This window comes from Brevibacillus reuszeri, from assembly GCF_002897295.1.
Classification (GTDB): Bacteria; Bacillota; Bacilli; order Brevibacillales; family Brevibacillaceae; genus Brevibacillus; species Brevibacillus reuszeri_A.
The window spans coordinates 112905-170575 of sequence record NZ_BEXF01000011.1 but is presented as its reverse complement, the minus strand read 5'-3'; the positions used below and the strand labels follow the sequence as shown (position 1 = coordinate 170575).

General features: G+C 46.4%; 53 protein-coding genes (2 of these 53 cut by a window edge). 41 read left to right on the top strand and 12 right to left on the bottom strand.

The window, feature by feature from the left end; all coding sequences use genetic code 11:
• From C3B52_RS18900 to C3B52_RS18885, 4 genes are all read left to right on the top strand, one after another.
• Window positions 1–1058, top strand: partial view of a MalY/PatB family protein gene (locus C3B52_RS18900; RefSeq protein ID WP_103107949.1) — the 3' portion only. It extends 121 nt beyond the left edge of the window; 1058 of the gene's 1179 nt are visible here — the last part of the coding sequence; its start codon lies off the left edge, out of view; it ends in the stop codon at window positions 1056–1058.
• A gap of 55 nt (window positions 1059–1113) precedes the next feature.
• Window positions 1114–2484, top strand: a complete 1371-nt coding sequence (locus tag C3B52_RS18895) for an L-cystine transporter (protein ID WP_103108003.1) — start codon at window positions 1114–1116, stop codon at window positions 2482–2484.
• Between the two features lie 386 nt (window positions 2485–2870).
• The gene (locus tag C3B52_RS18890; protein WP_103107948.1) at window positions 2871–4259 is read left to right on the top strand and encodes an amino acid permease; all 1389 of its coding nucleotides are present in this window, start codon (window positions 2871–2873) and stop codon (window positions 4257–4259) included.
• Between the two features lie 152 nt (window positions 4260–4411).
• Entirely contained in the window at window positions 4412–4936 is a 525-nt protein-coding gene (locus C3B52_RS18885) for a DUF420 domain-containing protein (RefSeq protein ID WP_103107947.1), read from the top strand.
• 77 nt (window positions 4937–5013) lie between these two features.
• Here C3B52_RS18885 and C3B52_RS18880 read toward each other — a convergent pair whose 3' ends face one another.
• Complete coding sequence (locus tag C3B52_RS18880; protein ID WP_103107946.1) at window positions 5014–5931, bottom strand: macrolide 2'-phosphotransferase; 918 nt, start codon at window positions 5929–5931, stop codon at window positions 5014–5016.
• A 296-nt stretch (window positions 5932–6227) separates the two neighbouring features.
• On the opposite strand from C3B52_RS18880, the gene C3B52_RS18875 reads away from it, so the two are divergent.
• The 4 genes from C3B52_RS18875 (at window position 6228) to C3B52_RS18860 (ending at window position 9300) form a co-directional block, all read left to right on the top strand.
• Window positions 6228–6992, top strand: a complete 765-nt coding sequence (locus C3B52_RS18875; protein WP_103107945.1) for an exodeoxyribonuclease III — start codon at window positions 6228–6230, stop codon at window positions 6990–6992.
• A gap of 395 nt (window positions 6993–7387) precedes the next feature.
• The gene (locus C3B52_RS18870; RefSeq protein ID WP_103107944.1) at window positions 7388–7894 is read left to right on the top strand and encodes a hypothetical protein; all 507 of its coding nucleotides are present in this window, start codon (window positions 7388–7390) and stop codon (window positions 7892–7894) included.
• Between the two features lie 197 nt (window positions 7895–8091).
• Window positions 8092–8715, top strand: a complete 624-nt coding sequence (locus C3B52_RS18865; protein WP_103107943.1) for a TetR family transcriptional regulator — start codon at window positions 8092–8094, stop codon at window positions 8713–8715.
• Window positions 8716–8745: 30 nt separating this feature from the next.
• Window positions 8746–9300, top strand: a complete 555-nt coding sequence (locus C3B52_RS18860) for a GNAT family N-acetyltransferase (protein ID WP_103107942.1) — start codon at window positions 8746–8748, stop codon at window positions 9298–9300.
• 127 nt (window positions 9301–9427) lie between these two features.
• Here the strand turns inward: C3B52_RS18860 and C3B52_RS18855 are convergent, their stop codons facing one another.
• The 3 genes from C3B52_RS18855 to C3B52_RS18845 form a co-directional block, all read right to left on the bottom strand.
• Window positions 9428–11197, bottom strand: a complete 1770-nt coding sequence (locus C3B52_RS18855; protein WP_103107941.1) for a DUF4179 domain-containing protein — start codon at window positions 11195–11197, stop codon at window positions 9428–9430.
• Window positions 11194–11751: an RNA polymerase sigma factor gene (locus C3B52_RS18850; protein ID WP_103107940.1), complete on the bottom strand. Its 558-nt coding sequence runs from the start codon at window positions 11749–11751 to the stop codon at window positions 11194–11196. Before C3B52_RS18850 ends, C3B52_RS18855 begins: the two co-directional genes overlap by 4 nt.
• A 152-nt stretch (window positions 11752–11903) precedes the next feature.
• Entirely contained in the window at window positions 11904–13031 is a 1128-nt protein-coding gene (locus tag C3B52_RS18845; RefSeq protein ID WP_103107939.1) for an SMI1/KNR4 family protein, read from the bottom strand.
• Window positions 13032–13072: 41 nt separating this feature from the next.
• Here C3B52_RS18845 and C3B52_RS18840 point away from each other — a divergent pair, with 41 nt between their 5' ends.
• The 6 genes from C3B52_RS18840 to C3B52_RS18815 all read left to right on the top strand — a co-directional run bounded on the left by C3B52_RS18840 (window position 13073) and on the right by C3B52_RS18815 (window position 21125).
• A complete protein-coding gene (locus C3B52_RS18840) occupies window positions 13073–13825 on the top strand; it encodes a metallophosphoesterase family protein (protein WP_103107938.1) in 753 nt (250 codons plus the stop codon).
• Window positions 13826–13887: 62 nt separating this feature from the next.
• On the top strand, window positions 13888–17019 hold the full coding sequence (locus tag C3B52_RS18835; RefSeq protein WP_103107937.1) for an ATP-binding response regulator: 3132 nt from the start codon (window positions 13888–13890) through the stop codon (window positions 17017–17019).
• Between the two features lie 18 nt (window positions 17020–17037).
• Complete coding sequence (locus C3B52_RS18830) at window positions 17038–17505, top strand: GNAT family N-acetyltransferase (RefSeq protein ID WP_103107936.1); 468 nt, start codon at window positions 17038–17040, stop codon at window positions 17503–17505.
• Window positions 17506–17928: 423 nt separating this feature from the next.
• Window positions 17929–19572, top strand: a complete 1644-nt coding sequence (gene abc-f, locus C3B52_RS18825; RefSeq protein WP_103107935.1) for a ribosomal protection-like ABC-F family protein — start codon at window positions 17929–17931, stop codon at window positions 19570–19572.
• Window positions 19573–19607: 35 nt separating this feature from the next.
• Complete coding sequence (locus tag C3B52_RS18820; protein WP_103107934.1) at window positions 19608–20369, top strand: SDR family NAD(P)-dependent oxidoreductase; 762 nt, start codon at window positions 19608–19610, stop codon at window positions 20367–20369.
• 231 nt (window positions 20370–20600) lie between these two features.
• Window positions 20601–21125 carry a DinB family protein gene (locus C3B52_RS18815; RefSeq protein WP_103107933.1) on the top strand — a complete coding sequence of 175 codons (525 nt, stop codon included), beginning with the start codon at window positions 20601–20603 and terminating at the stop codon, window positions 21123–21125.
• On the opposite strand, the gene C3B52_RS18810 is transcribed toward C3B52_RS18815, so the two are convergent.
• Complete coding sequence (locus tag C3B52_RS18810; RefSeq protein WP_103107932.1) at window positions 21126–21440, bottom strand: metal-sulfur cluster assembly factor; 315 nt, start codon at window positions 21438–21440, stop codon at window positions 21126–21128.
• 169 nt (window positions 21441–21609) lie between these two features.
• Between C3B52_RS18810 and C3B52_RS18805 the strand changes: the two genes are divergently transcribed.
• The 3 genes from C3B52_RS18805 to C3B52_RS18795 all read left to right on the top strand — a co-directional run bounded on the left by C3B52_RS18805 (window position 21610) and on the right by C3B52_RS18795 (window position 24237).
• Window positions 21610–22533, top strand: coding sequence for a helix-turn-helix transcriptional regulator (locus tag C3B52_RS18805; RefSeq protein WP_103107931.1), 924 nt, complete (start codon window positions 21610–21612; stop codon window positions 22531–22533).
• A gap of 94 nt (window positions 22534–22627) precedes the next feature.
• Window positions 22628–23380 carry an alpha/beta fold hydrolase gene (locus tag C3B52_RS18800; RefSeq protein WP_103107930.1) on the top strand — a complete coding sequence of 251 codons (753 nt, stop codon included), beginning with the start codon at window positions 22628–22630 and terminating at the stop codon, window positions 23378–23380.
• Window positions 23377–24237, top strand: coding sequence for a DUF2785 domain-containing protein (locus C3B52_RS18795; protein ID WP_235615777.1), 861 nt, complete (start codon window positions 23377–23379; stop codon window positions 24235–24237). Before C3B52_RS18800 ends, C3B52_RS18795 begins: the two co-directional genes overlap by 4 nt.
• A 16-nt stretch (window positions 24238–24253) precedes the next feature.
• Here C3B52_RS18795 and C3B52_RS18790 read toward each other — a convergent pair whose 3' ends face one another.
• Entirely contained in the window at window positions 24254–24682 is a 429-nt protein-coding gene (locus C3B52_RS18790) for a MarR family transcriptional regulator (protein WP_164684835.1), read from the bottom strand.
• Window positions 24683–24968: 286 nt separating this feature from the next.
• On the opposite strand from C3B52_RS18790, the gene C3B52_RS18785 reads away from it, so the two are divergent.
• The 5 genes from C3B52_RS18785 (at window position 24969) to C3B52_RS18765 (ending at window position 29878) form a co-directional block, all read left to right on the top strand.
• A complete protein-coding gene (locus C3B52_RS18785) occupies window positions 24969–26159 on the top strand; it encodes a MalY/PatB family protein (protein ID WP_103107928.1) in 1191 nt (396 codons plus the stop codon).
• 16 nt (window positions 26160–26175) lie between these two features.
• Window positions 26176–27447, top strand: coding sequence for an amidohydrolase (locus C3B52_RS18780; RefSeq protein ID WP_103107927.1), 1272 nt, complete (start codon window positions 26176–26178; stop codon window positions 27445–27447).
• A 73-nt stretch (window positions 27448–27520) separates the two neighbouring features.
• The gene (locus C3B52_RS18775; RefSeq protein ID WP_103107926.1) at window positions 27521–27727 is read left to right on the top strand and encodes a DUF3311 domain-containing protein; all 207 of its coding nucleotides are present in this window, start codon (window positions 27521–27523) and stop codon (window positions 27725–27727) included.
• Window positions 27727–29199: a sodium:solute symporter family protein gene (locus C3B52_RS18770; RefSeq protein WP_103107925.1), complete on the top strand. Its 1473-nt coding sequence runs from the start codon at window positions 27727–27729 to the stop codon at window positions 29197–29199. Before C3B52_RS18775 ends, C3B52_RS18770 begins: the two co-directional genes overlap by 1 nt.
• Window positions 29200–29221: 22 nt before the next feature.
• Entirely contained in the window at window positions 29222–29878 is a 657-nt protein-coding gene (locus tag C3B52_RS18765; protein ID WP_103107924.1) for a carboxymuconolactone decarboxylase family protein, read from the top strand.
• A gap of 87 nt (window positions 29879–29965) precedes the next feature.
• Here the strand turns inward: C3B52_RS18765 and C3B52_RS18760 are convergent, their stop codons facing one another.
• On the bottom strand, window positions 29966–31621 hold the full coding sequence (locus tag C3B52_RS18760) for an MDR family MFS transporter (protein ID WP_103107923.1): 1656 nt from the start codon (window positions 31619–31621) through the stop codon (window positions 29966–29968).
• The gene (locus C3B52_RS18755) at window positions 31618–32067 is read right to left on the bottom strand and encodes a MarR family winged helix-turn-helix transcriptional regulator (protein WP_103107922.1); all 450 of its coding nucleotides are present in this window, start codon (window positions 32065–32067) and stop codon (window positions 31618–31620) included. Before C3B52_RS18755 ends, C3B52_RS18760 begins: the two co-directional genes overlap by 4 nt.
• A 224-nt stretch (window positions 32068–32291) precedes the next feature.
• Here C3B52_RS18755 and C3B52_RS18750 point away from each other — a divergent pair, with 224 nt between their 5' ends.
• From C3B52_RS18750 to C3B52_RS18710, 9 genes are all read left to right on the top strand, one after another.
• Window positions 32292–34043, top strand: coding sequence for an amidohydrolase (locus C3B52_RS18750; protein ID WP_103107921.1), 1752 nt, complete (start codon window positions 32292–32294; stop codon window positions 34041–34043).
• A gap of 114 nt (window positions 34044–34157) precedes the next feature.
• Window positions 34158–34835 (top strand): MBL fold metallo-hydrolase, encoded by a 678-nt coding sequence (locus tag C3B52_RS18745; RefSeq protein WP_103107920.1) that lies wholly within the window; start codon window positions 34158–34160, stop codon window positions 34833–34835.
• A gap of 97 nt (window positions 34836–34932) precedes the next feature.
• Entirely contained in the window at window positions 34933–35388 is a 456-nt protein-coding gene (locus C3B52_RS18740; protein ID WP_164684834.1) for a GNAT family N-acetyltransferase, read from the top strand.
• A gap of 114 nt (window positions 35389–35502) precedes the next feature.
• A complete protein-coding gene (locus C3B52_RS18735) occupies window positions 35503–36084 on the top strand; it encodes a TetR/AcrR family transcriptional regulator (protein ID WP_103107919.1) in 582 nt (193 codons plus the stop codon).
• A 134-nt stretch (window positions 36085–36218) separates the two neighbouring features.
• Window positions 36219–37391, top strand: a complete 1173-nt coding sequence (locus tag C3B52_RS18730; RefSeq protein ID WP_103107918.1) for an MFS transporter — start codon at window positions 36219–36221, stop codon at window positions 37389–37391.
• A gap of 117 nt (window positions 37392–37508) precedes the next feature.
• On the top strand, window positions 37509–38444 hold the full coding sequence (locus C3B52_RS18725; protein ID WP_164684833.1) for a serine hydrolase domain-containing protein: 936 nt from the start codon (window positions 37509–37511) through the stop codon (window positions 38442–38444).
• 178 nt (window positions 38445–38622) lie between these two features.
• The gene (locus C3B52_RS18720; protein WP_373419735.1) at window positions 38623–40014 is read left to right on the top strand and encodes a polysaccharide deacetylase family protein; all 1392 of its coding nucleotides are present in this window, start codon (window positions 38623–38625) and stop codon (window positions 40012–40014) included.
• A gap of 100 nt (window positions 40015–40114) precedes the next feature.
• On the top strand, window positions 40115–41593 hold the full coding sequence (locus C3B52_RS18715) for a polysaccharide deacetylase family protein (RefSeq protein WP_235615776.1): 1479 nt from the start codon (window positions 40115–40117) through the stop codon (window positions 41591–41593).
• A gap of 153 nt (window positions 41594–41746) precedes the next feature.
• Window positions 41747–42766 carry an ABC transporter substrate-binding protein gene (locus C3B52_RS18710; protein ID WP_103107915.1) on the top strand — a complete coding sequence of 340 codons (1020 nt, stop codon included), beginning with the start codon at window positions 41747–41749 and terminating at the stop codon, window positions 42764–42766.
• A 326-nt stretch (window positions 42767–43092) separates the two neighbouring features.
• Here C3B52_RS18710 and C3B52_RS18705 read toward each other — a convergent pair whose 3' ends face one another.
• The 3 genes from C3B52_RS18705 to C3B52_RS18695 are packed head-to-tail and all read right to left on the bottom strand — an operon-like array spanning window position 43093 to window position 45138.
• Complete coding sequence (locus tag C3B52_RS18705) at window positions 43093–43803, bottom strand: B3/B4 domain-containing protein (RefSeq protein WP_103107914.1); 711 nt, start codon at window positions 43801–43803, stop codon at window positions 43093–43095.
• Window positions 43804–43826: 23 nt separating this feature from the next.
• Complete coding sequence (locus tag C3B52_RS18700) at window positions 43827–44465, bottom strand: LysE family translocator (protein WP_103107913.1); 639 nt, start codon at window positions 44463–44465, stop codon at window positions 43827–43829.
• A 49-nt stretch (window positions 44466–44514) separates the two neighbouring features.
• On the bottom strand, window positions 44515–45138 hold the full coding sequence (locus C3B52_RS18695; RefSeq protein ID WP_103107912.1) for an FMN-binding negative transcriptional regulator: 624 nt from the start codon (window positions 45136–45138) through the stop codon (window positions 44515–44517).
• Window positions 45139–45251: 113 nt separating this feature from the next.
• Here C3B52_RS18695 and pdxR point away from each other — a divergent pair, with 113 nt between their 5' ends.
• The 9 genes from pdxR (at window position 45252) to C3B52_RS18645 (ending at window position 57185) form a co-directional block, all read left to right on the top strand.
• Window positions 45252–46634 carry a MocR-like pyridoxine biosynthesis transcription factor PdxR gene (gene pdxR, locus C3B52_RS18690; protein ID WP_103107911.1) on the top strand — a complete coding sequence of 461 codons (1383 nt, stop codon included), beginning with the start codon at window positions 45252–45254 and terminating at the stop codon, window positions 46632–46634.
• A 485-nt stretch (window positions 46635–47119) separates the two neighbouring features.
• Window positions 47120–47887, top strand: a complete 768-nt coding sequence (locus tag C3B52_RS18680; RefSeq protein ID WP_103107910.1) for an ABC transporter ATP-binding protein — start codon at window positions 47120–47122, stop codon at window positions 47885–47887.
• A gap of 12 nt (window positions 47888–47899) precedes the next feature.
• Window positions 47900–49780 carry an FtsX-like permease family protein gene (locus C3B52_RS18675; RefSeq protein ID WP_103107909.1) on the top strand — a complete coding sequence of 627 codons (1881 nt, stop codon included), beginning with the start codon at window positions 47900–47902 and terminating at the stop codon, window positions 49778–49780.
• Window positions 49781–49950: 170 nt separating this feature from the next.
• Entirely contained in the window at window positions 49951–50976 is a 1026-nt protein-coding gene (locus tag C3B52_RS18670) for an ABC transporter substrate-binding protein (protein ID WP_103107908.1), read from the top strand.
• Window positions 50973–53060, top strand: a complete 2088-nt coding sequence (gene fhuB / locus C3B52_RS18665; protein WP_103107907.1) for a Fe(3+)-hydroxamate ABC transporter permease FhuB — start codon at window positions 50973–50975, stop codon at window positions 53058–53060. The genes C3B52_RS18670 and fhuB overlap by 4 nt, the downstream gene beginning before the upstream one ends.
• 117 nt (window positions 53061–53177) lie before the next feature.
• On the top strand, window positions 53178–54797 hold the full coding sequence (locus C3B52_RS18660; RefSeq protein ID WP_103107906.1) for a helix-turn-helix domain-containing protein: 1620 nt from the start codon (window positions 53178–53180) through the stop codon (window positions 54795–54797).
• A gap of 120 nt (window positions 54798–54917) precedes the next feature.
• Window positions 54918–55958, top strand: a complete 1041-nt coding sequence (locus C3B52_RS18655) for an ABC transporter substrate-binding protein (RefSeq protein WP_103107905.1) — start codon at window positions 54918–54920, stop codon at window positions 55956–55958.
• Between the two features lie 240 nt (window positions 55959–56198).
• Entirely contained in the window at window positions 56199–56606 is a 408-nt protein-coding gene (locus tag C3B52_RS18650; RefSeq protein ID WP_103107904.1) for a cytidine deaminase, read from the top strand.
• Between the two features lie 24 nt (window positions 56607–56630).
• Entirely contained in the window at window positions 56631–57185 is a 555-nt protein-coding gene (locus tag C3B52_RS18645; protein ID WP_103107903.1) for a GNAT family N-acetyltransferase, read from the top strand.
• 11 nt (window positions 57186–57196) lie between these two features.
• Here the strand turns inward: C3B52_RS18645 and C3B52_RS36535 are convergent, their stop codons facing one another.
• Window positions 57197–57508, bottom strand: coding sequence for a hypothetical protein (locus tag C3B52_RS36535; protein WP_164684832.1), 312 nt, complete (start codon window positions 57506–57508; stop codon window positions 57197–57199).
• A gap of 135 nt (window positions 57509–57643) precedes the next feature.
• Here C3B52_RS36535 and C3B52_RS18635 point away from each other — a divergent pair, with 135 nt between their 5' ends.
• Window positions 57644–57671, top strand: partial view of a fatty acid desaturase gene (locus tag C3B52_RS18635; protein ID WP_103107902.1) — the 5' end (the start) only. 1028 nt of this gene lie beyond the right edge of the window; the window shows 28 of its 1056 coding nt (coding positions 1–28); it begins with the start codon at window positions 57644–57646; the stop codon falls past the right edge of the window.

Here is a 57671-nt window from a genome sequence, read left to right as displayed (position 1 = left end):
TTCGCTGCCCGACACCTGTCATTGAGCAGCTGGTTAGCAGAGCGGAGCATGGGATTTTTGGCTATACAGCGAGGTCGTCCGACTACTTCCAGTCCTTTGTGGATTGGGTAGAACGCAGGCATCAATGGCAGATCAAAAAAGAATGGATACGCTGCAGTCCAGGTATTTTGACCGCTTTAAGTATGATCGTTCAAACCTTTACGGAGCCGGGAGACAAAGTAGTAATCCAACCGCCAGTGTATCATCCTTTTCCGGATGTTGTGCAGAAGAATAACCGGGAGCTGGTACACAATCCACTTGTTTTCAAAAATGGTCGGTATGAGATGGATTACGATGATTTGCTCAGAAAAATCGATCCTGCTGTAAAAATGATCATCCTTTGCAATCCGCATAACCCGGTCGGCAGGGTTTGGACAAGAGAAGAGCTTGAGCGATTGGGCAAGATATGTGCCGAGCATAACATACTGGTTGTATCAGATGAGGCTCACTTCGATCTGATTCACAGTGGATACCGTCACACCCCATTCGCGAGCATCTCGGAGGAATTTGCGCTAGGGTCCATCACATGTACAGCACCGAGCAAAACATTTAACCTGGCTGGGCTGCAAATGTCCAACATGATTATTGCGGACCAAGAGAAAAGAAGGACGTTTACAAAAATGCTGGATCAGCTTCACCTGAATCTATCAAACACGTTTGGAATTGTAGCGACAGAAAGCGCTTACAGGCACGGCGATGAATGGCTGGATCAATGCATGTCGTATCTGGGAGACAATCTCGTTTTCCTGACAGACTTTATCCAAACTCACATGAAGGAAATCAAAGTGATTCAACCGGAGGGGACGTATCTGGTCTGGCTGGATTGCCGCGAACTGGGAATGGATGCAAAGTCGCTTGAACAGTTCTTTCGACAAGAGGCCAAGGTGGCGTTTGACGAGGGCTATAAATTCGGGCCTGGAGGCGAAGGCTTTACGAGGGTGAATATTGCTTGCCCAAGGTCTGTCTTGGAAGAGGGGCTTAATCGAATGGCTAGAGCTATCCAGCAAAGATATAAATAAATCGTGAAAAGGGGGAACACTCGTGATCTATCAAGTGCTTCTAAATCTTTTAGGCATGGCAGTCATTATCTTGATTTTGCTATACATGCAAAGGAAGTTCGTGTCCTTTTCCAAGCGGGTGTTTACTGGACTTGGTTTAGGGATTGTTTTTGGCCTCTTGTTGCAATTTATGTATGGGTCAGGGTCTGAGGTAGTCAGACTGTCTGTTGATTGGTTTAATATCATGGGGAATGGCTATATCAAGCTACTGCAAATGGTCGTCATGCCACTCGTATTCATATCCATCCTGTCCGCATTCACGAAAGCAACTCTCTCGCACAACATCGGCAAAATCGGTGGCTTGATCATTGGGTTATTGGTTGGCACTACAGCGATCGCAGCGGCCATCGGCATTGGCGCGTCGATTGCGGCCGACTTACAGTCCCTCCAGCTGGAGCAAGGAGCAAAAGAGTCTGCCCAGATTGAGAAAATCGGCAATACACTAGGAAATCTCGAAAATATGTCTGCACCACAAAAGCTGGTGGAGCTGTTGCCTGGTAATCCCTTTCTCGATTTAACCGGGGCACGTCCGACCTCGACGATTGCTGTGGTTATCTTTTCTGCCTTTTTAGGAATGGCTTATATCGGGGTTAAAAGGAAAAAGCCGGACCAAGCAGAACTGTTTGCGAAAATTACCGATTCTCTCTATACCATCATTATGAGAGTAGTGACCCTGATTCTGAGGTTGACTCCATATGGGGTACTTGCGCTCATGACAAAAATAGCGGCAACAAGTGACCTGATGGCCATCTGGCGGCTTGGCAAGTTTGTATTGGCCTCGTATGTCGCTCTGCTCATCATGTTTGGTGTTCATCTGCTTCTGATTACGTTATCAGGTTTAAATCCGGTCACCTACGTAAAGAAAGTCATCCCTGTTCTGACCTTTGCTTTTACATCGCGTTCCAGTGCAGGTACCTTGCCACTTAACGTCCAAACCCAGAATAAAGAATTGGGAGTTCCAGAAGGAATCGCAAATTTCGCAGGCTCATTCGGAATTTCTATCGGACAAAATGGATGTGCGGGAATCTACCCGGCGATGCTTGCAGTCATGGTGGCACCTGCAGCAGGGATCGATCCCACGAGCTTGTCCTTCATTTTGACGCTTATTGCTGTCGTAGCCATCAGTTCCTTTGGGGTTGCAGGTGTTGGTGGAGGCGCAACCTTCGCCGCACTGATTGTGCTGTCCACGATGAACCTGCCTGTTGCTCTGGTTGGGCTGTTAATATCCATCGAGCCACTGATCGATATGGCACGCACAGCCGTGAACGTAAGTGGAAGCATGACAGCAGGATTAATTACGAGCAAGGTCACCAAGCAGTTGGATACCAGTGTGTACAGGAATACTGCCCCTGCCCAAGAAGCGGTAACACCGTTGCAAAACCTGTAAGCAAGGAGCGTTAGCGTACAAACGTTAACGCTCTTTTTTGCGTTCTCTCGATTGCCAAGTAAGGAGAAAAAAATTTATCTGTAATATATTTTATATAGACAGAAAATATAGATTTTCCAACTATTATTCTAATTAATATAATTGTTATTATCAAAGAAACATACTACAATAAACGAGTGCTACAGGAGTAAATCGGATCGACGGAAGGAAAGAATAGTCTTACGAACGATTAGGAATACTTACTAAGAAGTGCAGGAAGATGGTAGTTGAACGTTTTTTGGTAAACGAAATAGGTTTACGCTTCATTGTGTTAGAGTGATGAAGCCCCGCTTCGACAGCTTTCCTAAAATACCGCTAGAAGCAGCAGAGAGGAAGAGAGGGCAACAGTGGCAAACAAAGAATTAAAGAGAGGCCTGGAAGCACGTCATATTCAAATGATTGCTTTAGGCGGAACCATTGGTGTTGGGTTGTTTATGGGTTCGGCAAGTACGATTAAATGGACTGGTCCGTCCGTCATGCTTGCTTATGCAATTGTAGGAATTTTTATATTTTTTATCATGCGAGCAATGGGAGAAATGCTGTACGTAGAACCGAGTACCGGATCATTTGCGACCTTTGGCCATAAGTACATTCATCCTTTGGCTGGGTACATGACGGCTTGGAGCAACTGGTTTCAGTGGGTAGTCGTCGGGATGTCCGAAATTATTGCAGTTGGGACGTATATGAAATATTGGTTTCCGGATTTGCCTGCCTGGATTCCAGGGATCATAGCGATGGTGATTCTAGGCGCAGCGAACCTGTTCTCTGTGAAATCATTTGGTGAGTTTGAGTTTTGGTTTGCGATGATTAAAATCGTTACGATCGTATTAATGATTATTGCTGGCTTGGGCCTGATTTTCTTTGGTTTTGGTAACGGAGGAAATGCAATCGGATTATCTAACCTGTGGGCGAATGGCGGTTTCTTTACCGGTGGCTGGACTGGATTTTTCTTTGCGCTATCATTAGTCATCGGTGCCTATCAAGGCGTCGAGCTTATCGGGATTACAGCGGGTGAAGCAAAGGACCCAAAGAAAACGCTTACGAGTGCAATTCAAAGCATCATTTGGCGTATATTGATTTTCTACATTGGCGCGATTTTCGTCATTGTTACAGTTTATCCATGGGATCAATTGCAAACGATCGGCAGTCCGTTCGTTGCCACTTTTGCGAAAATTGGTATTACAGCAGCGGCGGGGATCATTAACTTTGTCATCATTACGGCAGCGATGTCCGGCTGTAATAGCGGGATTTACAGTGCAGGGCGCATGCTCTACACATTGGGAGTAAATGGACAGGCACCGAAAGTATTTACGAAGCTGTCTCATAATGGTGTGCCTCTGCTCGGAACGATTGGTGTTCTGATAGGCTTGGGCGTTGGGGTTATTTTAAGCTACATCGCTCCAGAAAATTTGTTTGTGTACGTGTACAGTGCAAGTGTACTTCCTGGTATGGTTCCGTGGTTTGTCATTTTGATTAGCCAAATCAATTTTAGAAAAGCGAAAGGGGCCGAATTGGACAAGCATCCATTCAAAATGCCTTTTGCACCAGTGACCAACTACGTAACGATTGCCTTTTTGCTGATGGTATTAGTCGGTATGTGGATCAATGATGAGACGCGCATTTCACTGATTGCGGGGATTGTTTTCCTCGGGATTGTAGTGGTCAGCTTTTACGCCTTTGGCGTGGGCAAAGCGGTTCCAATGGATCTCGCTCATACAGATGAAGAAAGCAAGTAAGGTCGGAGTGCCACATAAAAGGAAGTAGCGTCTGTGAAAAGTCTTTGAACGTGAAAATGTAATCATTGTGTGACCGATAGGCTGCTTGGGTTGCTGGTTTGTAGGAACCACGGTTATACTCTAAAATGATCAGAGAAAAAAGGAGTATACAGATGAAACAACGAAACTACACGCCAGCAATCGTCATTCTGAGCATAGCGATTAACACGATCATTGCTATCATGTACTTTATGCCGAAGAATAACGATTTCGGTCATATCGACTTGACGTTCTTGCCGTTTTTGAACGCTGTAATGAACAGCTTTACATTTGTGTTTCTGGTTGCCGCGCTTGTCTCGATCATCAAGTATAAAAATATTCAGCTTCACCGCAGATACATTTTTGCAGCTTTTAGCACGACGGCTGTCTTCTTGATTTCCTATCTGGTCTATCATGGGATGGCACCGAGCACCTCCTACGGTGGAGAGGGCATTTTGCGGCCGATCTATTACTTCATTTTGCTATCGCATATTTTGTTGTCCGCGATTATCGTTCCATTTGCCCTGATTACGACCGCTCGCGGCTTAAACATGCAAGTAGACAGACACAAAAAGATTGCCCGCTGGACAATGCCGATGTGGCTATATGTCAGCGCGACCGGCGTGATTGTGTACATCATGATCTCTCCGTATTATTGATAGGCTTGCAGGAATAAAAAAGGAAACCACCGTCCCCAATCACGTAGCAATAGATTGGAGACGGTGGTTTTTATTGTTTAACCCTCATGGGTACCCAGTGCTTGCTGTGCCATGGTCATGAACTCCTCAAGCCCTGATTTCAAGGCAAAGAGGGCAAGATTGATAGGAAACGCAGCCGTCAATTCGATGATATGCTCATGCATACGCGGCCAGATACGGCCACCTGCTTTTTCGTATCGTTTTATAAAATCAACCAAGGCAGCTTCTCCAAACAACAGGCAGTAGGCTGTAAAATCGATCGCCGGATCAGCTACCTCTGCTTCCGTCCAGTCCAGCAGCCCCGTTACCTTTCCCTTTTCATCAACCAGAATATGACCCGGATGAAGATCACCATGTACGAGAGCGGTGTGATTTGGCCAGAACGAATCATCGGCAAGCCACTTTTGCCAACGTTCCCATAGATCTTGGGATACGCCGAAGACGCGTTTGATTTTATTCATCTTTTCGGAGAGGTCCTCTCGTATCTCTGCTGGCTGCTTGACCCGTAATCCGGATGCCAGGGCAGCATCATGAGAAATGGCGTGAAGCTCTGCCAATGCGTCAGCCCATGATTGCAGCGTGAGATCAGACAGCGCTTCTGGATTGAGGTACCAGTCATAGTTATTTGTTTCCGGATTGACAGTAGCCATTGGAGTGCCGCTTAATCTCGGATAAGCGATAAATTCAGGAGTGTGTAACTGCCAGTGAGGCACTTCTACATGCAGATGCTTCGCTACGAGGTCTAACACTTGTTTCTCGTAGCGAGCGGACTCTACTACATCATCACGGCGCGGTGAGCGTAATATCCAGGAGTCGCCAGCTATCGTACTTGCAAAAACAGCGAGGAAATCCAAACCGGATTCATTGGCCTTCACTGTGACGGTGTCCACTTCTATACCACTCTTTTTCGCGATCGCGATTATACGTTCAACTTTTTCAGAAAGGATTGTAGACATAACAAATACACCTCATTCATGAATAGTTAATGATCAGACAAACACAAATAAACCCATACCATTTGCGTATTTCAAAATGGTTGAGTCGAGATGGGGTATTGTCGATCTTAACGAAGTCTCATGGATGCGATGCCCATTGTGTTACCTCCTCATTTTCAGAAACAACGTCAGTATACCATGTTTTCTGGCGGCTTTCAGTAGGGAATGTGCGATAGAGGGTGTTGGAAGGCGTGGCTCATCCCTAAATATGATATGATTTTACGTAGGAACGAATGGTGATGAGGAGACTTGCGATAATGAAAATGATTTCATGGAATGTAAACGGACTCCGTGCTTGTGTGAATAAAGGCTTTTACGATTATTTTCGGGAAGCAAACGCAGATATTTTTTGTATGCAAGAAACTAAGCTGCAGGAAGGGCAGATTGAAGTAGAGATCGGCGATGAGTACCATCAATATTGGAATTACGCAGAGAAAAAGGGGTATTCGGGAACGGCTATTTTTACCAAGATGAAACCACTATCTGTACGCTATGGGCTAGAAGAAGACCATGAACCTGAAGGACGAGTCATTACACTGGAGTTTGAAGATTTTTATTTCGTAACGGTGTACACACCAAATGCAAAGCGTGATCTATCGCGACTTGATTATCGCCTCGAATGGGAAGATCGGTTTCGCAAGTATCTGATGGAGCTGGATGCCCAGAAGCCAGTAATTGTCTGCGGAGATATGAATGTCGCGCATCAAGAGATTGATCTCAAAAACGCCAAGTCCAACCGCAACAACTCCGGTTTTACTCCAGAAGAGCGTGAAAAAATGACGCGCTTATTGGCAGCGGGGTTTGTGGATACGTATCGGCACTTTTATCCAGATCAGGCGGATGCGTATACATGGTGGTCTTTTATGCCCAAAGTGAGAGAGCGGAATGTCGGGTGGCGTATTGATTATTTTCTTGCCTCAGAAAGACTTGCTCCATCGCTGGTGAGTGCGGGGATTGACGCGCAGGTGATGGGGAGTGATCATTGTCCGGTTGTGCTGGAGGTTGGCGAGCTTCGGAAGTAATTCCGGGGCTTTTTTTATTTTATTAAAGATGTAAGTTTCTATTGGGATAATCAAATGTACCTAAAAACAATTTCTTTAATTAGTTATATTGAATCGTTTTGTTTTGGATTTTCAATAAATGAATAGGTAAATAAGACTATTATTTCATTTACAATCTCATAATATTATGGTAAATTAATGGTGCCCATTGTAAATTTTAGTAAAGCTCTTACTTCTGGTGGAACGCCGTATGCGCTGAAAGGTGCCTGTACGGTGTAGGCTCGACCGAAAACTAGCAATGTTGTTAGTTAGGTGAGAATAGCGATGCAAGTGCAAATCTAAGTAAAGTTAGTGATGGCTTTAATGTATCCATAACAGGAAACATTGGATCGCAAGGCCAAGAAAACGTTGATTATGTGAAGAAGGATTGGCCGCAAAGTAGCTTCACTTATACAACAGATGGAGCTTTCTATACGCTTGTTTTAACGAAGGATGGTCAACCAGCAAAATTTGCGGAAGTATTTGAAGCGTTTAGCCTTCAAACAGTAGGTAGCGGAAACGTCCATGACTTTATTGGAGGAAGTGCAAGCCTTCGTAGTCAAGCAGATGCAGGGGTAGATGTATCTAATCCTGGTACAAAGTTTTTTGACGGTGATGAAAGCTTGAAGAGCGCAAAGCCTAACTTGGCAGGATCTGTATTGTTCTATGGTATCCACTCTGAGATTTATGGGGTGAATTTTGAAGATGGAGACCAAGCTACAATTAAAGTAAATAGTACATTGAAGGCTGGAATTGATGGTTCGGATTATAATTTAGTCGTTAATTTGTACAGCCCGGTCAGATTAAACAAAAATTCAAAATATTCCATTACCGAGTTCGAAAATCTTGATCCGTTGGCTTCTGTAGAGTTAGATGTTGAGTAGTAGATGAAATATAATTTTAAAAAGTTTTTTGGAAACCTAAGCAGTTATGAGATGACTTCTGAATTCCTCAGGAGTCATCTTTTTTTGTTCATTTGTCACGCCTCAATTATTAAAAGTTGAAAAACGACAACAGTGTCGTTTATAATACCTAAAACGACATTCATGTATATTTAAAGCGGAAGGAGGATCGAAACCCCGTGTCCCCAAAAGTAAGCGATGATTACAAAAATCAAAAGAAAACAATGCTGCTGCAAGCGGCAAAGCGTGTCTTTCTAGCAAAAGGGTATACAAAAACGACGATGCAGGACGTTATGGATGAGGCGGGCATCTCAAGAGGCGCGTTGTATGCCTATTTCGATAATGTGGAGCATCTGTATATGGAGCTTCTTCAGTTTGAGGATCAGCAGGATGTGCTGTTTTTCAGCCCAAACGATGACGAAACGAGCTGGCAGCAAATAACGAATTGGGTCCACAAGCAGCAAAAAGAAATTGACCAAATTGAACAGACGCTGACACAAGCGAACTCCGAATACTTTTTGTCAATCCGCGATTCAAAAAAGCAAGAGGGCGTTACATATAGTACGACTCGTTACGACCGGATTGTGAATACTCTGACGGTGCTTTTCCAGAGCGGGACAAAAAAAGGAGAGCTTCAACCGAGACTTCCCGCAGAGACGATTTCCCGTTATCTGGTCTCTTTTATTGATGGTTTGATGTTGGATACGGCACATTTGGGCCCAGAAAAAACGAGGGTAGCTGAGCAGATCGAGGCTCTTTTATTTTCATTGCGAGAAATGCTTAGGCCCGTTCAGGAGAAATAAGCAAAAGAATGGCAAAAAGGAGGAGCTAGTATGCTTTTTCGATCGGCGAGAGTCGCTCTTAGAAAAATGACAGCAGAGGATGCAGACGTCTATCACGCATGGCGAAATGATGTAGAGGTCATGCAGACGACCAGTCCATTCATCGATAACCATACATGGGAGAGTACGCAGGAATTTGTCAGTCAGGTGATTTTAGGTTCAAGCTCATCGAAGAGCTACATCATCGTAGACATACAAACACAGACCCCTATTGGCGTTACTGCACTCACCCAGATCGATTCTAAAAACCGCAATGCCGAGTGCATTATTGATATCGGGGCAAAGGACTACTGGGGCAAGGGGTATGGAAGCGAAGCATTAAAACTATTGCTCGATTACGCTTTCCTGGAAATGAATTTGCACCGTGTCTCACTTCGTGTATTTTCCTTTAATGAAAAAGCGATTAAGCTGTATGAAAGAATCGGATTTCAGCATGAGGGTACCTCACGACAGTTTTTGTTTCGGGCGGGAAAATGGCATGACCTCGTGCATATGGGCATTCTTCAGGAGGAGTTTATATCCTGCTTGAGCAAAGTGCGCAGCTAATTTGTATCACAATCGCGCTTATGATTACGCAGGGAGCAGGCTGGCGGTGCGAGGGCTTGCTACTCGTACCGCCAACCGCCAACTGCCAACTACCTACAAATCGTGACACAACTCAATCTATCTCTTCTTATTTTCCCCGGAGAATCGGAACCTCCCAGTCTATATTGCGGTGCTCAACCATTCTTTTCGAAGCGGTGATGATCAATTGCTTTGGAAGTGGTTCGATATTTTGGACGAATAACGATCCTTCGAACGTGGCCCGTCCATTTTGATAATCGGTCCGATCAATAAAGTATTGAATATCGTCGTATTTCTTCCCTTTTTCGTCGGTGACAGACCAGTAGTAGGAAACCATGGCCATAGGAGCTGTGTTTTCACCAAGCTCTCCTTTAAAGGCAAGCTGATATCCTTCCAGCTTAATCGGAGTTCCATCGGGTTTGAAGCTGTAGACACCATCATCAAAGCCTGGGACATCGACTACTCTGTTCGGGTCCTTTACGAATTTTTTGAAGGTAAACAGGTCTCCCTGGTCTTCTTCTGTAATGGCTTCTTTCTCCAATCGGGCAAGGTCTAGCACTGCGCGAAAAGCAGCAGCTTCTTCTGTATAAACCGAGCCAAGCTTAAAAGTAATCGTGTTACTCTGGTCGATAGGCTGGAAGTAATGATAGTCTCTGGCCCCGTTTTCCATCTGCAATGTATTGCGCCACTTCAAGCGATTGATCACATTGTTTTGTTTGCTGGCTCTTCCTAGCATATTTTTGGAATCCCATGCCCCAAGAATCGCACCTTTATCGTTTATAAGCTCGTAGCTGTAGTCTTTTTTCGCATTGCCTTCCGTATTGCTTCGATCAATGATCATTTCCACTGCGCTAGGTGCAAACGTTACTTGCTTGACATCCAGCTTGAGCCCTTGCGGAGTGGTATAGGATTTGTTGATGTCATAGGTTTTCGTCGCGGTCTTTGCCTTTTTCATGTCGACAGGTACGGACACCTTCCAGCTTCCTTTTGTGTCCCCCATTTTTTTGACATCGAATTCCACAACCAGCTCGTCTGGAATCTTGGTTAGATCATCAAAATAGCTGCGGAGCTCGCGATTCAAGAACAGGAAGCCGTCTGTGTTTCTTATACTGTCCCAGTCTTCATTAGGATTATGGGCCGTTTCTTCCTTTCCAGAGTCAATAGGACGAGCAGGCTGGAGAATGTTGCCTTGTTTGTCCCGGATCGTAAAAATCGGGTCCTGATCTGAGCTATCAAACATGTTCTGCCAAAAAATATCGAGTGGTTTTCCGTTTTGATCGGTCAGGGAAGCAACCATGCTGATTCGCAGAGGGTCAGCCATTACTTCTTTGATTGTGAAAGTGACTCCCTGATCAGTTGCGCTTGCTAGAACTTTTTTGGCAAATCCATTCTGGGCAGCTTGCTTAATACCGGGGTCTATATGCTTTTGCAAAATAGGATTGTTCACAGATGCTGCGGGATCAGCTTTCTTATCGATTGGTTCGCTTGTGAAAGCGGCATTTACATAGCTGGCAAAGGTCGGAGAAATGAGCATTCCCGACGAAACTACGATTGTTAAGGCGGCGGCTGCAAATGTCATTCTTTTCATGATAGTGATACTCCTTTTCTTCCACAAGGATGTGTTTGGTATAGTCGTGACACGATTCAAAACTCTCACTGGATATGGGGAGAGTGTGCCAATAATTTTACGGTCCAGATCCTCTGAGAGGGGGTTTTCCCAATAGGCATCAGCTGTTTCTTGCATATAATCAACCCATTGCTCCAGCTGCTTTTGGCAAAAGGTACAGTGGTCGAGGTGACTTTCTAACTTCTGTGTGTTCACTGCTGATAAACGATCTTCTGTGTAAGCGATCAGTTGATCTTGCGTAAGGCACTTCAAAGCGGATGCCCTCCTTTTTTCTCCGTTTTGACAAGCTGCTCGCGTAGCTTTTTTCTGGCGTGAGACAGACGCATTCGGACAGTATCTACAGACAAAGACAGCTTGTTGCTGATCTCCCTGTAGCTCAGCTGCTGAAGATAATGAAGAGCCAGAACAGTTCGATGCTCCTTATCGAGAACCATCATCTGCTGCCTGAGACCATTACGCTGTTCCTTCACCAGATAGGCATCCTCTGGAGCAGGACAATCGTCCTTTAGCTCTACGTCCATCTCTGTCACAAAAGGAGCTCGTTTTCGCTTGCGCCACTCATCAATCCCGCGATTAATAGCAATCCGATACAGCCAGGCAGGAAAGGAGTGGTTTGGATTATAGTCTGGCAGGCAGTAGTATGCTTTAATAAACACTTCCTGCACGATGTCCTCCACGTCATGAGAATGCTGTAAGCTTTTTTGAAGAATCGAAGCGATTTTGCCTTTGTATTTGTTGACGATCAGAGCATAAGCCTCTTTATTTCCTTGAAGAACCTTCGCAATGATCTCCCGATCGTCTTGCATGCTGTTACCTCCTTGCAAAAAGGGTGCTGCGCAGCCGTTCCTTTTTGTTCGTTCACTACTATAGACGATGGAGGAGGGTTACCCCTCTCAAACTTTTTACAAAAATGATAAAAAAAGATGCTCTTCTGTTTGTAAGAGAAGAGCAACCTTTGTCAGCTGTACCGCATAATCCTGTAAACCTCGCCATTCAATTGTCCCGTCACCTTGTACACATCCCCAACAGAAACCGTAAGATCATTTGGCGCTTTGATCAAGATTTCCTGCTCAAGACCCTCCACATAAATCGGGAAACAATTCTCGCCTGTCGAATGCTCAAACAAACGATTCACATGTCCGATAACCGTATGTACAGAGCGATCCCCCATGAGCGTAAGGGACTGCGCCCCATCCAGCTCAAAGCTTTCTTCCAGCTTTTCCAGCACCAACGGACTGTACGATTTATGCTCCATAGATAGGGAGACGACGAGCTGATCATCCACCTTTGTATACTCCGTATGGCCACCCTCACGCACGAAATCACCTGGACAAAAGAATTCAAACTGAAAGGAAAAATCGTTTTGCTTCTTGCGGACATGCAGGTCTCTGACATTTCCCCCGAGCTTTACATGGGTGATAACACATTCAAATTTGTCATGCTGTTCTAAAAAAGCGAGACGTTCGGTTATTTTTCGATTCAGCCATTTGAGGTAATACTCGCTAAAGGAATTGCTAACCAGATGGGCTCCCTGTCCATGGCATGTGTCGATGTAATAGAGCTTTCCTTTTAAGTCGCCTGCGACAACGAGAACGATATAGTAGCCGCAGCCATCATCATGAACGGTCAGGATTCCTTGTGATGCCTCGAACCGGATTTTGTCCAGCTCTTCGTCGGAAATGTCATCATCAATCTCGTCAAACTCTTCTCCGTAATAACGGTTGCAGCTCTCTACGGAAAAAGGAAGGCTCATATATTCAAAGCCTGCAGAATTCCGTATACTAGTTTCCAAGCAATCCCTGGCGTGCGAGAGGGAGAGAGGGAATTGCCTGTCACGTACAGCGCCATCACCAATATGCAGCAGGAATTCTTTATAATCTGCAGGCAGAGAAATGTTTGCCATCGCTTCAAACTGTCCAACCTGCGCACGGGTCAGCTTGTTATTCAGAACGTATGGGCTTCCATCCTCAAACAAACGCTCGTACTGATCCAGCATTTGTTCTACCTGCATAATAAACGCACTTTTGGGTGCCACGTCTGTCTCTTGTTTGAATAATCCTTCGATTGCTTTCACGATGTTTTTCATAGAATACACCTCTACCAAATTCGTTAGGAGTGAACGAACTCATGAAAATGAAATTGCAGCAGCCATTCGCCGTCATTTCAGACATACACAGCAATATTTATGCGCTGGAAGCTGTACTGCGGGATATTGATTCGCGCGGAATTCAAACGATCGTCAATTTAGGAGATACACTGTTTGGTCCGATTGATCCGATTGCAACGGCAGAAAAACTAATGGGACGATCTGAAATGATTCATATTATGGGCAATTGTGACAGATATTTACTGCAAGAGCAAATGGACTCCATCACCTTTCAGCATGTGAAGCCATTGCTCACGCAAGAGATGCTTGACTGGATTGGAGCCTTTCACAAACAGTGGGCACAGGATGATTTTCTATTTTGCCACGGAACCCCTTTTGCCGATGACGTCTACATGCTTGAGGAAGTGGCTCCGTTCGGCAGTGCTGACAAAAGCGTGGGGACATTGATGGTTGAGCTGTCCTCGATAGAGCAAAATATTATCTTCTGTGGGCATACTCATGTGCCAAAATCAGTTTGGCTGCCGGATGGCAAGCTGATTGTGAATCCGGGAAGTGTTGGTCTCCCTGCTTATTTTGAGGAAACACCTCACCCTCATACGATGGAATCAAAGAGTCCACATGCCAAATACGTGATTGCAGCGCCGTTTAATAATAGCTGGAGGGTGGAGCATGTATACATTCCCTATGATTTTGAGCAGGCTGCCAAAAGAGCGGAGGAAAACAATAGAAGTGACTACGCTTATGCTATTCGTTATGGAAGAGCAGAGCTGTGAGGTGAATCGGCTAGCACTTCTGAAAAAGGATTCATGAGGGCAGTGTCGAAACCTTCCTTATTATGACATTGGCGTGGAATAAATTAGTATTTAGATCTATTTTGAAGCACATAGGAATGGTCATCCTGTTTCTCGCGTTTCTCCTTGCGATCAGATGGTTGTGGTATTCGGTTCACGCGACACCAGAGCATCCTTTTGTGTCGCAAGGGGTTATTGATCTGCGTGGATGGGACTTTGAGAAATCTCGCTCGATTCCTTTGGATGGTGAGTGGGAGTTTTATCCCGAGGCACTTATCACGCATGAAGATACGACCAATGAATCGAGGTACACCACGAATTATATACAGGTGCCCGGAGATTGGAGAAGCGGCTTTTCTCCGAGAAATGATTCCTCATATGGCTATGGGACATATAGATTGCGTATTCTCGTTGATCAGCACCCCAAGCAGTCTTACGCTTTCTGGATCCAACAGATCGAGGCGTCTTCTGTTGTAGAAATAAACGGTAACAGAGATGCGGTAATTGGAGTTGTTGGAGAGCAGGCGTCAGAGTATAAGCCAAGGGTGTTGTCCTATACGGCCTCCTACACGGCAAAAGAAGCAACGGAAGTAGAAGTGCTGGTGCAGGTCGCGAACTTTCATCATCCCTTTAAAGGCGGGATCATGAAATCGATACGCTTCGGATCGCAGGCAGCCATAGACAATGAACGTATGTATTCGATCGGTTTTCAGTTGACGACCTTCCTTATTTTGTTGCTGCATGGCTTGTATGCGGGAATTTTGTACTCGTTTAATCCAAGAAATAAAGGCTTTTTGGTTTTTTTCTTGCTACTTTTGTCCGTAAGTATTTCGATCGTAGCCGATCACGACAACATCCTGTTGATTTGGCTGCCACTTGATTACTCCTGGGCGCTAAAGGTGAAGATGCTCTCCTACGTATGGTTGTCATTTTTAATATTGTTGATGGCCAGATATTTATCAGGACCAGTACCAGGCAGGAAAGTGTTTCCGATTTTTCTTTTTCTGCTTTGTCTGTATTCATTGTTTGTGCTAGTAGCGCCTGTGCAACTCATCTATATGACAACAGCGGCCAAACTGTTCGCTATTTTTTATTTACTCCCGGTAGCATGGTTTGTTTATTTGATCGGCAAAATGGTCATCACTAATCAGCACGATGCTGTCTTTTTGCTGTTTGCGGCCACAAGCATTTTATCCAGTGTCCTCTGGGGTGTCTTTACGTATTCATTTGAAAAGGATAACATCTATTATCCGATTGACGTAATCGCTGCGATCGTCGGTTTTTCAGCCTATTGGTTTAAACGCTATTTCCGAAATTCGGAGGAAAATGCTAAGCTCAACGAGCATCTGAAAAAGTCCGACAAGCTGAAGGATCAGTTTTTGGCCCAAACCTCTCATGAATTAAGAACGCCGCTGCATGGCATTATGAACATTGCCCAAAGCGTTGTGACGAGCGAAGCGCATGCCATGGACAGGCGAAGTGCTGAGGACATGGAGCTTTTGATCACAATTAGCCGACGTATGTCGCATTTGCTGGACGACCTGCTTGATGTGGTTCGACTTCAGGACAAGCATATTAAACTGAAGAAAGAGCCGCTTAGCCTGCAATCCGTAACGTCCGGCGTTATCAGCATGCTCAAGTATTTAGTAGATGGAAAGTCGATTGAAGTGAAGATAGACATACCAGATTCACTACCACCGGTGCTCGCTGACGAAAAACGGCTCATCCAAATTTTATTTAATTTACTGCATAATGCGCTGAAATTCACAGAGGAAGGAACTATCGTGATTTCAGCCAAAGCGAAGAAAGGGTATGCGGTCATTCGGGTATCCGACTCAGGAATAGGCATGGATGTGGAAACGCAGAAGCGTATTTTTTTGCCATACGAGCAAGGTTCTCATGGGATGAGTGAGGGGGGAGGCATCGGTCTTGGGCTGAGTATTTGCAAGCAATTGGTGGAGCTGCATAACGGGGAATTGACCGTTCAATCCGAGCGCGGAAAAGGCTCCACGTTCAGCTTCCAGCTTGCTTTTGCCGCACCAGAAAGCCGCGCAGCAGTGAAGAGCTCCGTTTACGAGGAGCAGGTCAGAGTGGATCACATCACGCCAGACAATTTGCTCCGTATGGATGGCACAGGCAGTATGTGGTCCGCGCTGCACGAAGCAGCACCAGCTATCGCGGAAGGGAAGCCGAATATACTTGCCATCGATGATGACCCAGTTAATTTAAAGGTAATTGAAAGTGTTCTCTCGTCATCTGCCTACAATATCTGTACGTCTACATCTGCCAGGGAAGCCTTGGAGCTTTTAGGCAAACAGCAATGGGACTTGCTTATTATTGACGTAATGATGCCCCATATGTCGGGTTATGAGCTGACACAAAAAGTGCGTGAGCATTTCAACATTTCGGAGCTGCCGATTTTACTTTTAACAGCTCGCAGCCAGCCAGAGGATGTGTACACCGGCTTTTTATCGGGTGCGAACGATTATGTCACCAAGCCTGTTGATGCAATGGAGCTGAAATACCGTGTCTGGTCGTTGACCACATTGAAGCAAACGATCAATGAGCGCCTACGTATGGAAGCCGCTTATTTGCAGGCACAAATCCATCCGCACTTCCTGTTCAACACACTTAGCTCAATTATGGCACTAAGCGATATTGATACGGAAAAAATGAGAAGGCTCGGGGACGCTTTTACTTCGTATTTGCACATCAGCTTTGACTTCCTCAACTCAGGGGAGCATGTTTCGCTCGCACATGAGCTTGAGCTCGTCCAAGCGTACCTGTATATCGAAACAGAACGCTTCCCGGACCGATTAGCCGTCGAGTGGGACGTTGATTCCGAAATCAATTTGCGCATTCCACCGCTGACGATTCAGCCGCTCGTCGAAAATGCGGTCAAGCACGGTCTGCTCAGCCAAATGCAGGGTGGCACCGTTCTGATTCGCATCGCTCGTCAGCAAAGCTCGACGCTTTTTGAAGTGAAGGATAATGGTAAGGGAATGTCGGCGGAAACCGTACAGCTTCTTTTCGGGCAAGAAATGAGGGCAAAGGGCGGGATTGGTGTGTCTAATACAAACCGCCGCTTAATCCAGATGTACGGAAAAGGCTTGTCCATCCAAAGCAAGCTGGGGGAAGGAACGACCGTATCGTTCGAGATACCGGATCGGGAATAGAAAGGGGAACTCAGACGAATGACGATCTCATTATCTCCCGTCACACGAGATAACTGGTTAGAAGCACTTGAGCTAAAAGTAAAGCAGGAGCAAGCCGGATTTGTGCCATCTGTGGCCATTTCCTTGGCAAAAGTACACATCAAGCCCGATGGAGACAGCGTAGAATACTTGCCCTTTGCCATCTACCATGAAGAGACGATGGTCGGCTTTATGATGCATGCCTTTGTGGAAGAAACAACCGATATGTACTGGATCAACGGATTTTTGATCGATGCCAGGTACCAAGGAAAAGGCTACGGGAAGGCGGCATTGCAACAGATGATCGCCTATATCACCAACCGTTTTTCTCAGTGTCAGGAAATACGGTTAACTGTCTATCCAGACAACCATTCCGCTTACAAGCTGTACCGAAATCTCGGCTTTGAAGAGACAGGAGAACGGCACGGGGAGGAAGTAGTCCTCCGGCTTCCATGCAAAACAGCTTGATTTTTGCTGGACGATCCCCTATTGTTAAGGGGATTAAGTAATACTTTCATTTGGGGAAAGGAGGCTAAAGTGATGTTCACTGTTTTCGAGAACGTACCAAAATTGGTAAAAGCACCTATTTTGCGCGGAGATTTGCTTGCAACGGGACCAGTCTGCCCTTTTTTAGGCAAGCAAACTTCATATCGAAAACAGGTGCCGGTACTTTTAGCCTACTTTTAGTAAAAGGTGCAACCATGACCCTACCATGATTGCCATGTCTTAAAAACAAATGGAAACACAACAGACGCCGGTATTATTAGGCGTCTTTTTTGCGTTCTCAAAAAGGAGGAAAAACGAGATGAATACGACATTTTTATGGATTCCAGGCAGGCAAAAGGGTGATGAAAGGATAGGATTTTATTTTATTAGAAATGAGTGAGGAAGATGTTACTGCAACTAAATGGTATCAGCAAAAGCTATGGAGGCACACCTATACTCTCTGGCGTGTCCATGAAAATTGAGCGCGGGGAGCGCATTGGTCTAATCGGAGTAAATGGGGCGGGTAAATCTACTCTACTGCAGATGATTGCAGGCGATCTGCCATATGACCAGGGAGAAATCTATCTGGCAAAAGGTGCAAAGATGGGCTTCCTGCGCCAAAATAGTGGGCTTTGCTTGGAAAGCTCGATTGAAGATGAAATGCTGAGCGTCTTCGAGGATATTCTCCAAACAGAAAAAGAGCTGAGAGAGCTGGAAAGACAGATGGGTGATCCAGCGCTGCTGGCAGACACACGCAGCTATGAAGCGCTGCTAAGCCGTTACGCTACGAAATCGGATTGGTTTTTGGAGCATGGAGGCTATGAGGTAGAGTCCAAGATCCGGGGTGTTCTTCATGGCATGGGGCTTGGAAATATCCCACAGGATACTCGGATCGATCAGCTAAGCGGAGGTCAAAAAACGCGATTGGCACTTGCGAAGCTGCTTCTTGCTGAACCGGATTTGCTCATACTGGATGAGCCGACCAATCATTTGGATTTTACCGCTCTAGCGTGGCTAGAAGAGTATTTGCGCGCGTACGCGGGGGCGATTCTGGTCGTTTCGCACGATCGGTACTTTCTGGATGGACTCGTCACTTCTCTATACGAGGTAGAGAGAGCCCAAGTCCAGCGTTACGAGGGGAATTACTCCAGCTTTTTGCGCGAGAAGGAGCGGAATCGAGAGCTTCATGCCAAAAGGTATGCGATGCAACAAGAACAGATCGCCAGCATGGAAGAGTATGTTGAACGACATATTGTGCGTGCCACTTCGGCGAAAAGCGCGAAAAACAAGCGCAAGCAGCTGGAGCGATTGGAGCGAATCGACAAACCGCTTGGTGAGTTACAACGAACAAAGCTGTCGCTTGGTGTCGGGAAAACCTCTCACAAGAACGTGTTGCAGGTCAGAGATGCTTCGATTGGTTACGGGAATGGTCCCGAATATAAGCCGCTGCTGGAGAACATCAGCTTTCAACTGAGCCGCGGGGAAAAGGTCGCTCTGATCGGGCCAAATGGGATCGGTAAATCAACACTTCTAAAGTCCATCATCGGTGAGCTCACACCAGATAGCGGAGAGATCATCTGGGGAAAGGAGGTGAAGATCGGATATTACGACCAAGAGCAGGCTTCCCTCCAGCCCCATGCAACGATCCTGCACGAGGTGTGGAGTCCATTTCCTCAGTTAGAAGAGTCGAAAATTCGGAGAGTGCTCGGAAATTTTCTGTTCTCCAAAGAAGACGTATTTAAAAAGATAGCTTCACTCAGTGGCGGCGAAAAAGCACGTGTAGCCCTGGCCAAGCTGGTGCTGGCAGAAGCGAATGTCATGGTGCTGGATGAGCCGACGAACCATTTGGATTTGTCTAGCAAGGAAGGATTGGAGTCAGCGTTGAGCCAGTACGAAGGTACTCTGTTGTTTATTTCCCATGACAGATATTTTCTTAACAAGCTGGCGGACAAGATCGTGGAGCTTCATTCGGACCGCGCCATGGTCTATGAAGGCAATTACGAAGACTACATGGAGGCCCGAAAACGAGAGCAGCTATTCCAACAGTAACACAAAAATAAGGATGAAAAAGGAGAGAAATGATGATGTCAAACAATACAAAACAAGTAGCGATCATTACGGGAGCAGCAAGCGGAATCGGGAGAGCGACCAGCATAAAGATGGCTGAAAACGGGTATCAGGTTGTCCTGGTCGATTTCAATCAGGCTTTAGGAGAGGAGACACTGGCGCTCGTGCAAAACAATGGCGGTGAGGGAATCTTTGTAAAAGCCGACGTTTCCAAAGAAGCGGATGTAGAAAATTATGTGAAAATGGCAATTGAAGCGTATGGACGCATTGATGTTTTGTTTAACAATGCAGGAGTCATCCAAATGTTCGCTCCGTTCACGAGTGTCAATAGCGATGAGTACGAGCGGATTATGTCCGTGAATGTGAAAAGTGTTTTTCTCGGAATGAAATACGCTCTGCCGATCATGGAAAAGCAAGGAAAAGGGGCAATTATCAATACAGCATCATCTGCTGGTATTCGGCCTGAGCACAGCATCGCCGTTTATTCGGCCAGCAAGCATGCCGTCATTGGAATGACAAAGGGGGCAGCCATTGAATACGCGAAAAAGGGAATTCGGATCAATGCAGTATGCCCGGGTGGTATCGAGACAGCCATCTTTAAAACAGTAGCGGATGCGTTTGCAGGTGGTGGATACGTTCCAGAGGAAATTTCCCCGATGCGGATGGGCCGTCACGGTCAACCAGATGAAATCGCTGAGGTTGTCTTGTTTTTAGCTTCTGATAAAGCGAGCTTTATGGCTGGGGCAGTGGTTAGTGTAGATGGCAGCTTGACTGTTTAATATCTCTTTCGGCGGGGCTTGGGGCGACCGGCGACCATAACAAAGAGGCTGATTCAATCACTTCGATTGGACAGCCTCTTTTCCTTGATGAAGCACAAGGAGCTTTTGTAATCAGCCAAAGGTAAGCACACTTCTATGCAGGAGAAGGGAAGGAAATGAACAAGGCTGCATGGAATACAGTACTGACTTTTAATCCAGCTATCTGTATTCCCTACAGAAAGGAGCAGCTGTATGAATTTTAGCTTACATGAAGTCATCGAAATACTTGAACGTACACCCCAGTCATTGGAGCTTTTTTTATCCGGCCTATCAGCAGGGTGGGTGCAATGCAACGAGGGCGAAGGAACATGGAATGCCACAGAAGTGATTGAGCACCTGATTGAGAGTGAGAGAACCAACTGGATACCGAGACTGGAAATGATTTTGCAGGATGGAGAAAGCAAACCATTTCCTCCGTTTGACCGTTTCTCGCATCTGAATGAAAAAACAGATAAAACCCTCGAACAAAAGCTGCTCGAATTTAAAACGGTTCGAACAGAAAATATCGCCAAGCTGAAGAAGCTGATTGATCCTGACCAGCACCTCGAATTGACCGGGATGCATCCTGCCTTTGGCTCCGTAAAGGTAAGAGAATTAATCTCCACATGGGCAGTACATGACTTGACGCATATCGCGCAAATCGTACGTGTCATGGCTAAGCGCTATCAAACAGACGTGGGACCGTGGGAAGAATATTTAGGAATACTGAAAAAGTAATCAGAGCATGCGTTGACGTGCTCGGATCTCTTCTCTAGCGCGGTCATTCATTCTGGCGGGACTCCATTTTGGCTCCCAAACGAGCGAGACGTTTACATCCTTGACCCCGGAAATGGCCGCTGCTGCTTCTTTTACATTGCTTACAATTTCATCTGCCAATGGACACTCCGGAATCGTTAGCGTCATCTCAATGTTTGCATGTCCCTGTTCATCCACTTCCACTTCATATACCAGCCCCAGATCCACAATATTTACGCCTACCTCAGGATCGAGAACTTCCTCCAAAGCGGACCAGATCGCATCTGTTGTATTCAAGCACGAACACCTCTTTCCCAATAATCACTATCGGTTACGATAACCCATTTTGCGGGCGTTTATGTAAAATGAGGTGCCTATGCTCGTATCGTTTTTTGTGTTTTAATCGAAGAAAGCTGTTAGCAATGTTGAGGAGGAGACGTTGCGAAAATCAACGTCATACATAAAGATGCGCGTAGATCGTTTACTCTCCATGCTGCTGATCCTGTCCAAAAGAGAGATGGTTACGGGTAAAGAGCTGGCGGAGCATTTTGAAGTATCCTTGCGAACCATTTATCGAGATATCGAAAAAATCGGGGAAGCTGGTATTCCGATTGCCGCGATAGGTGGCAAAGGCGGAGGATACTACCTGATGGAAAATTATCAGGTCGACAATCTGTTTTTCAATAGATCAGAAGCCCACACGTTTATGGCGGTATTGAATAACCTCGACGTGCTCTTCGGAAAAAACGAGAAGTTCAATGATATCGTGCTAAAGCTCGAAAATACGTATAAACAAGAGAAAAGGGACAGCGATAAGTGGAGCATCCAGATGTCCCATTTCAGCATGGAAAAGGAATTAAAGGAATACTTGTTTCTGATGAATCAGGCCATTGAGGAGAGCAAGCTGCTCGTCTTTGATTATATAAACAGAGAGATGGAGTATTCCGAAAGAGAAGTGGAGCCGGTGCATATCGCTTTTGTTTCCGGTCAGTGGTATTTGGTGGGCTTTTGCCGAAAAAGAAATGACTACCGAAGATTCAAGCTGGTTCGAATCAGGAAGCTAAGGGTGGACACAAGCTTTCACAAAAGAGAGACGTCTTGGGAAGAAATCGAAAAGATAATCGAGGAAAGCTACAGCAAACGTGGCATCGAGGTCACATTAAGATTCTCTCATCGAATCGGTGAGCAGCTTACAGAGTATTTTTCCAAAGAAGCCATCAGAAAAACAGAAGACGATCACTATATGGTGGTTGCTCAGTTTCCATATGAGGAAGGCTTGCTCAAATATATTTTAAGCTTCGGCAAGGAGTGCGAAGTAATTGAGCCTCTTTTTTTGCGAGAGGAATTAAAAGAATATGTGAAGGAACTCATGAATTTCTACAATGGCTGACATACTGATGTCAGTCATTTTGCTTTATAGTGGGGTATATGTATTGGGAACCCGAATAAGTGATGCTTTCGAAAGCGCAAGAAAAGAGGGCAGGATGGGCTTTGAAGAGGTTTTCTACACCTGTGGTGGCCGCAAATTGTTTACGAAATACTCGCGAAAAGGAACGCCAAGTGTTCTCTTCCTGGCGGGAATGGGAGATAGCTGCGAGACGTGGAATGTGGTGCAAAATCGGATCGCGCAAATAACCAGTACCTTTTCTTACGATAGGGCGGGTGTTGGAAGAAGTGATACCGTCTCTAGTCCTCGGACATGTCATGATCTCGTGCAGGAGCTTGCCGAGCTGTTACGGCACGTATCTGCCGAGCCGCCTTTTATTGTAGTTGGCCATTCCTTTGGGGGCTTGTTTGCCAGATTGTTTGCCAGCTATTATCCAGGTCAGGTGGCTGGCCTCGTCCTCGTTGATGCGGCAGTGGAATATAAAGAGCTCGCTTATGAAAAAGCACTACCGAAAAAGCTGCAGGCAACAAACAGGGTGTACCTCGAAAATCCGATGTTGAACCGCGAGAAAATCGATAAGCTCCAAAGCTATAAGCAAATCGCAGAGCATTCACAGCTAGGAAATATTCCGCTATCGATTCTGACAAGAGGGCTGCCGGACCATGAGCAAGATGGCTGGCCTCAGCAAGAAATAATGAAAATTGAGCAAGGCTTGCAAGCCAAAATGCAAGAGCTCTCAACTGAAAGCAGTTTTAAAATTGCCCAGCACAGCAGGCATTATATTCACCACGATGAGCCAGAAATCGTGATAGAGGAGATCGAGATGATGATAAAGGGGAGAGCAAAATGAACAACGACATTCGAACAAAATTCATGCGGGACTTGGAACGAATTGAAGCGGAGAATTATCAGCTTCGTGAAGGAGAGCAGCTGCAAGATTTTGTCACACTCATGCTGGAATACATCGGTGATCAACAGCCAGAGCTTAGAGATAATCTGATCTATCCGACATTTCACCATTGGATCGCGATAGAAAACAAATTCACCGATCAGGAGCTGCGCAGTCTTTTGGCGACCTTAATCGATGAACAGCATTTGTTCTATGATATTGGCAGTGACGGTGAGCCGTCAGTATTTACTCGAACGTTTTCCGTTTTGCCTGTCGCATTGATATTGCGGAGACATTGTGAGCGGCCTTTTTTGGAGCAGCCTGATTTCCTGCATGTAAAAGAGTCCCTGATTCGTTACTACAAGGAAGAAAAAGACTTGCGAGGCTATTTGACCGAAGGCGGGTGGGCGCATAGTGCCGCTCACGGAGCAGATGCATTGGATGAGCTGGTGCAGTGTCCGGAGAGTGACGAAGCACTGCAGCTTGAGGTTCTTGCTGCGATTAGTGGCATGCTGCATAACGGGAAGCATATTTTCCACGACGAAGAGGATGAGAGGATCGCAACCATCGTATCTACCATGCTGACAAACAATCTGCTCCCACAAGCGGAAATAGCTAATTGGATAAGTGGTCTTGCGGGGTGCACTGACTGGCCGAGAAGCCGAAGTAAAGGAATCGCAGTAGTGAACACTAAAAACTTTTTACGCAGCCTCTATTTTAGACAGAGAGAGGATTTCCACAAAAACGAGAGCGGTCTTACTGAAGTGATACTTGCAGCCGAAAGAAAAGTAAACCGCTTTGTGAGCGACCATTCCTGATCGTAGTCTCATGCCCTCATTCATTCCCAGCGCGTATCCCCCGAATAATGATCGAAGATATTTCAATGTATCTCTGAAAATCCTCTGTCGTAAACTCGTCCAGCTGGTTTAAAAATCTAGCGTATTCCACTTTATCCAGCTCCTTGTGAAACTCATAGACGGTCTTTCCTTTTTCGGTCAGCTCAATAATGACTTCACGGTTATCTTCAGGGTTTTTGTATTTGGTGACAAGCTCCTTTTTGATGAGCTTGTCTACCATTTGCGAGATGGCACCCTTTGTCTTGTTGGTAAGTTTAGAAAGTTCTGATGTGTTCGTTTGCACCAGATTGCCGATCAGATTAATCGTATGTGCCTCCACCATATACAGCTCATCTTCTGTACCGTATTTTCTCGGTACGCTCTCATACGAGCTCGTTTTCCGCGACAGCTCATAAATCGTTTCCATCAATTCAAAAAAAACTTCTTCTCTTGTCATTTTTTCTCCTTTTTAGCCATTTTCCTCGCGTATATATGGCGCCACTATCATTCCGAATAGTAGCTATAAATAGTATACCATAACCTGTCAGTGCCATTCTTTGGCTCATTTTTAGGATCAAAATCAAGTTTTTAAAAAATTCAAAAATCATTTGACGACCAATCGTTTAGGTGCTAAACTGATTTCGAATTCTTGCTTTGTAAGCGTTAATAAAATGATTTTGCAACTACATCCGTCAGAAAGGGAGAGACTTTTTGTGAAGTACAACTTCGACGAGGTAGTAAATCGGAGAAATACGTATTCGTTAAAATGGGATGGCGAGTCACTCATAAAGGAGCTAGGCTTCACCGATCGGTACGATGAAGAGACGATTCCACTTTTTACGGCAGATATGGATTTGCCGGTACCGCAGCCATTGATAGACGCTTTGCACAAAACGGTTGATCATCGTATATACGGATATTCAGTCATACCGGATGAGTACTATGCAGCTATTTGCAATTGGTTCAAAAAAAGACATGACTGGGAGATCAAAAAGGAAGAGATCGTCTACAGCCCTGGCACCGTCCATGCCTTGCATGTTGCGGTAAAAGCTTTTACAGAGCCAGGTGATGGAATCATCATTCAGCGTCCTGTCTATCCACCTTTTACGTCGGCAATCGAGGGGAACGGAAGACGAGTCGTCAACAACCCACTTATCTACAATGAAGAAGGGTATTATTCTATCGACTTTGACGATTTCGAGGCGCGGGCAAAAGAAGACAGCACCACCATGTTCATTCTCTGTCATCCGCACAATCCTACTGGACGCATTTTCACGAGCGAGGAGCTGCAAAAGTTAGCTGAGATTTGTGTAAGAAACAACGTCCTGATCATAGCAGATGAAATTCATGGGGACCTGATCAGGCGGGATCAGCACTTTATTCCCCTGGCAAAAACTGCTGCCAATCATTCTGAGCTCATCATCACCTGCACAGCCATCAACAAAACCTTTAATACAGCAGGGCTTCACTGTACCAATGTCGTCATTTCCAATATGGAGCTGCGAAACCGTTTCAAGCAGGAGCAGGGCATGAGCTTGCCATCGCCATTCACCATCGCTGCTTTGATTGCCGTGTATAATGAGGGGGAGGAGTGGCTGGAGCAGGTAAAAGCATATATCGACGAAACGATGGACTATGTCCAAGCATTTTTGGCTGAGAACATGCCGCAAGTAAAAGTGAGAATTCCAGAAGGAACGTATGTGATGTGGATGGACTTTAGCGGATACGGTTTATCACCTGAAGAGGTTCATGAACGGATTTACCACAAAGCCAACGTCATATTGGAAGACGGAAGCATGTTTGGGCAAGAAGGGCTGCCATTTCAGCGAATTTGCGTTCCCTCTCCAAGACCGCTCATTAAAGAAGCGCTAGAAAGAATAGCGCGAGAGTTTCAAATCCCCTAACAAAGGAGTGTAGCGAATGACCACTACAGGATCGGCGCTAAATGCCTTCGAGGCTGCGAAGCAGATTGAGGAATACGTCATAGAGATCCGGCGAGATCTTCATTTGCATCCTGAAATCGGTATGCAGGAAGTACGCACGATGAAAGTCGTTACAGATGAATTGGAGAAGCTGGGAATCACGTATGAAATCGTTCCAAACGGAGGCATCATCGGGACGATCCGCGGTGAGCAGGAGGGTAAATCGTTAATCCTGCGAGCGGACCTCGATGCGCTGCCCATGCAGGAAGCAGAAACGAACCTGAAAGGAAAGAAAACGGTAGTCTCCCTAAATGACGACGCAGCTCATACATGCGGTCATGACGGTCACACAGCCATGCTGCTCGGGGCAGCAAAAATATTGTCCGAAAACAAAGACAAAATAAAAGGAAAAGTCATCCTCGTTTTTGAGCAAGGCGAAGAGATCGGAAAAGGCATCTTTGCTCTGGTCAATAGACTGGTTGAAATCGGCGCGGATGGCGTTTGGGGCATCCATCTCAAATCAGATGTTCCCGCTGGAAAAATATCGGTAGATGCAGGACCGAGGATGTCGAGTGCTTTCGGATTTAAGGCACAAATCACCGGAAAAAGCGGACATGGCTCAAGACCGGATTTGGCTGTCTCGCCGTTGGATTGCTTTACCGACTTTTACACCCATCTGAAAGCAATGCGGTTAACGTCACTCGATCCGTTCAAGACGACTACATACTCCATTGGCAGTATTAGCTCAGGATCAGCTTGGAACGTAATTCCCGATACACTGGAGTTCAGTGGTACCGTTCGTTATTTGCACTATGACCAAGGTGTGCTTGCCGAGCAGGAGCTGAGACGCCTATTAGAAAAAACATGTGAGCTGCACCGCTGCTCCTACCAATTCCTGCATGAGCCAAAAGCAGTTGATTTACTTGTCTACAACCCGGCAGATTGTGCGGCGATCGCCCAGAATGCTGTTACAAAAGCAATCGGATCACATGCCCTATATACGTATCCAGCCTGGATGGCTTCTGAGTCGTTTGCCTTTTACCAAAAATATTTCCCGGGCGTGTTTACCTTCGTAGGGATTGAAAACGGGGAGAAGGGGACAGGAGCCGAGCATCATAATGCTCATTTTGATATCGATGAAGATGTGTTAAAGCTGGGTGTTGCTGCAACGGTTCAATATACTCTTGATTTTCTGGGTAGCGAGCAGGAGGTAGCATTTACACCAGAGCAAAGGAGTGTGGAGGATTTATTTCAAGCAATGGGCTATTAAGCCCTCTGCAACATGAAAAAGACAGAATGTTCTGTATATAATCACGATCCGAAAAAGAAAAAGGAGAGATTATATGACACGCAAACGAATCTGCTACATCCTGTCGCTCATCGCTTATTTTGGAATGCCGATTGGGGTGCTGTTTATTAAAAGCTCCGAACCGTATATTCTCGGTCTCCCATTTTTACTGTTCTGGATGGTTTTGTGGATCTTGCTAGGAAGTGCAGTAATGATGATCGTTCATCGCTTGAATCCGGATGTGCATGAGGAGGTAGAATAATGGTCATTTCCATTGGAATTATTACTTTTTTTCTGATCGTCTCCCTCGTACTCGGAATAATGGCACGCAGGGGCAAAGATATGAGCCTGGAGCAGTGGAGTGTTGGAGGCCGCGGATTTGGAACGATATTCATCTTCTTATTAATGGCAGGAGAGATCTATACGACCAATGCTTTTCTCGGAACGAGTGGCTGGGTGTATGGAAAAGGGGGAGCTGCCTTTTATAACATCACGATGCTCAATTTTATTATCGCGTATTGGCTCACTCCGAAAATATGGAGCTATGGAAAAAAGCATCAGCTCTTATCACAATCCGATTTTTTTACAAAAGCGTACAACAGCAAAGGTCTGGGGATATTAGTGGCGGTGGTCGGTTTGATTGCCCTCATTCCGTATTTGGTTATTCAATTAAAGGGTCTCGGAATTATTGTATCGGAAGCTTCTTATGGAGCAATTGATCCAAAGCTGACGATTTGGCTGGGGACGATTGCGATGATTGTGTACGTCATGATTTCAGGGATACATGGCTCAGCTTGGACCGCTGTCATCAAAGACTTTTTGATCCTGGGTGTCGTCCTGTTTCTCGGCATCTATTTACCTGTCCATTACTACGGCGGTATTCAGCCGATGTGGGAAGCGATTGAGGCGGCCAAGCCCGGATTCTTATCCTTGCCGGACAAAGGCTTCAGTGCTTCGTGGTACATTTCGACGATCATGCTGACTTCACTTGGCTTCTATATGTGGCCACATACCTTCGTCGCTGTCTATTCAGCAAAAAGCGGCAATGCCCTGCGAAAAAATGCGATCATGCTGCCGATCTACGCACTGTTTATTTTGTTTGTCCTGTTTGCTGGAGCGGCAGCTATATTGCAGGTTCCCGGCTTGAGTGGGGGAAATGTAGACCTTGCCTTGTTCAAAATCTCAACCCAAACCTTTAACCCCGTTATTGTCGGCTTTATTGGTGCTGCTGGGCTGCTGACCGCAATCGTACCGGGTTCATTGATCTTGATGTCTGCAGCGACTTTATTTGCGAAGAACATTTACAAGGTAGTCAAACCCAATGCTACTGATAAACAAATTGGGATGCTCGCTCGCTATATGGTCCCTGTCTTTGCGCTTATTGCTCTGTACAACACGTTTAGCGGGGGTGCAGCCATTACCTTGCTGTTTTTGATGGGATATGGTCTCGTCACCCAATTCGCTCCGGCAATCGTTTGTCACTTCCTGAAAAAGAATCCGCTAACGAAGCAGGGCGTTTTCGCAGGTATCACGGCGGGAGTCATCATTGTGGGCTGGCAGGCAGTGACTGGAGCGACGATGAGCTCGCTGTTCCCAAGCTTTCCGCCAGCCATTCAGGATATCAATATTGGCTTCATCGCACTCGGGGTCAACATTATTGTGAGCCTGGTCGTGAGTATCGTTACGCAAAAAGGTGTTACGGTTATAATCAATCCTGTAGAAAAAGTATCGTAATCACGATAGGAGGAAACATCGTATGGCAAATGATAGCTTGTACCAAAAGTCGTATATTCGCAGATTACCAGAGCTGGGGAAGCTTGCTCCCGATACCTTCAAAGCCTTTCTGGCATTTGACAAGCTGGCTCTCGCAGAGGGAGTCATCCCGAAGAAAACAAAAGAGCTGATCGCAGTCGCCGTTGCGCATGTCACCGGATGTCCTTATTGCATCGAGGCCCACGTATCGAATGCGAAAAGGTTGGAAGCCACAAAGGAAGAAGTTATGGAAGCTGTCATGGTAGCTACTGCTCTAAAAGCCGGATCTGCCCTGGCGCATGGGCTGAATGCACTCAATGCGTATGACCAAACGGACGATGAGGAGCTCTATAAACGCTCGAATTTGGCACGATTCAAGGAATTTCAGGAATTGGGTCCAGACACCTTCCAAGCCTTCAATGCGTTTGACCGGGAGGCGTTGAAAGCCGGGCTGATCAGCAGAAAAGACAAGGAGCTGATTGCGGTAGCTGTCGCTCACGTCACAGGCTGCGCCTATTGTATCGAGGTCCACACCAAAAAGGCGAAGCAGCTGGGCACGAGCATGGAAGAGCTGGCTGAAGCGATTTTTGTAGCGACTGCGTTAAAGGCAGGCTCTGCTCTGGCCCATAGTGTAAATGCGCTGAATGCGTATGATTCATAGGAGATGTCTGGCAAGATCATTTTCATAGCTTCACGCGTAAAAAAGAGGGCTGCGTAAAAGTAGCCCTCTTTCTCCTGTTTCGATTCGTTATGCTCTTGCACCTTCAGTACCTGTCGCATCCGCATGTTGTTCTGCTTTAGCTCCGTTTTTCTTTTCCGCTTTTCCACTTCCCGAACGAAGCGGGATTTCTTTGAGGAACAGGGCAAGCACAACAGCAAAGCCTGCGACGATGGCACCTGTCAAAAACGTAGTCGTGATAGCATAGCTCATCGCCCCGCGAATCAGATCAAGCATGTGCGTAAACACGGCTTGTGATTCTGGTGGAAGGCTATGCAGGGCTGCCTCGATTTTCGGCTGATCCAGCAGGTTTTGCGGATTGGCGAACAGAGCCAGCTTTTCAGCCAGGGCTGGATCGGTGGGTGCGGACGGGGCACCTTGACCCATCGCACCGGACATGTTGCTCATTTTCGTAGCAATTCCTGCGCTCATGACACTGCCCATAACTGCAATTCCGATCGTTCCCCCGAGGTTACGGAAGAGCTGGGAGGTTGCTGTAGCCACACCTAATTGCTGAGGGGCAACCGCATTTTGCACGGTCAAGGAGAAGACCGGCATCGCGATACCCATTCCGAGACCGAGAATGATCATGTACAGCACGAGCAAATAAATCGGTGTAGATGGAACCATGAAATACATCATAACCATTCCGAGTGTCATCACCAAAAGACCGCTGATCGCCATTTTTTTATACTTGCCCGTCTTGGTAATGATCTGCCCGGACAGTGCTGAGGTAACCAGCATCGCAATCGACATCGGCATGGTGACATAGCCAGCCATCGTTGGAGAAATTCCTTTTACCCCTTGAACAAAGAACGGGACGTAGATGATCGCGCCCATCATTCCTGCATTGAGGAAGAATCCGATCAGATTGGATACGGTAAAGATACTGTTTTTAAACAAGCCGAGCGGGAGCATTGGTGTTTTTACTTTGCTCTCTACCCCAATAAAGATGAGCAGGGAAATGGCTGTGATGGCAAGCAGACTGAGTATTTGCCAAGAGCCCCATGCGTATTTGTTTGCTCCTTCTCCTGCCCACGAAAATGCGAGCAGCATCGGTACAATCGTTGTTGTCAAAAAGAGAGAACCCCAGTAGTCGACGCTTTCTCCTTTTCGTTTTTCAACCTGTGGGAAATTGAGCAAAATCAACAGAAATGCCACTACACCGATCGGCAAGAAGATCCAGAACACCCAATGCCAATCCAGATGATCGACGATGTATCCACCAAGCAGAGGTCCAGCCACGCTGGATACGCCGAAGACGGCACTCATGACACCTGTCCATTTGGCGCGTTCGCGGGGCTCATACAAATCGCCCATTGCGGTAAAGGCAGTGGACATGATGATACCAGCACCCGCACCCTGGATGGCGCGAAATGTAATCAACTGAAAAATATCGCCTGAGAAGCCTGATAGCAGTGCGCCAAGGCTAAACAATCCGATACCTGCGAGGATAAAAGGCTTTCTTCCATATATATCGGAGAGCTTACCGACGAGCACCGAGGCGACGGTGGAGGTCAGCAAGTAAATCGTAATCGCCCATGAATAATAATCCATGCCTCCTAATTTTGCGATAATGCGCGGCATGGCGACCCCGATGATGGTTTGGTTAATCGCGGAGAAAAACATCGCCGTAATAATCGCGATCATGATCGTAATTTTCCGCTTTTCTGTGAGGTTCGTCATTTCATTTTCTCCTCTCTAGGTTGTTCGATATTCGCAAGCACCTGCTGATAAATGCGGGTCAAATGCGCGATATCGTCGTCAGACAAGCCAACAAAAATACTTTCCACGGTGCTTTTGAGCACCTCTCGATATTTCGCTAAAATCTCTCTTCCTTGATCCGTGATTTCCAAATGAACGACTCTGCGATCAGCCGTATCACGATTTCGGTTTGCATAGCCACAAGCAATCAATTTATCGGAGAGACTGGTTACTGCTCCTGGTGTAATATCCAATCGCTCCGCTATGGTCGATACCTTTAGTGGTCCGTTACGATCGAGGATACGCAAGATCAAGGCTTGAGACCCTGAAACGAGTGAGTCCAAGCGTTTGTGCCACTGTGTTGAAACTTTTCGCTGTACTTGAATGTACAGCTCTTCAAGCTCGGTAAGGCCTTGTTTATTGGGCATCGTGCCGTACCCTCCTTTTCTTTTGTGGGTGAATAATATATGTAGTGAATAATTCACCACATGAAACAATATCGAGTATACAGCTAATTAGTTTTACAGTCAAACTATTTTACAGTTGTATGATTGGTAATCAAGACATTTCGTGGAATTTTCAGAGTTGCAATGCTACAATCTAATCTGTTGTATATTTTTTCAGCTTAGAGCATAGATAGGTGGGGATTTTGTTGGTAGGGAAGAAGTTAACCAGTCTTTTGCTTGCCGCTGCATTGATGAGTCCGTTGTCTGCATTTGCACAGGGGACCACTCCAGCAGCGGGACAAGCATCTGGCAAAGCAGTAACACAAGCAGCAGATGTCGTATTGTCCAATGGTGCCGTGTACACCGTGGATCGAAACAGAAACTGGGCTCAGGCAGTAGCAATTCGCGGCGGAGAGATTGTCTACGTCGGCAGTGATGAAGGCGCCAAAAAGTACATTGGCACAAACACCAAGGTTACGGATCTAAAAGGAGAAATGGTGCTGCCAGGCTTTATCGATAGCCACACGCACGCTAGCAAAACGACAGGCTTGATCTTTTCGATCGATTTGTTTGATGCCAAATCGATGGATGAGTACGTAGAGGTTATCCAGGCATTTGTTAAGGAGCATCCAGCGGAGAAAAACTACCAAGGTCGCGGCTGGAGCAATCCGGTAGCGCCAGGCATCGGTCCGTTGAAGGAAGTGCTGGACAAGATTTCAGCTGACAAGCCTATTGCACTCACATCCGATGACGGCCATTCCTTGTGGGTCAACTCGGCAGCATTGAAGCTGGCGGGCATTACCAAAGACACGAAAAACCCAGAGGGTGGAATCATCGAGCACGATAAAGCAGGAGAGCCGTCCGGTACGCTCCGTGAAAAAGCAATGGATCTGGTGCTGTCCAAAATTGGCGGCTACACCGTCGAGCAATACAAAGCGGGCATTGAAGAGTATCAGCACAAGGCGGTTGAACGCGGCGTAACAACCGTGCGTGACCCGGATATGCTGCGCTACGCAAATGTACTGGAAGCATATGAGGGATTGGCGAAGGAAAACAAGCTGACCATTCGTTTCCGCAACGCGATTACTGCCAATCCGGACAAAGGACCTGAGCAAATCGCAGAGTTCGTAAAAATCAGAGAACGCAATCAAAATCCTTTATTCCAAGTGAACGCTGTGAAAATCTTTATGGATGGTGTCGTTGAAGGTGCAACTGCTTATTTGGAAAAACCGTATGAGCACAAGCACACCAATGGCGAATTGATCTGGAAGCCAGAAGTATACAAAAAAACCGCTGCCGCTGCTGATAAAGCAGGCTTCCAGCTGCATGTTCACTCCATCGGAGATGCTTCTACACGCATCGTTTTGGATGGAATGGAGTACGCAGAGCAGCAAAATGGCAAGCATGACGCTCGTCACTCGCTCGTTCATTTGCAGCTCGTAAATAAGTCAGATATCGAACGCTTCAAAAAGCTGGGTGCTGTCGGAATCGTACAGCCATTCTGGTTTATGCAGGAAGAAGGATACTACGATGAGATCGAAGTACCATACCTCGGCCAAGAACGCGCCGAGACAGAATATCCAATGAAAAGCTTCTTGAACCAGGGAGTACACATCGCGTCTTCTTCTGACTACATCGTGACACCGGAATTCAATCCGTTACACGGCATTCAACAAGGAATTACCCGCATCGAAGAAGGACAGACCGATGCAGCCAAAATTGCCAATCCAGAAGAGCGTGCGACTCTGGCTGACATGATTGCCAGCTTTACAATAGATGGTGCTTACGCCAACCATGTAGACGAGATTACCGGCTCTATCGAGGTAGGCAAAAAAGCAGATATTATCGTGTTGGACAAAAACCTGTTTGACATCCCGGCTACCCAAATCAAGGACACTGCTGTAGTCCTGACCTTGGTAGAAGGAAAAGAAGTCTATCGCCTGAAGGAAGCAAAATAAGAAAGAACAAGGTCGTCGCACTTTTGCGGCGGCCTTGTTGCAGGATTCTTCTCTTTATTGCGGAATTAGGTGGATGGTAAAAAACCTTTGAATAAATCGCAGGAGGTGTCTGATTTGGCCCAATCAGAAGGAATCAAAGTAATCAAACTGGAGATGAATGCTGGCGGCAATCCGTTTGTTGTTCATACTGCATTGTTCTGGGATGAGAATGAGGCGATTTTGGTGGATACCGGTATCCCGGGGCAGCTGGAATTAATTCAATCCGTGCTCGCCGAGGAATCTATCTCTTTTGAAAAGCTGACAAAAGTCATCATTACGCATCAAGACAGGGACCATATCGGCAGCTTGCCTGATCTGGTTTCCGCTGCGGATGGCCGCATAGAGGTGCTTGCTCATGAGGTAGCGATCCCGTATCTTGCAGGTCAGACGCCCTTGGTCAAAAGTGGAGCGTTGGCAACACCAGTAAAGGTAGACCGTGCTCTGCAGGATGGCGATCTGTTGCCGTATGCCGGCGGTATCCGGGTTATTTATACACCTGGACATTCTCCTGATCATATTTCGTTGTATCACATTCCGAGCAAGACGTTGGTTGCGGGCGATGCTCTGACCGCTCAAGACGGAGTGCTTATGTCGTTTAATCCCGACTTTACTCCAGACAAGGAGCTGGCTGCGCAGTCCATCGCCAAGCTGCTTGATTTCGATATCGAAACCGTGATCGCGTATCACGGGGGCGTTTGTACGGGAAATAGTAAAGAGCGTCTCAGTGAGATCGTCGAAAGCTTAAAGAAATAAGGCACACGATGCTAACCAGTCAAACCCACCTCTCTAGCGTGCTTGGCTGGTTTTTTGTTTCCTTTAAAGATCGAAGCAAATTGAGGAGGAGTCTATCTTGAAAATTCGTAAAGCCACGATACATGAGGCAGATCTGGTAAGCGATCTCTGCTTTCGTTCCAAAGCACATTGGGGGTACAGCGAGGAGTTTATGGAAGCCTGTCGCGATGATTTGACTATAGCCGCCAATTACATCGAAACATCACTGGTATACGTGATAGAAGAGGACGACAGTATCAAAGGTTTTATGGGACTGGAACGCGGGGAGGACCATATTTTATTGGGATACTTTTTTATCGATCCAGATGCAATAGGCAAAGGCTACGGAAAAGCGCTATGGGAGCACATGATACAGGTTGTGAAGTCATTGAACATGCGAACTGTCCTGATCCACAGTGATCCTTATGCAGAAGAGTTTTATTTGGCCAGGGGAGCTGTAAGGATTGGCGAAATCGAATCCACGGTAATCCCAGACAGAAAATTGCCTCTGCTTCGCTTTGAACTAAGGGGCTAATGTTTTGAGATTCATCGATATTTGACTGAACGTTACAAAACATCTATAATGATACCCATTCTGAGTAGCTTATGTGAAAAGGGAACTTACCGGTCTTTTAAAGGAGTTGATTGCATGAGTGCCAGACCTCGGGAATTTAAAGATACAACAGTGATTGACGCTGCTATGGAGGTATTCTGGGAACATGGCTTCGAGGGAAGTTCAACAGAGAAGCTATGCGAGCGAACAGGGCTTGGACGGGGAAGTCTGTACAATGCGTTCGGTAGCAAACACGCGCTTTACGAGAAGGCCTTGGGGCGTTATCAGGAACTGGGCATTCAGGGGCAAATAGAAATATTGGAACAACCCGGACCTGTAAAAGACAGGCTACGCGCACTGATGGAGTGGGCAATCGATCAAGATTTTAATGGGGAAGTAAGTCGTGGTTGTTTAGCCATCAATGCCGCTATTGAACTCGGTGGAAAGGATACGGCGGTTGCTCGCTTGGTCGGTGGTCATGTTGGAAGGCTGGAACAGGCACTGTGCCATGTTATTGCACTTGGACAACGCTCAGGCGAAATCACGTCAAAGCGTCCTGCTCTCGAGCTGGCTCGATCCTTTCTGAGTAGCTACTACGGACTGCGTGTGCTAGGCAAGGTCATAGAAGACCGTAATATGCTGGAGGATGTAGTGGAAGGCACGCTGGCAGCCCTGTAAAACGCGCGTTCAGATTGAAACGTGTTTTTTTTTCAGTGGCTGTTTGATTCGCAAGTTGCACATATGGGCAATTTGCGCCTAATTTTGTACAGATCATTACAAAATATGAATACAGAAGCAGGAGAGATGTTTTCATGCCATTTGCAATCTATGTGTTAGGTCTCATGATTTTTTCCATGACTACCTCCGAGTTTATGGTAGCCGGGATGATGACTTCGCTTTCTGAAGAGTTCGGGGTATCGGTCTCAGCCATTGGATACCTGATTTCTGGCTATGCGGCGGGGATGATTGTTGGCGGTCCATTACTGACAATTGGAATGTTGAAAGTGCCTAGAAAACAAGCTTTCCTTACACTTACTAGCGTATTTCTAGTCGGGCAAACCATTGGCGCCTTAGCCTCCAGCTATGAGATGATGATGGTGGCGCGGGTGATTACCGGTATTTCCTCGGCAGCTTCTTTTGGTGTGTCCCTGGCGATCGCCTTTACGCTTGTACGTCCCGAGTCAATCGGCCGTGCAGCTTCCATCGTCCTTGGTGGGTTGATGGTCGCAACCGCTATCGGGCTACCAGCAGCAATGTTGTTTGACCAGTATTTCGGATGGCGAGCCAGCTTCTGGGCGGTGGTCGTCTTAGTTCTTCTGTCAGGTGTGCTGGGTCAAATTTCCATCCCTTCTTCTCCAAAGCCGGAATCAGCCAGTATTCGAGGTGAACTTGCAGCCTTCAGAAATCGCAATCTTTGGGCGGCGTACGCGACAAGCATGTTGATTATCGGTGCCACATTTGCTGCATTCAGTTACTTTTCGCCGATCCTGACTGGCGTCACTGGCTTTGCGACGACGATGGTTCCCTTACTCTTGGGTATATACGGTGTGGCAACGGTCATCGGAAATATCGTTACAGGCAAGCTCGCCGATCATTATATGATGTCAATTCTAACTGTCGGGCTTATCACACTGACAGCTGCATTCGTTGTCTTCGGGCTGTTTCCGCACAGCACAACCATAGTCATGATCGCTGTAATCGTAATTGGCCTGGTAGGGGTCCCTATGAATCCCGCCATGGCAACCCGCATAACTCGTGTCGCTGGTACTGGATTGCTGGTTACGACGGTTCATACCTCTATCATTAACTTAGGTATCGTTTTCGGTTCAGCAATCGGTGGATTAACCATCGACGCGGGATACGGACTTGTGTCACCTGTGTGGGTTGGTGCTTTCCTTGCCATTCTTGGTTTCCTTTCCTTGCTGCCTTTTATGCGTGTCAAAGGAAAAAAGCAAGAGAAAAGCCAGGAAATATTTGCACGCTAACCCAAAATTGTTATTCATGCTATAGTTAAGAATAGATAAAAAAGGCAATAAAGAAGAACTATTCCAGAGAAACTTACTCCTTAGCACAAAGAATCGATCACGCAAGGAGGTTTTTTTTTGAATGATTCCGCCACAAGCTTGAATCAGTTCCAAAAAGCAATAAGCAAAGAGAAAATTAATGCCTGTCTGGTGCAGCGGGGAGAAGAAGTCATTTTATCGTATTTCCGCAATCCCAAAATGAGCAGCAAGCTGTTTCAAATACACTCCGTCACGAAAAGCGTACTGTCCCTTCTCATAGGAATCGCAATCGAGCGTGGTCAAATTACAAGCATACATACCCCGATCTCCACCTACCTGCCGAACGTACCTTTGGAAAAAAACACAATCACGATCGAGCATTTACTCACCATGACACCTGGCTATGAGTGGCCCGAATGGACGAGTTGGGGTGGTACTCCGTTTCCGATGATGTACAGCAAGGACTGGGTCAAGTTTATTTTGGAAAATGGCATGGTGCGCACACCTGGAGAAGCCATGAACTATGATTCAGGGGCGTCTCATCTCTTAAGTGCCATCTTGCAAAAGGCTACAGGGGAACAGGCATCCTCCTATGCGAGAAGAGAGCTGTTTGCCCCACTAGGCATCAAAGAATATCGCTGGCCTGAGGATGCCAAAGGGATAACAATCGGGGGCTTCGGGCTTTGTCTGCGTGCTGCGGATATGCTGAAATTGGGATTACTCGTCTTGAACAAGGGTTTTTGGGGGAAGAAGCGTTTGCTTTCTGAGGAATGGCTCTCCGCTTCCACGCGTGCCTACTACCATACATATGATCACGTCGGTTCCTATGGCTATCATTGGTGGATTTTAACGGATGAAAACAACAAGGCATACGAACCCGCTGTTTTTTTCGCCATGGGCTATGGAGGGCAGTACATTCTCGTTGCTCCCGAGCGGCAGCTCGTCATCGTCATGACAAGTGAGCTATTTGGCAATACCTTTCTTCCGCTCCGGATGGTCAAAAGCTTGCTGCTGACCTTTCTTCGCGATTCGTAGCTTGTTCAGAACTTGTTGAGAAGGTTTTTTTATACTAGTGGATAAGATAGATAATCGTTTCAAGACGGATAGAACGGCACAACTAGCATAGAGTGATGTTTTGGAAAAAAGGAGAAAACGGATGATCGCAAGTATTGGTGCAGTAAAAAGGAACTTCATCTTCAAAAGCGCCGCTGTCATGATGGTCGTAGGGCTATTATCTGGCTGCTCGGTGTTTGGCGGGAAGGAAGAGGCATCGCAGACGGTGGAGCCTCCAGTTGAAAAGATCACGCGATATACAGGTGAAAAGAGCAAGGTGATCCCGTACGTCTATACAGCAAGAAAAGAACTAAGCCTGACCTTCAATGGCATGGGTGACCAAAAAATGATGACACAGATTTTGAATGAACTGGACGCTAATCATATCAAGGCAACGTTTTTCCTTCCAGGGATGAGGGTAGCAGAGGAGCCGAATATCGCCAGAGATATTTTAGCGAGAGGCCATGATATTCAAAACAATACACTAAATCAGTTGGACATGAAAAAGCTCAGCTACGATCAAATTTACAAAGAAATTCAACTGAGCAATGAGGTCATCAAAAAGGAAACGGGCGTCGAGCCGCGCTTTATCCGCACCAAGTCAGGAGACTACACGGATGATGTTCGTTTGGCAGCGGCTCATCTCGGCATGGCTGGAGTCGTTACGTACAATATCAATCCAAAGGATCGTGATATGAAGGATGCCAAGACGATCGGTGATTATGTGACAAGATATATCTCGCGGGGAGGTATCGTATCGTTAAATACCGATATAAACCCCGAGGTAATTCCGTCAATCAAGCTGATTGCCAAAGCTGCCGAGGATATTGGCTACAAATTTATTCCGCTCAGTGAGCTGGTAAAAAACGGCGGAGAGAGAAAGCCATTGGAACAAATTCCTGGCTACGATGCGGTCAAGGTTAATCCGAATTACCAAAATGCGAACTACAAGCTGATCTATAAGGCGGAGACGAATAAAAAGCAGGTTGCGCTTACGTTTGATGACTGGGGCAGCGACAAAACGGTGACCAAAATCCTCGATATTTTAGCGGAGCATGATGTGAAAGCGACGTTTTTCTTGCGTGCTGCCGGTGTAGAAAACAACCCCAATTTGGCGAGAGCGATGGTGGAGGGCGGCCACGACGTAGCCAACCACTCCTACAGCCACCCGGTGGTAACAACTTTGACCCCCGAAGAATTACAGAAAGATTTGGTCAAAGCTCACCAGGTAATTACCGAAGCCATTCAGCAACAACCAGTAATGCTGTTCAGACCGCCAACGGGAGTTGTGGATGATCAGACAGGGAAAGTCATTGCGGCGGTAGGGTATCACGACATTGCGATGTATGATGTCACCACCCTTGACTGGGACAACAAAAATAAAGCGAGCGACATCGTCAACGGCATCATGACCAAAACTGAAAACGGAAGCGTCATACTGCTGCATATGCTCGATGACATCCACACGATTGAGGCGCTACCAATCGCACTCGAAGGCTTGAAGAAAAAAGGCTATACGTTTGTGAAGATGGCAGATCTGATCAAACAGTAATCACAAAAGCCAGTCTGACACTTCAACTTGTGTTCGGACTGGATTTTTTGCGAGTAAGAGTGAGAGAGTGTTCAAAAATGAGGGAAAAGGAGTAGAAGCAATGATAGTGGAAAAAATCAGATTCAAGAAGCGCTTGCTGGTAAAAGCGTTTGGAGTGGCGACGGCAGTCGTAATGCTTTTGAGCGGAACAGCGATGGAGAGCATGGTTTATGCAGCCGAAAGTAAACCTGGAAAAATCACACCTGCTCCAGCTACGACAGCTCCAAAGGTCGTTCGCTATACAGGGGAGAAAAGCAAAGGCGTATCGATGGTATATACAGCAAAGCCTGAGCTGGCGCTGACGTTTAACGGTTTGGGAGACGAGAAAAAACTGAATCAGCTATTGAAGGATCTGGATACATTCAAAATCAAGGCGACCTTCTTTTTACCAGGCGATAAAGTGGCCAAGCAGCCGCAACTAGCAAAGCTGATTGTAGCCAAAGGGCATGAAATTGAAAACAACGCAGTGACCAGTAAAGATCTGGCGAATCTGAGCTATGAACAGATTTATCAACAGATTAAGCAAAGTAAGGAACAGATTGTGAAGCATACGGGAATCACTCCGAAATATGTTCGTACCTGGATAGGCACCTACACGGACGACATTCGTCTGGCAGCAGCTCACAATGGACAGGAAGCAGTCATCGGGTACAGCTTTTTCCTGCATAACTGGCAAGATGAGACAGATGAGCAAAAGAGCAAATATGTACGACGATATATCAATCGCGGAGGCATTATCACGCTCGATCTCGATGAAAATATTCATCTCCCCATCTCGATCCCGTTGATTGCAAAGGCCGCTGCCGATGCTGGATACCAGTTCGTTCCACTGCAGACGCTAATTGCACATGGGGCGGAGAAGAAGCCGCTGACAGCTATCGAGGGACATGACGCAGCGAAAATCAATCCAGACTTTAGTGGTGCGACATATAAAGCATTCAAGCGTGTCGAAACAGATGAGAAGAAGGTTGCCATTACACTTGACGATTGGGGTAGCGACGAAACGGTTACAAAGATTCTCAATATCCTGGACAAGTATCATGTAAAGTCTACCTTCTTCCTACGGGCTGACGGGACAGTCAAAAACCCGAATTTGGCGCGTGCGATTCTGGAGGCAGGACATGATGTAGCGAATCACTCGTATTCCCATCCAATCAACACCCAGATTACGACGGAGCAGCTGCAGCAGGAAATTGTCAAAGCCCATCAGATTATTACAGAAGCGATACAACAAAAGCCAACGATGTATTACAGACCACCGGCGGGGGCAGTCAACGAGCAAGTGCTAAAGGCGATTGCTGCGACAGGCTATGAAACCGTGGCTCTGTTTGATGTTATCCCTTCCGATCATGATAAAAGTAAAACGGCAGACGATATTGTGAAAACCGTACTGGAACAAACGAAAAGCGGAAGCATTGTTCTGCTGCATATGCTCGATGACATTAGTACCGTTGAAGCATTGCCACGCATTATAGAAGGGCTGCAGGAGCAGGGGTATACCCTTGTCAAAATGACAGAGCTTGTGGAGCAGTCAGAATAGCATTAATGAACGAATCCCTTTCTTGCAAAGGGATTTTTTTTGCTGTTTTGGAGCACGGCAATTGTGTGATTGACAGAAAAAAGGCTCTCTGGTATATTTTTTGTCGATAATGATAATCAATTTCATTAAAAATTACATACTAGGGAGGCTTTCATGCTACGGAACAAACCACTCCAGGCTGTACTTGCACTTGCTCTTATGTTCTCACTTTTCTTAACTGCATGTGGTGGAACAAACAGCTCAACTAGCAACACCGCTCAGTCAACAACACAAGCAAAAGGTTCAACGGCAGAGCCTGCTGAGAAAGCGACAGAAGCGCCAGCCGAGAAAAAAATGCGCAGCTTTGAAACTAAAAAGGGAACCGTTCAAATTCCTGATAAACCACAAAGAATCGTGACAGACTATTATGCGGGTGAGCTCGTGGCAGTTGGAGGAAATGTCATCGGGGCAGAAACCATGGCTTTCCAAAACCCTTTCATTACAGAGCAATTGAAATCAGCACAAGATGTAGGGACTCGCGTGAATCTGGAAAAGGCATTGGAGCTCGCTCCTGATCTGATCGTTGTCATGTATGAAGACAACTACGAAGCCCTGTCCAAAATTGCACCCACGATCTTTATTCCATACGGAACAACAACGAACATCTATGATACCGTCAAATTGTTTGGTGATATCGTAGGCGACAAAGCAAAGGCCGATGAGTTCATTGCTGATTTTGACAAAAAAGCTGCTGAAGGCCGTGAGAAGCTGAAAGGCATCGCAGACGAAAATACAACTGTCGGATTGTACGAGCTGACAAACAAAGGAGATTTGTGGATTTTCGGTGATAATGCCGGGCGCGGTGGTCAAACGGTGTACAATGCATTGAAGCTGAAAATGCCGCACAAAGACTTGCCTGAGCAAACCGTGCAGCTATCCATGGAGACATTGCCAGAATACGACGCGGACTATATGTTCCTGACCTTCTATAACCCTGAGAACAACAGCGATGCTCTGAAAAACCTGAAAGAATCAGCGGTGTGGAAAGGTCTTCCTGCGTTCAAAAACAATCAGATCTTCTTCAACGATTTCGATACGTTCTACCGCTATGACCCGATCGCAGTCAAAGCGCAGATCGACATGTTCGTAGATATGATCATCAAAAGACACGAAGAGAACAAAGCCAAAAAATAATCGAGCGTCGAGATGGAAAATCCCCTTTTTCGCAGATCATGTGCGTAGAAGGGGATTTTATTGTGGCACAAAGATAGCTGTGGGGGGGGAGAAACAGGTTTCCGATCTGCGCTCCGGTCTTCACCCTGCGAGGGAGTGAAAACTGTCCGCTCCGCAGTTGATTTCCGGGGAAACGTCAAAGTGGTAGCCGCTTTGTAGCTTACACAGGGGTGATGTTTCTGGTTCCCGTAAATCACTGCGCCGCTAAGCGGGGTTACGCGAGTCGCTCCGCCTGGAAACCTGTTTCTCCGGCGAGTTGGAGTGCTTTCTAGTGACGCAGTATCCCCTTAACCCAAGAGCGTAATTTCCCTATTATGAATATCCAATACCTCTATTTTCACAGTACCACCAAGATGATGCGACACCAAATCAGACAATTCCTTTAGCGCCATATGAAATTCATCGCTTCTTGCTTCATCCATTAATTCAATGCAGAGGAATGCATTTTTCGTATTTTCTGTTAGCATCGTCCTCTGAGCTTCGCGCCAATTCCAGCATCTGCATATGGCTCCGTCATCATCTTTATAAACAATTTCACCTTCATATGGCGAAGCATTTTCCTCACTGCCCAAGGGGATAAAAGGTTCGTTGCCATTTGCCTGCGTTAGCCGAATATCGCCTGCAAAAGTATCGATGTCTTCGCCACCACATGGAAATCCATAACGCAATGATATGGAATTATAGATGTCAACAAGCGGGTTTATGGTTCCGATATGATTGCCATTTTTTACTCTTTTTAATAAAGCTTCAATGGAGCACCGTGCCCCTTTTTTAGTCTTGAATTTTTGAAAAGCCTCTCGCCATACGAATATGACTGGATTCGCACTGAATTCCTCCAGATTTAAGAATTTATGTGCTTCTTTCTCTGCATCCTGCAGCAGCTTCTCGTAGATTTCAACGTCTCGTATTGAATTATCAAGCCCCTGACAAATAACGGTGCCTATTTTTGCGTGGGGGAATAACGACCAAAAATCATCTTCAATGATAAATCTCGTCATTGCATATCTCTCCTTATCTACCTCTATGTTTTGGACGGGCTGGCAAAAGCAGAGAAGACTCCAAGCGCGATATATAAATAACCAGTCATCCGGTTCAGTAGCTTTGGACTCGCATTACTGCCCACAACCCGTTTTCGAATACTTGCTGCAAGAAAGGCATACAAACCATCGCTAATAAAAGCTAGGATAATAAATATCGCTCCTAAAAGCAAAAATTGTACGGAGACTGATCCAGCAGAAGGCGATATGAATTGCGGAAAGAAGGCTAAGAAAAAGAGTGCTGTCTTAGGGTTCATTACTTCTACAAGCGCTGATTCGTAAAAAATCTTTAGCAATTTTTTGCGAGGGGCTTTTGGAATTTCTGAAGTCGAGCTATCCGATGTAGAAAATAAAGTTTTGCACCCCAGATAGATCAGATAAGCAGCACCCAAGTATTTCACGATCGTAAAGGCTGTTGCGGATGTCATAAGGATCGCCGACACTCCAATTGCTCCAGCTAAAACGTGAACTGCACCACCAAGAGATACACCAAGAACGGATACCAGACCCGCCTTTTTCCCTTGATCTATACTTCTTGCCATAATGTAGAACACAGCTGGCCCAGGTATGATTAACAATGTAGCAGCAGCAACTATAAATAGCCAAATAGTTGAAAAATCCATGAACTGCAACTCCTCGTTGTTTTTGTGCAAATAATTTACCTCTGGTCGATCATTTAAATAACTCTTTCCGCTGCTTTCGCAACCATTCGGCAACCTGGTTATCCCCTTGTTCGTTTGATTTTTCCAGCTCTGTAACAATCGATTTATAATCGGTGTCGTTGCGATTCTGGCTCATTTTGGCTGCAGCTTGAATAGAGGTGACTTCAATTTCGAACCCAACGATTCCTTTCATTTGCTTCTCCAGCGACTCAGGATGAAACGTATCCCACAGCCTTCCATGTTCTCGGTGAGATTCATAGTGTGTAAGCATAGAATCCAAAGCCGACTTCAGCTCATCCCAAGCGAGTATACGTGCAGTTCCATACGCATGTACTGCGAGATAATCCCAAGTGGGAACCTCTTCCCGCTCATACCAGCTTGACGAAATGTAAGCGTGCGGTCCTTGGAAAATAAGCAACGCATCACTGTTATTTTCCAAAGTGTTCTTCTGCATGTTTCCGTATGCAATGTGCCCAGTCACGTAAATCTTTCCATCTTCTTCACGAATCTCTACAGGTATGTGCGTAGCCAACGGGCGATTTTCATGGGTAGTAATCAACAAGGCAAAAGGGTTAGACTTCATCATTTGAACGGCCTCATCATGCTCCATACGATACTGCTTAGGAATGTACATCGTAATCATCCTCTCCACTTTAGAAATAAATCCTTGTAAAAAAATAATATGATTCAAACTGACATAAAAAAAGATACAATAATAAACAAATAGACATGTCAGTAGGGGTGCAAATGAAAAACACTATTTTTACCTTCACAGATCACTCTCCTAAATACAAACAAATCTACGAGAAATTTAAATCATTTATTGAGCAAGGTGACCTTCTGACGAATGAAAAGCTGCCTTCTATTCGGCAACTGGCAGATTCCTTACATGTAAGCCGTAATACAACCTTAATGGCATATGAACAATTAGTTGCGGAAGGGTATATTCGCGGAGAGGGCCGACAAGGTTATTTTGTAAATGAGTTAGAGCCGCTCATATCTCAGGAGGCATTCATCCTTCCGCATCCAAAGCAAACAGAGTCAGTAAAACCTCCGGTAGTTAATTTCAGATCGGATGCCGTTGATCAAACGAATTTCCCACTGAAAATATGGAGGAGGATCGCGAATCAAGTTTTAACGTTACCGGATAGCTATCGATATGGAGAACCGTTTGGCGAAGCATGTTTGCGCGAACAAATCTCCACCTATTTGTTTCAATCACGCGGAGTGAAAACAAATTCCGATGCAATCATTATCGGAAGCAGTACCCAACAGATGCTTGTATATCTTGGGCAGATTCTGAAGGAGGAGTTCCAAAGCATTATCGTTGAAGACCCTGGTTACGACGGTGCTAGAGAAGCTTTTCAATTCCATCGTTTTATGTTTGAAATGTTGCCGGTTTATGAAACAGGAGCTGATTTTTCACAAATAGAGCAAATGAAATCTCGATTAATCTATATCACCCCTTCACATCAAAGTCCAATTGGCGTAAGCATGTCAATTCAACAACGGCAAATGCTAATTCATTGGGTTAACAAGATGTGTGGATATATTATCGAGGACGATTATGATAGTGAATTCCGCTATACACAAAAACCGTTTCCTGCTCTTGCCTCTATTGATTCAGCAAGAGTCATTTATTTAGGGAATTTCTCAAAATCATTTCTTCCGGGAATCCGTTTAACGTATATGGTGCTCCCAGAGTCAGTATTACATCGATATAAAAAGTATTACTCTCATTTCGAGAGTCCTACTTCGCTTTTCAGCCAGCTCACAATGGCAAAATTTATGGAGTTGGGAGAATGGAATCGGCACGTGAAACGAATGCGGCTTGTTTATAAGCGGAAAATGCTGCACCTCGTTTCTGAATTAAAAAAGCAATTTGGCCAAAATATTTCTGTTATTGGCGAGCAGTCTGGTTTGTACTTATTAATCAAATTACATCTGGATCGTACGGAAGAATGGTTAATCAAACGAGCTTTTTCTTATGGTGTAAAAGTGTGTCCCACCTCCCTCTACTTTATTAAAAATAAATCCGATTACCCAATCATTAAGCTTGGATTTAGTCATCTTTCTTGTGATGAAATTGAGCTTGGTGTCGGTCTGTTAAAAAAGGCATGGATTTCATAAGACAAGCCCTCCTGTTAGTCATGTTCATCAGGAGGGCTTGGTTTCTTTTACTCTTCCTGACAACCTTACAAAAGAAAAGCCGGATACACCACCCAAAACGGTCCGAGGAAAACGGAGAAATAAGCGCCAGATCTTTGGAACACGAACCGAGGCGCAGTGAAAAAAGAGAAACACGCCTTTGAGCGTCCACCTCTGAAAAGCCCCCCGAACCGTCTACTTTGGACGCGGTTTCGCTTTTTTCACGGAGACGTCCAGTGAATCCCCCATGCTAGTGTTCCAAGAATCTGAAGCGTTTTCTCCGTTTTCCTCTCCACCACAACAGCCTGAACATTACCCGTCTTTTCTCCCCCAACACCCAAATCTTACAAAACGTAAAGCAAACTGTAAGGTAGATCAATAGCACCTCCACTCAAAACTCGGTACATTTAGTAGCGAGGAGAAACAACGATGGCAATCGGATGTTACTAACGAATGGAGGATAAATGATGAGCGCAGCTGTACTAGAAGTCAAAGACGTACAGAAAGTATACGGAAAAAAGGGAGAAAGCCAATCCCACGCACTAAAAGGGGTCTCGCTGACAATTGAGAAAGGGGAGTTCGTCGGAATCATGGGTCCGTCGGGTTCCGGGAAAACGACTCTGCTTAATGTCATATCCACACTGGATCGGCCTACAGGTGGGTTTATCCAGATTGCAGGCACGAACATTACACAAATGAAACAAAACCAGCTGGCTGATTTCCGGTCGCAGAAGCTGGGGTTCATTTTTCAGGATTTCAATCTGCTTGAAAACCTGTCGATCTACGAGAACATTGCCCTGCCGCTTTCGCTCCAAGGCGTTTCTTCCAAAGAGATTGGGATCAAAGTAAAGAAAGTAGCACAGACACTGGGCATCGAAGAAATTTTGACAAAATATCCGGTTCAGGTTTCAGGCGGGCAAAAACAACGTGCTGCTGCTGCTCGTGCACTGGTGCATGACCCAGCGATTTTATTGGCGGATGAGCCGACGGGAGCACTCGATTCCAAAAATGCAAAAAGCTTGCTCGAAACAATGACCGATTTGAACGAAAATCACCAGGTCTCGATCATGATGGTTACCCACGATGCATTCAGTGCCAGCTATTGCAAACGTATCTTGTTCATTCAGGACGGCAATCTGTACACGGAAATTCATCGTACTGGAGATCGTCAGCAATTTTTCAAACAAATTCTGGATGTCCTTGCTGAGCTTGGTGCATCTCATGATGTGCGCTAGGAGGAGCAAAAGATGCTGCTAAAGCTATCACTGTCTAGTATGAAAAAGATGATGAAAGACTACCTCGTGCTCTTGGTAGGCTTGGTCATCTCGATTTCGATCTTTTACATGTTCCAGACTCTAGCGTTGAATTCAGACTTCACCAAAGGAAATTCGGTGATCAAATCGATTCAGATCGTCTTTAACGTCGGGGCATTTCTGCTCGCGCTGATCACAATTTTTTATATCTTTTTCGCCAATTCCTTCTTGCTTTCGCTGCGTCGCAAAGAGCTTGGAATGTACATGGTGCTCGGGGCAAAAAAAGGAAAGATCAGCCAGATTCTCTTTTTAGAGACATTGACGATGGGGATTGTTTCGCTCGTGATCGGTACGATCGTCGGGATTGCATTGTCGAGCGGAATTGGAGTGCTGCTCATGAATTTGCTGGAGATTTCGGCAGACGGCTACTATCCGTTTTACCTGCCTTCGGTATGGATGACATGGGGCTTTTTCATGGTGCTGTTTCTATTGACGTCCACGATCAATGCAGTTCGCTTGGCACGTGCGACGGAACTGGATCTCATCCGCGCTGAACAGCAAACCGACGATGTAAAAGCAAAGGGCTTCGGGACGATTCTGGTAGCTATACTAGGGGTCGCTCTCGTAGCGGTCGGCTACTACGGATTGATAGAGATCATGACTCTTCAGCTGCTAGGTTTCCTGATAGGGGCGATCGCAACAACGATCGGGACGTATCTGCTATTTATCTCGCTTTTACCTGTATTGGTGCAAGCATTGAAACGAAACCGAAAGCTGAACGATCAGAGCTTGAATGCCTTTACTTTTGCCCAGCTGCGTTTTCGGGTAAATAACCTGACCAAAATTCTCGGTACAGTGGCTATGCTGATCGCTCTTGGGGTAGGGGCGATGGCAGGCGGACTTGCTTTCCAAAAAAACGTTGATTTGATTGCCAATGTCGGGCATGTCTATGATATCTCTTTACATGATCCGGTCAGTGAGGATCAGGAAGCACTGAAAAAGATGACGGTACTGGAGCAAAATACGTATCGCTACAAAGTGAATGAGGATGCAGTGTATTACGTCAAGGATGATTTATTGGCGCATCCGCCGTTGATTTCTACCAACGACATGCAGAAGTACGATCCAAACAAAGAGCCTAAGCGAATTACTGAACCACTCCCTGCAAATCTGTATGGGATGAACGAAGACAAAGATGAAAAGACAGGGCAGAAGCTGGAAGAACTGCCTGATGAATGGTATCAAGTGATCTCGCAGGAGTTCACGATCAGCTACCGAATGTATGACGGCAAGCCGGTGCGTGTCGTGGATCAGGCAACATTTGCGAGTGTAAAAGGGAATGAACACACCGTTGTAATTGCCAAAGTAGATGACTTTTTGAAATATAAGCAAGACATCAAGGCAATGAATCAGCGTCAAAAAGAGCAGATCAAGCCAGCCTCAGAGGACGACGAGGTGTATCTCACGACGAAATATGGCACCTACGAATCTGTCTATGCTTTTACCAGCGGGACGATGTTTATGGGCTTTTTCTTGGGTGTAGCGTTTTTGGCGATGATGGCGAGCTGCCTGATGTTTAAAATCTTGTCTGGTGCTACACGTGACCGTGACCGTTACAGCATGCTAAGAAAGATTGGCGTACGCAAGTCACTTCTGGTGGGCTCCATCTATAAAGAGCTGCTCTTCGTGTTCTTGTTCCCGGCATTGATGGGACTGACACATGTGCTTGTCGGCATGCAGATGTTTTCGTTTATCTTGTTAGAGCCGTACGTAAATATTTGGGTACCAACCGTTATTTTCGTGGTGATCTACGCACTGTACTATCTTATTACGGTAAGACTGTATCGCGGAATCGTTTTGCCAAAAGAAGTGTAATCAAGCATCAAACAAGAATCCTCCGATTTCGGGGGATTTTTTGCATTTTGCTCATTGACAAAGATAATGATAATCATTATCATAAATCCTTGGAAGACATGTACATATTTCCATGTGAGCAGCCACGCTCACTGTAGCTTAGATCGATAAAAAGTAAGGGGGATCATTACATGCGTTTTGTTAAGCTGCCAATTTTTCTAGTATGCTTGTCTGCACTACTGCTGCTTGCTGCGTGCGGAAATACTGGCACAGGCACACAAGCAGGCTCGTCCTCACAGCCAGCGCCACAAGCTCAGCCGGATGCAGGTAAAGCGGGAGAAGAGCAGGTCCGCACGGTTAAGCACTTGAAGGGTGAGACTACGATTAAAGGGGTTCCCAAGCGAGTCGTAGCATTGGAATGGAGCAGCGCTGAGCACTTGTTGGCACTTGGTGTACAGCCTGTAGGAATTGCGGATATTACCAACATGAAAAAGTGGGTGAAGCTTCCGGTAGAAATCGCTCCAGATGTCGTTGATGTAGGCAGTCGTGTTGCGCCGAACCTGGAATCGATCATGCTTTTGAAGCCAGATTTGATCATCGGTTTGAAACGGAATGTAGAAGCAAACTACGATGAATTGAGCAAGATCGCACCTACGATCGCATATGATTCCAACCCACCAGAGGGTCAGGGTGACCAGTATTCCCAAATGATTGATACTTTTAAAGAAATTGCGGATATTGTGGGGAAAAAGGAAGAGGCAGACAAGGTTTTGCAAAACCTCGACAAGACGTATGCCGAAGCCAAAGAAAAAATCGTTGCTGCAGGCAAAGACAAGGTTCCATTTGTTCTCGCCATGGGCTACAGCAACCAGAATGCGGTTGAATTCCGATTGTCTACCGACAACTCCACAGCTGTGAAAATCCTGGAGCACATCGGTCTGACCAATGCCTATAAACCGAAGAAGTTCGAGCAAAACGGAATGACGACTACAGACGTTGAAGCACTTCCAGCCCTGCAGGATGCCAATTTCCTGCATATCATCCAGGATGATGATAACGTGATTGAAAATCAGTTGAAGAACAATCCAGTATGGAACGGTCTCACTTTTGTAAAAGAAAATCGCATCTATGCATTGGGCGGTGACATGTGGCCTTACGGCGGTCCATTGTCAGCAGAAATTATGGCGAAAAAAGCAGCTGATCTGCTGACGAAATGAGTCTCGCCAAGCGTGAAACGATAGCCCGAGCCGACATTCATCCAGCCCCTTCTGTTCCAAGAGGAGGCTGGAAGCCGTTATGGATGTTAGTGGGAGGGCTAGTGGTCCTGTTCATACTGACGTTTGTGAGCTTGACACAGGGCATGGCTGATATTTCGCTCCGCTCGGTTGTACAGGCGATTATCTCCCCACAAGACATTGCTGATCATCAGCTGATACGCGGGGTCAGGCTGCCAAGAACCGTCATGGGCCTATTGGCAGGGGCAGCGCTGGCCGTATCGGGTGCCTTGATGCAAACCGTGACTCGCAACCCGCTTGCCTCTGAAACGACACTGGGCGTAAATGCCGGTGCTTACTTGTTTGTCGTGTTTGGTATGGTTTTCTGGCCTGCGATTTTGCACCAATATCCGCTTCCCTTTGCCATGGCGGGAGGAATTCTCGCTGCGGTTGCTGTTTACTTTATGGCAGGCGGACGAAAAGGAAGTCCTGTTCGTGTAGCTCTGTCCGGGATGATCGTCACGCTGGTTTTCTCCTCGCTTACGAGTGCTATCATTTTATTTAACGAAGAAACGACACAAGGGATATTTTTATGGGGCTCAGGCTCCCTCAAACAAAATGACTGGTCAGGTGTAGCATTTAGCTGGCCCCTCATCATTGGCGGAATTGTTGTCGGATGCCTGATGGCAAGGCAATTGGACGTGCTTTCATTTAATGAAGAAACGGCACGCTCCCTGGGACAAAAGGTAGGCAAGACACGCCTGCTGGCCATGCTGATTGCGATTCTCGTTACGTGTGTCAGCGTCAGTGTTGTCGGCCCTATCGGCTTTATTGGCCTTGTTGCCCCACATCTGGTTCGCTTATCCGGAATGACAAGACATAGCTTGCTGCTGCCGGTCAGTGCGATTTGGGGTGCAGCACTGCTCGTTGCTTCAGACACGATCGCACGGACGTTTGTCAATGCGTATGGCGAGCTTCCAGCGGGTGCGATTACCGCTGCAATCGGTGGACCTTGGCTGATCTGGCTTGCGATGCGGGTTTCTCGCAAAATGAGTGCAGGCACTGGAGCTGGCACATCCATGAGTGTAGGCGGCTGGCGTTCACGGGTCCATTATTCGGTCTGGATTGTGGTGTTCAGCGCTCTTTTGGTTATCGTCTGGATGATCAGCCTGGCGAGCGGAAACATGTACATTCCGTTGTCAGAGGTTTGGGCAATCTTTATGGGACAAGGAAATGATCTTTACCGCCAATTGTTGTTCGAGCTACGGATGCCTCGAGTCTTGACGGCTGGATTGGCGGGTGTCGCATTGGCAGTGAGCGGCAGCATGATGCAAAGTGCTGTTCGCAATCCGCTTGCCGATCCACAAATTGTCGGTGTGACAAGTGGGGCTGGCGTTGGAGCGATTTTGCTCTTGCTCGTCTTTCCACATTTGTCTGACTGGATGCCGCTTGGCGCCCTGGTCGGTGGGATTGCTTCTGCTTTGATTGTATATGCCGTATCGTGGAGACGAGGGCTCAATCCTATCATTTTGACCCTTGTAGGGATTGCGGTAGCTGCAGCAGGCGCAGCCTTCATTAATATTTTGATTGTACAGGCGCAGCTTTTGGCAGCCCCGGCCCTCGCTTGGATGGCGGGAAGCACGTATGGTCGCGGTTATGTAGAAGTAAGCCGCTTGCTGCCGGCGCTTCTCGTGCTGTTGCCAGTGGCATGGTGGCTGGGACGTCGCGTAGACTTGCTATCCTTTAATGACGAGAGCTCGATGGGACTCGGTTTGCGCGTTCGCCGCACAAGACTGTACGTAGCGATGATTGCGGTATTACTCGCTTCTCTGGCAGTAGCGAGTGTAGGGGCAGTCGGTTTTATCGGTTTACTCGCTCCACATGCTGCGCGAATTCTCGTTGGCTCACATCATCGCAAGGCAGTGGTTATATCAGCCTTGCTCGGTGCTTTGCTACTGGCAGCAGCTGATTTAATTGGTAGAACCATTTTGATTCCAAAAGATATCCCGTCAGGAATTGTCGTAGCACTCTTGGGGGCACCTTATTTATTCCTCTTGATGTTCCGCTCGACTCGTTCTGGTTCCTAAATACAAATACGCAACTCCTATCATAGAAGAGTAGACTAGCCAGGAAGCTTATATCCGCTTGTCTACTCTTCTTGTTCTAGAAGCAATGGTTTACATGAAACGCAAGGAGGCGTGTCAATGTCAGCCCATCATAAAAGAATGTCGCATTTTCTTATATCGGTAAAAAAGCATAGCTGGAAAGCAGGCTTTCGCTTGCCGTCACGACGAGTACCCACGCATGTGCTGTGCTATGTGGCAGAGGGATGCGGAACGGCTACGATTAATGAAAAAACGGGAGAGATCAGCTCGGGGACAGCGGTACTGCTTACCCCGGGGATGAGAATAGAAGCGCTCACAGCAGAAAAGGCGCCTTTAGTCTTTTATGTGCTTTCGTATGTGGAAGCAGCCTTGCAGCCAACTCATCAGGTCGTGGAGATTACCAAAACTGGGCTGCATACTGCTGATTTACGAACGGATTCGATCACGTTTCCGATCAGTTTGCCAGCTACCCTTTTGTCAAAGCTGGAGGAACTGGCTGCGGCTATTTCCAACCAGGACTACACCTCTGTTTTACACGGACAGCTATTGTTTTATGAGCTGCTCTCTTTCGTCCATACCGAGCAACTAAAGCATGCGGAAAAAGGAATCGGATCAGTGGAAGCGACGCTTGCTTACATGCAAAAAAACTATCGGGAGCCGCTGGATGTCGGTATTTTGCCTCGTATTGCCCAGATGACGCCAAGCTCGTATTGTCGTGCTTTTAAACGAGCAACAGGGATGACACCGAGCGAATATTTGACTCATCTGCGGATGAAGCAGGCCAAGGAATTGTTAGCCTCCTCCCAGTATAGTGTCAAGGATGTGGCGCGTAGCGTTGGTTTTTCCGATGAGCTCTACTTCAGTCGCCTGTTTAAAAAGCGGGAGGGTCTGCCCCCGTATATATACATGAAGCAAGCAGGTCAGCGTGTTGCTGTGGTGAGCAAGCTGTTTTTACAGGATCATTTGCTGGCGATGGGAATTCAGCCGATTGTAGCGCCGTCCTTTCCCAACTACTACACAACGGAATCAGGCTTTCCCCAGCATCTTCACCACCGATTGCGAGGTACAAAAGCGCTGAATGCCGAGCAGACAATCGACCCGCAGGAGATCATGTCTCTGTCTCCAGATGTAATCGTCAGAATGAATGTGCAGGGAAGAGAGGATACAGACGAATGGAAGCAGACGCCGCAAACCCTTTTATTCAATGATTATTTGCATTGGTACGAGTATCAAATGCACATAGCAACCATGTTTCACAAAGAGTGCGTTGCCGAGGGCATCATCCGGCATATTGATACTGTGGAAAAGCAGGCAAAAGATGCATTGAGTTCCGTTACACGCAAGGGACGATGGACGATTCTGCGTGTGCTCGGAGACGAGATACGCATGTACGGAGCTTACGGGCATGCCTTGACCGACCTGTTTTATCATAAGCTTGGTTTCCAGCCTGATCCGCGCGTGACACATGCCAGCTACAAGGCAGATGCATTTTCCGAGCTGCTCGCGCTCGACCCGGAGCGGATCATTTTGATCTGGAGCGAACAGAGTCATGTGACAGCACTGGAGCAGAACCCGCTATGGAGAGAGCTGCGTGCGGTACGGGAAAATCAAGTCTACTACCCGGACAGCCGGGATTGGGACCCGTGGGGACCGCTAGGCAGAGAGTGCATGATCCAAAAAAGCACGTCCTATTTTCTCCAAGCAGCCGGTCACGGATAATTCTCTCCATATAAACGGGGCAATCACGTCCATGGAAAAGCAGGGCGAGTCTCTATATACTATCAATTGATAATGGTTATCACTAATGTGATCATTGATAGAAGTGGGGGCAATATCGAGATGAAAAGACATACCAAAGTTCAGCACATTCGCCACGTACTGCTTAGCACTTTTCTGGTAAGTATGCTAGCTGTTTTGGCAGGCTGCGGTGGCACTGCTAATCAGGCGCAGCAGACACAAGCACCTGCTGCAACAACGCCAGCAGCAACTGAAGCACCGAAAGACGCAAGCACCCCAGCACCAGCTGATGCGGGCGGGACTCGCGAGATCAAGCATGCCATGGGCACAACCCCAATCACAGGGGAGCCGAAGCGCGTGATCATTTTGACAAATGAAGGAACAGAAGCTCTGCTCGCACTCGGTGTCAAGCCAGTCGGAGCCGTACAGTCGTGGGAAGGCGAGCCTTGGCACGACCACATCAAGGCTGAGATGGATGGTGTAGAAGCGCTCGGTTACGAGGACCAACCGAATCTGGAAGCGATCGTCAACCTGAATCCAGATTTGATTATTGGCAACAAAGTACGTCATGAGAAAATATACGATCAGCTGTCCAAAATTGCGCCAACCGTATTTTCCGAAGAGCTGTCTGGTAGATGGAAAACCAACTTTGCCCTGTATGCCGAAACCTTGAACAAAAAGGCAGAGGGCGAAAAGGTAATGAAGGAGTTCGATGATCGCGTAGCGGCTGCAAAAGAAAAGCTCGGTCCGAAGGCTGCAATGAAGGTATCCGTAGCCAAGTTCTCCAAAAAAGGCGTCCAGATTTATCAAAAGGATACGTTCAGCGGTGTGCTGTTTGAACAGTTGGGCGTAGCGCGTCCGGCATCGCAGGATGTCAATAATTTTGCGGAGCTTTTGACAGAGGAAGGCATGTCCGCGATGGATGGCGACATCTTGTTCTATTGGGTTTCCGAGGCAAAAGGCTCTACGGAAATTACACAGATGGCGAAAAAATGGATGGATAGCCCGATCTTCAAGTCATTGAACGTAACGAAAAACAATCAAGTATTCCAGGTAAACGAAACGATCTGGAATACAGCAGGGGGAATCAAAGCGGCAAACCTGCTGCTGGAGGATTTCATGAAGCGGCTTGATGTGAAGTAACCCGAATAGATAGCAAGGCAAAAGGATCTCATCTGCTAGCTGGATGAGATCCTTTTCCTTTTTTAACGTATAGGAATTTATAAGCGTGATGCTTATGAATTCCGGAGCGCATGAAAACTTTCCGCTAAACGCGGTCGCTCCTCCTTGAGGAAGCCTCGATAGAGGTTTTCTTATTATGATTTTACCGTTTTGTTCCTGTACGATAGAGAAGTAGATAATCATGACGGAGGAAGAACAGAAATGAACATTGAACAAGCTTTATTCGAAGCGGCAGTTGAGCTGATCCAAAAGAGATATCCTACCGGCTGGGGTGGCGCTGCAGCGATGTACACAGAAGACGGAACAATTTTGACGAGTGTAGCGCCAGAGGTATTGAATGCTTCGACCGAGCTATGTATGGAGACAGGGGCGATCTGTGAGGCGCACAAGCTGCAAAAGGCCGTTACGCATACGATTTGTGTGGTGCGTGATGACGAGAATGCAGCATTTAAAATATTGACGCCATGTGGAGTATGTCAGGAGAGACTCTTTTACTGGGGCTCAAAAGTAAAAGCAGCCGTCTATGTGCCAGAGGGTGGACTCGTGTATAAAACGCTTGCTGAGCTGCAGCCTTTTTATTGGTATCGTGCGTACAATCAAAATCAATAGAACAACTAATAAAGGAGCGTTTCTATGACAGCTAACAATCAAAGCTTATTTCGCGGTGAATTTCTACGTTTTACTGCGGCGTATCCAGGCGATGCCGAACAAATGGCGCGTTTTAGTGAGGACTTCGACTATTTGCGCAGGCTGGATTCAGATTTTGTTGTTCCTCAGCAGCCGTCTGCCTTTGCAGCCACGGGCTCACGCAGCTCAAACAGTGTCGAGTTCATGCTGCGTCCGCTAGAGGATGATCGGCTGATTGGTTTTGTCGCCCTATTCAAAATCGAGTGGAACAACCGCGCTGCTCATATGGCAATGGGAATTGGCAACCCGAGTGACCGGGGAAAAGGGTACGGAGTCGATGCATTGAAAATGCTCCTCCGCTACGCTTTCCATGAATTAAACCTAAACCGCGTCGGACTAGACGTCATCTCGTATAACGAGCCAGCCATCCGCGCCTACACCAAAGCAGGCTTCACCGAAGAAGGCAGAATGCGCTCCGCCGTCCTGCGCGAAGGCAAAAGCTACGATCGAATCATGATGAGCATCCTGGCAGCAGAGTGGGAAGCGATGCAAAAGAAGTAATACACAGTGGTTTAAAAATCCCTGACCATCATAGATAGGTCAGGGATTTTTGCTTTTATCGTCACCCACTCTTTAAAAATGTCGGCATAAAGAACCAGCTGGCAGAGGAAAATGGAGAAAAAGCGAAACACGCCCTTAAGCGTCCACCTCTGAAAAGCTTCCTGAACCCTCCACTTTGGACGCGGTTTCGCTTTTTTCATGTAGACGTGCAGGAACGACCTCACAGCAAGGTACCCAAGAAGCTGGAGCATTTTCTCCATTTTCCTCCCCTCCACTAAACCCACGCCAACATTTTTATCCCCCCTAAATACATGTTCAACCATGACATTTGTCATACCCTCGACTTGACGTTTATGACTACAGCAACCTGACTGAATTTTCTACAATATAGATAGAAAATTGCGTCTGGCAAAGTCAATCGCCACCCGCGCGCTTCATATCGAGGAGGAAACATATACATGCACCAATCCAACATCGCTCATTTGA

Bases quoted from the DNA above. Each gene is read 5' to 3' on its own strand.
- C3B52_RS18895 (WP_103108003.1), top strand. From the start codon at position 1,114: ATGGCAGTCATTATCTTGATTTTGCTATACATGCAAAGGAAGTTCGTG.
- C3B52_RS18885 (WP_103107947.1), top strand. From the start codon at position 4,412: ATGAAACAACGAAACTACACGCCAGCAATCGTCATTCTGAGCATAGCG.
- C3B52_RS18880 (WP_103107946.1), bottom strand. From the start codon at position 5,931: ATGTCTACAATCCTTTCTGAAAAAGTTGAACGTATAATCGCGATCGCG.
- C3B52_RS18875 (WP_103107945.1), top strand. From the start codon at position 6,228: ATGAAAATGATTTCATGGAATGTAAACGGACTCCGTGCTTGTGTGAAT.
- C3B52_RS18860 (WP_103107942.1), top strand. From the start codon at position 8,746: ATGCTTTTTCGATCGGCGAGAGTCGCTCTTAGAAAAATGACAGCAGAG.
- C3B52_RS18850 (WP_103107940.1), bottom strand. From the start codon at position 11,751: ATGCAAGACGATCGGGAGATCATTGCGAAGGTTCTTCAAGGAAATAAA.
- C3B52_RS18845 (WP_103107939.1), bottom strand. From the start codon at position 13,031: ATGAAAAACATCGTGAAAGCAATCGAAGGATTATTCAAACAAGAGACA.
- C3B52_RS18840 (WP_103107938.1), top strand. From the start codon at position 13,073: ATGAAAATGAAATTGCAGCAGCCATTCGCCGTCATTTCAGACATACAC.
- C3B52_RS18835 (WP_103107937.1), top strand. From the start codon at position 13,888: ATGACATTGGCGTGGAATAAATTAGTATTTAGATCTATTTTGAAGCAC.
- C3B52_RS18830 (WP_103107936.1), top strand. From the start codon at position 17,038: ATGACGATCTCATTATCTCCCGTCACACGAGATAACTGGTTAGAAGCA.
- abc-f (WP_103107935.1), top strand. From the start codon at position 17,929: ATGTTACTGCAACTAAATGGTATCAGCAAAAGCTATGGAGGCACACCT.
- C3B52_RS18820 (WP_103107934.1), top strand. From the start codon at position 19,608: ATGTCAAACAATACAAAACAAGTAGCGATCATTACGGGAGCAGCAAGC.
- C3B52_RS18815 (WP_103107933.1), top strand. From the start codon at position 20,601: ATGAATTTTAGCTTACATGAAGTCATCGAAATACTTGAACGTACACCC.
- C3B52_RS18805 (WP_103107931.1), top strand. From the start codon at position 21,610: ATGCGCGTAGATCGTTTACTCTCCATGCTGCTGATCCTGTCCAAAAGA.
- C3B52_RS18800 (WP_103107930.1), top strand. From the start codon at position 22,628: ATGGGCTTTGAAGAGGTTTTCTACACCTGTGGTGGCCGCAAATTGTTT.
- C3B52_RS18795 (WP_235615777.1), top strand. From the start codon at position 23,377: ATGAACAACGACATTCGAACAAAATTCATGCGGGACTTGGAACGAATT.
- C3B52_RS18790 (WP_164684835.1), bottom strand. From the start codon at position 24,682: ATGGAAACGATTTATGAGCTGTCGCGGAAAACGAGCTCGTATGAGAGC.
- C3B52_RS18780 (WP_103107927.1), top strand. From the start codon at position 26,176: ATGACCACTACAGGATCGGCGCTAAATGCCTTCGAGGCTGCGAAGCAG.
- C3B52_RS18775 (WP_103107926.1), top strand. From the start codon at position 27,521: ATGACACGCAAACGAATCTGCTACATCCTGTCGCTCATCGCTTATTTT.
- C3B52_RS18770 (WP_103107925.1), top strand. From the start codon at position 27,727: ATGGTCATTTCCATTGGAATTATTACTTTTTTTCTGATCGTCTCCCTC.
- C3B52_RS18765 (WP_103107924.1), top strand. From the start codon at position 29,222: ATGGCAAATGATAGCTTGTACCAAAAGTCGTATATTCGCAGATTACCA.
- C3B52_RS18760 (WP_103107923.1), bottom strand. From the start codon at position 31,621: ATGACGAACCTCACAGAAAAGCGGAAAATTACGATCATGATCGCGATT.
- C3B52_RS18755 (WP_103107922.1), bottom strand. From the start codon at position 32,067: ATGCCCAATAAACAAGGCCTTACCGAGCTTGAAGAGCTGTACATTCAA.
- C3B52_RS18735 (WP_103107919.1), top strand. From the start codon at position 35,503: ATGAGTGCCAGACCTCGGGAATTTAAAGATACAACAGTGATTGACGCT.
- C3B52_RS18730 (WP_103107918.1), top strand. From the start codon at position 36,219: ATGCCATTTGCAATCTATGTGTTAGGTCTCATGATTTTTTCCATGACT.
- C3B52_RS18720 (WP_373419735.1), top strand. From the start codon at position 38,623: ATGATGGTCGTAGGGCTATTATCTGGCTGCTCGGTGTTTGGCGGGAAG.
- C3B52_RS18715 (WP_235615776.1), top strand. From the start codon at position 40,115: ATGATAGTGGAAAAAATCAGATTCAAGAAGCGCTTGCTGGTAAAAGCG.
- C3B52_RS18710 (WP_103107915.1), top strand. From the start codon at position 41,747: ATGCTACGGAACAAACCACTCCAGGCTGTACTTGCACTTGCTCTTATG.
- C3B52_RS18705 (WP_103107914.1), bottom strand. From the start codon at position 43,803: ATGACGAGATTTATCATTGAAGATGATTTTTGGTCGTTATTCCCCCAC.
- C3B52_RS18700 (WP_103107913.1), bottom strand. From the start codon at position 44,465: ATGGATTTTTCAACTATTTGGCTATTTATAGTTGCTGCTGCTACATTG.
- C3B52_RS18695 (WP_103107912.1), bottom strand. From the start codon at position 45,138: ATGTACATTCCTAAGCAGTATCGTATGGAGCATGATGAGGCCGTTCAA.
- pdxR (WP_103107911.1), top strand. From the start codon at position 45,252: ATGAAAAACACTATTTTTACCTTCACAGATCACTCTCCTAAATACAAA.
- C3B52_RS18680 (WP_103107910.1), top strand. From the start codon at position 47,120: ATGAGCGCAGCTGTACTAGAAGTCAAAGACGTACAGAAAGTATACGGA.
- C3B52_RS18675 (WP_103107909.1), top strand. From the start codon at position 47,900: ATGCTGCTAAAGCTATCACTGTCTAGTATGAAAAAGATGATGAAAGAC.
- C3B52_RS18670 (WP_103107908.1), top strand. From the start codon at position 49,951: ATGCGTTTTGTTAAGCTGCCAATTTTTCTAGTATGCTTGTCTGCACTA.
- fhuB (WP_103107907.1), top strand. From the start codon at position 50,973: ATGAGTCTCGCCAAGCGTGAAACGATAGCCCGAGCCGACATTCATCCA.
- C3B52_RS18660 (WP_103107906.1), top strand. From the start codon at position 53,178: ATGTCAGCCCATCATAAAAGAATGTCGCATTTTCTTATATCGGTAAAA.
- C3B52_RS18655 (WP_103107905.1), top strand. From the start codon at position 54,918: ATGAAAAGACATACCAAAGTTCAGCACATTCGCCACGTACTGCTTAGC.
- C3B52_RS18650 (WP_103107904.1), top strand. From the start codon at position 56,199: ATGAACATTGAACAAGCTTTATTCGAAGCGGCAGTTGAGCTGATCCAA.
- C3B52_RS18645 (WP_103107903.1), top strand. From the start codon at position 56,631: ATGACAGCTAACAATCAAAGCTTATTTCGCGGTGAATTTCTACGTTTT.
- C3B52_RS36535 (WP_164684832.1), bottom strand. From the start codon at position 57,508: ATGGTTGAACATGTATTTAGGGGGGATAAAAATGTTGGCGTGGGTTTA.